52 protein-coding genes and 1 riboswitch (2 of these 53 cut by a window edge) are annotated in these 57,227 nt (G+C 73.3%); of the genes, 42 read left to right on the top strand and 10 right to left on the bottom strand.

Going from position 1 to position 57,227, the window contains the following annotated elements; translation table 11 throughout:
- The 5 genes from aroB to nusB form a co-directional block, all read left to right on the top strand.
- A protein-coding gene (aroB, locus tag Sdi02f_RS20550) for a 3-dehydroquinate synthase (protein WP_030399066.1) crosses the window boundary here: on the top strand, positions 1–443 show its final stretch. Its footprint begins 649 nt before the window's first position; only the last 443 of its 1,092 coding nucleotides appear in the window; the start codon falls outside the window, past its left edge; its stop codon occupies positions 441–443.
- A gap of 167 nt (positions 444–610) precedes the next feature.
- Positions 611–1,537 (top strand): Pro-rich N-terminal domain-containing protein, encoded by a 927-nt coding sequence (locus Sdi02f_RS20545; RefSeq protein WP_053638409.1) that lies wholly within the window; start codon positions 611–613, stop codon positions 1,535–1,537.
- 171 nt (positions 1,538–1,708) lie between these two features.
- Positions 1,709–2,815, top strand: coding sequence for an aminopeptidase P family protein (locus Sdi02f_RS20540; RefSeq protein WP_031082889.1), 1,107 nt, complete (start codon positions 1,709–1,711; stop codon positions 2,813–2,815).
- A gap of 65 nt (positions 2,816–2,880) precedes the next feature.
- Complete coding sequence (gene efp / locus Sdi02f_RS20535) at positions 2,881–3,447, top strand: elongation factor P (protein ID WP_030399063.1); 567 nt, start codon at positions 2,881–2,883, stop codon at positions 3,445–3,447.
- A 2-nt stretch (positions 3,448–3,449) separates the two neighbouring features.
- Positions 3,450–3,878, top strand: a complete 429-nt coding sequence (gene nusB, locus Sdi02f_RS20530) for a transcription antitermination factor NusB (RefSeq protein ID WP_030399062.1) — start codon at positions 3,450–3,452, stop codon at positions 3,876–3,878.
- Between the two features lie 229 nt (positions 3,879–4,107).
- On the opposite strand, the gene bldD is transcribed toward nusB, so the two are convergent.
- Entirely contained in the window at positions 4,108–4,611 is a 504-nt protein-coding gene (gene bldD / locus Sdi02f_RS20525; RefSeq protein WP_007447547.1) for a transcriptional regulator BldD, read from the bottom strand.
- Between the two features lie 297 nt (positions 4,612–4,908).
- Between bldD and pyrR the strand changes: the two genes are divergently transcribed.
- The 14 genes from pyrR to Sdi02f_RS20455 all read left to right on the top strand — a co-directional run bounded on the left by pyrR (position 4,909) and on the right by Sdi02f_RS20455 (position 21,562).
- The gene (gene pyrR, locus Sdi02f_RS20520) at positions 4,909–5,514 is read left to right on the top strand and encodes a bifunctional pyr operon transcriptional regulator/uracil phosphoribosyltransferase PyrR (protein WP_031082888.1); all 606 of its coding nucleotides are present in this window, start codon (positions 4,909–4,911) and stop codon (positions 5,512–5,514) included.
- Positions 5,515–5,627: 113 nt separating this feature from the next.
- On the top strand, positions 5,628–6,608 hold the full coding sequence (locus Sdi02f_RS20515; protein ID WP_030399060.1) for an aspartate carbamoyltransferase catalytic subunit: 981 nt from the start codon (positions 5,628–5,630) through the stop codon (positions 6,606–6,608).
- A gap of 4 nt (positions 6,609–6,612) precedes the next feature.
- Complete coding sequence (locus tag Sdi02f_RS20510) at positions 6,613–7,899, top strand: dihydroorotase (protein WP_030399059.1); 1,287 nt, start codon at positions 6,613–6,615, stop codon at positions 7,897–7,899.
- Positions 7,896–8,471: a PH-like domain-containing protein gene (locus tag Sdi02f_RS20505; RefSeq protein WP_108933808.1), complete on the top strand. Its 576-nt coding sequence runs from the start codon at positions 7,896–7,898 to the stop codon at positions 8,469–8,471. The genes Sdi02f_RS20510 and Sdi02f_RS20505 overlap by 4 nt, the downstream gene beginning before the upstream one ends.
- The gene (gene carA / locus Sdi02f_RS20500) at positions 8,468–9,610 is read left to right on the top strand and encodes a glutamine-hydrolyzing carbamoyl-phosphate synthase small subunit (protein ID WP_031082887.1); all 1,143 of its coding nucleotides are present in this window, start codon (positions 8,468–8,470) and stop codon (positions 9,608–9,610) included. Before Sdi02f_RS20505 ends, carA begins: the two co-directional genes overlap by 4 nt.
- Positions 9,603–12,911 (top strand): carbamoyl-phosphate synthase large subunit, encoded by a 3,309-nt coding sequence (gene carB / locus Sdi02f_RS20495; protein WP_108933807.1) that lies wholly within the window; start codon positions 9,603–9,605, stop codon positions 12,909–12,911. Before carA ends, carB begins: the two co-directional genes overlap by 8 nt.
- A 78-nt stretch (positions 12,912–12,989) precedes the next feature.
- Positions 12,990–14,096: a quinone-dependent dihydroorotate dehydrogenase gene (locus Sdi02f_RS20490; RefSeq protein WP_108933806.1), complete on the top strand. Its 1,107-nt coding sequence runs from the start codon at positions 12,990–12,992 to the stop codon at positions 14,094–14,096.
- Positions 14,093–14,938 carry an orotidine-5'-phosphate decarboxylase gene (gene pyrF, locus Sdi02f_RS20485; protein ID WP_030399054.1) on the top strand — a complete coding sequence of 282 codons (846 nt, stop codon included), beginning with the start codon at positions 14,093–14,095 and terminating at the stop codon, positions 14,936–14,938. The genes Sdi02f_RS20490 and pyrF overlap by 4 nt, the downstream gene beginning before the upstream one ends.
- A gap of 223 nt (positions 14,939–15,161) precedes the next feature.
- Entirely contained in the window at positions 15,162–15,485 is a 324-nt protein-coding gene (locus tag Sdi02f_RS20480) for an integration host factor (protein WP_016572363.1), read from the top strand.
- Between the two features lie 37 nt (positions 15,486–15,522).
- Complete coding sequence (gmk, locus tag Sdi02f_RS20475; RefSeq protein ID WP_030399053.1) at positions 15,523–16,116, top strand: guanylate kinase; 594 nt, start codon at positions 15,523–15,525, stop codon at positions 16,114–16,116.
- A gap of 62 nt (positions 16,117–16,178) precedes the next feature.
- On the top strand, positions 16,179–16,451 hold the full coding sequence (gene rpoZ, locus Sdi02f_RS20470; RefSeq protein ID WP_003977348.1) for a DNA-directed RNA polymerase subunit omega: 273 nt from the start codon (positions 16,179–16,181) through the stop codon (positions 16,449–16,451).
- A 152-nt stretch (positions 16,452–16,603) separates the two neighbouring features.
- The gene (gene coaBC / locus Sdi02f_RS20465; protein ID WP_108933805.1) at positions 16,604–17,806 is read left to right on the top strand and encodes a bifunctional phosphopantothenoylcysteine decarboxylase/phosphopantothenate--cysteine ligase CoaBC; all 1,203 of its coding nucleotides are present in this window, start codon (positions 16,604–16,606) and stop codon (positions 17,804–17,806) included.
- A 239-nt stretch (positions 17,807–18,045) separates the two neighbouring features.
- The gene (gene metK, locus Sdi02f_RS20460; protein ID WP_030399051.1) at positions 18,046–19,254 is read left to right on the top strand and encodes a methionine adenosyltransferase; all 1,209 of its coding nucleotides are present in this window, start codon (positions 18,046–18,048) and stop codon (positions 19,252–19,254) included.
- A 157-nt stretch (positions 19,255–19,411) separates the two neighbouring features.
- On the top strand, positions 19,412–21,562 hold the full coding sequence (locus tag Sdi02f_RS20455) for a primosomal protein N' (RefSeq protein WP_108933804.1): 2,151 nt from the start codon (positions 19,412–19,414) through the stop codon (positions 21,560–21,562).
- Between the two features lie 140 nt (positions 21,563–21,702).
- Here Sdi02f_RS20455 and Sdi02f_RS20450 read toward each other — a convergent pair whose 3' ends face one another.
- Positions 21,703–22,257 carry a hypothetical protein gene (locus Sdi02f_RS20450; protein ID WP_030399049.1) on the bottom strand — a complete coding sequence of 185 codons (555 nt, stop codon included), beginning with the start codon at positions 22,255–22,257 and terminating at the stop codon, positions 21,703–21,705.
- A gap of 302 nt (positions 22,258–22,559) precedes the next feature.
- On the opposite strand from Sdi02f_RS20450, the gene fmt reads away from it, so the two are divergent.
- Positions 22,560–23,492 (top strand): methionyl-tRNA formyltransferase, encoded by a 933-nt coding sequence (gene fmt, locus Sdi02f_RS20445; RefSeq protein ID WP_031082880.1) that lies wholly within the window; start codon positions 22,560–22,562, stop codon positions 23,490–23,492.
- An 87-nt stretch (positions 23,493–23,579) separates the two neighbouring features.
- On the top strand, positions 23,580–25,007 hold the full coding sequence (locus Sdi02f_RS20440; RefSeq protein ID WP_030399047.1) for an RsmB/NOP family class I SAM-dependent RNA methyltransferase: 1,428 nt from the start codon (positions 23,580–23,582) through the stop codon (positions 25,005–25,007).
- 22 nt (positions 25,008–25,029) lie between these two features.
- Here Sdi02f_RS20440 and Sdi02f_RS20435 read toward each other — a convergent pair whose 3' ends face one another.
- On the bottom strand, positions 25,030–25,326 hold the full coding sequence (locus tag Sdi02f_RS20435) for a trypco2 family protein (RefSeq protein ID WP_030399046.1): 297 nt from the start codon (positions 25,324–25,326) through the stop codon (positions 25,030–25,032).
- Positions 25,327–25,401: 75 nt separating this feature from the next.
- On the opposite strand from Sdi02f_RS20435, the gene Sdi02f_RS20430 reads away from it, so the two are divergent.
- The 14 genes from Sdi02f_RS20430 to Sdi02f_RS20365 all read left to right on the top strand — a co-directional run bounded on the left by Sdi02f_RS20430 (position 25,402) and on the right by Sdi02f_RS20365 (position 42,433).
- Positions 25,402–27,204, top strand: a complete 1,803-nt coding sequence (locus Sdi02f_RS20430) for a S1 family peptidase (protein WP_108933803.1) — start codon at positions 25,402–25,404, stop codon at positions 27,202–27,204.
- A 49-nt stretch (positions 27,205–27,253) separates the two neighbouring features.
- Positions 27,254–29,710: a tetratricopeptide repeat protein gene (locus Sdi02f_RS20425; RefSeq protein WP_030399044.1), complete on the top strand. Its 2,457-nt coding sequence runs from the start codon at positions 27,254–27,256 to the stop codon at positions 29,708–29,710.
- A gap of 79 nt (positions 29,711–29,789) precedes the next feature.
- Positions 29,790–31,256, top strand: a complete 1,467-nt coding sequence (locus Sdi02f_RS20420; protein ID WP_031082874.1) for a vWA domain-containing protein — start codon at positions 29,790–29,792, stop codon at positions 31,254–31,256.
- Complete coding sequence (locus Sdi02f_RS20415) at positions 31,253–32,191, top strand: GlnX family signal transduction membrane protein (RefSeq protein ID WP_030399042.1); 939 nt, start codon at positions 31,253–31,255, stop codon at positions 32,189–32,191. The genes Sdi02f_RS20420 and Sdi02f_RS20415 overlap by 4 nt, the downstream gene beginning before the upstream one ends.
- A complete protein-coding gene (locus Sdi02f_RS20410) occupies positions 32,188–33,393 on the top strand; it encodes an ABC transporter substrate-binding protein (protein ID WP_030399041.1) in 1,206 nt (401 codons plus the stop codon). Before Sdi02f_RS20415 ends, Sdi02f_RS20410 begins: the two co-directional genes overlap by 4 nt.
- 57 nt (positions 33,394–33,450) lie before the next feature.
- Positions 33,451–34,137: a ribulose-phosphate 3-epimerase gene (rpe, locus tag Sdi02f_RS20405; protein WP_030399040.1), complete on the top strand. Its 687-nt coding sequence runs from the start codon at positions 33,451–33,453 to the stop codon at positions 34,135–34,137.
- Positions 34,138–34,214: 77 nt separating this feature from the next.
- Positions 34,215–35,258 (top strand): sugar-binding transcriptional regulator, encoded by a 1,044-nt coding sequence (locus Sdi02f_RS20400; RefSeq protein WP_030399039.1) that lies wholly within the window; start codon positions 34,215–34,217, stop codon positions 35,256–35,258.
- A 31-nt stretch (positions 35,259–35,289) separates the two neighbouring features.
- Positions 35,290–35,643, top strand: a complete 354-nt coding sequence (locus Sdi02f_RS20395; protein ID WP_030399038.1) for a barstar family protein — start codon at positions 35,290–35,292, stop codon at positions 35,641–35,643.
- Positions 35,644–35,751: 108 nt separating this feature from the next.
- On the top strand, positions 35,752–37,194 hold the full coding sequence (locus tag Sdi02f_RS20390) for a GuaB1 family IMP dehydrogenase-related protein (RefSeq protein WP_030399037.1): 1,443 nt from the start codon (positions 35,752–35,754) through the stop codon (positions 37,192–37,194).
- 71 nt (positions 37,195–37,265) lie between these two features.
- Positions 37,266–37,661 (top strand): hypothetical protein, encoded by a 396-nt coding sequence (locus Sdi02f_RS20385; protein ID WP_031082868.1) that lies wholly within the window; start codon positions 37,266–37,268, stop codon positions 37,659–37,661.
- Between the two features lie 178 nt (positions 37,662–37,839).
- Positions 37,840–38,292 (top strand): Lrp/AsnC family transcriptional regulator, encoded by a 453-nt coding sequence (locus tag Sdi02f_RS20380; RefSeq protein ID WP_030399035.1) that lies wholly within the window; start codon positions 37,840–37,842, stop codon positions 38,290–38,292.
- 140 nt (positions 38,293–38,432) lie between these two features.
- Positions 38,433–39,683: an MFS transporter gene (locus tag Sdi02f_RS20375; RefSeq protein ID WP_108933802.1), complete on the top strand. Its 1,251-nt coding sequence runs from the start codon at positions 38,433–38,435 to the stop codon at positions 39,681–39,683.
- Between the two features lie 167 nt (positions 39,684–39,850).
- Positions 39,851–40,639 (top strand): carbon-nitrogen hydrolase family protein, encoded by a 789-nt coding sequence (locus Sdi02f_RS20370; RefSeq protein ID WP_030399033.1) that lies wholly within the window; start codon positions 39,851–39,853, stop codon positions 40,637–40,639.
- Between the two features lie 81 nt (positions 40,640–40,720).
- Positions 40,721–42,433 (top strand): flavin monoamine oxidase family protein, encoded by a 1,713-nt coding sequence (locus Sdi02f_RS20365; protein ID WP_108933801.1) that lies wholly within the window; start codon positions 40,721–40,723, stop codon positions 42,431–42,433.
- Between the two features lie 21 nt (positions 42,434–42,454).
- On the opposite strand, the gene Sdi02f_RS20360 is transcribed toward Sdi02f_RS20365, so the two are convergent.
- A complete protein-coding gene (locus tag Sdi02f_RS20360; RefSeq protein ID WP_030399031.1) occupies positions 42,455–43,387 on the bottom strand; it encodes an LLM class F420-dependent oxidoreductase in 933 nt (310 codons plus the stop codon).
- A 128-nt stretch (positions 43,388–43,515) separates the two neighbouring features.
- Complete coding sequence (locus Sdi02f_RS20355) at positions 43,516–44,211, bottom strand: DUF5995 family protein (protein ID WP_108933800.1); 696 nt, start codon at positions 44,209–44,211, stop codon at positions 43,516–43,518.
- Between the two features lie 173 nt (positions 44,212–44,384).
- Here Sdi02f_RS20355 and Sdi02f_RS20350 point away from each other — a divergent pair, with 173 nt between their 5' ends.
- The gene (locus Sdi02f_RS20350; protein WP_108933799.1) at positions 44,385–45,524 is read left to right on the top strand and encodes a glycoside hydrolase family 6 protein; all 1,140 of its coding nucleotides are present in this window, start codon (positions 44,385–44,387) and stop codon (positions 45,522–45,524) included.
- Here Sdi02f_RS20350 and Sdi02f_RS20345 read toward each other — a convergent pair.
- Positions 45,506–46,927, bottom strand: a complete 1,422-nt coding sequence (locus Sdi02f_RS20345; protein ID WP_030399028.1) for a uracil-xanthine permease family protein — start codon at positions 46,925–46,927, stop codon at positions 45,506–45,508. The two genes, Sdi02f_RS20350 and Sdi02f_RS20345, sit on opposite strands and share 19 nt — an antisense overlap.
- Positions 46,928–47,096: 169 nt before the next feature.
- On the opposite strand from Sdi02f_RS20345, the gene Sdi02f_RS20340 reads away from it, so the two are divergent.
- Complete coding sequence (locus Sdi02f_RS20340; protein WP_108933798.1) at positions 47,097–47,555, top strand: acyl-CoA thioesterase; 459 nt, start codon at positions 47,097–47,099, stop codon at positions 47,553–47,555.
- On the opposite strand, the gene Sdi02f_RS20335 is transcribed toward Sdi02f_RS20340, so the two are convergent.
- On the bottom strand, positions 47,515–48,726 hold the full coding sequence (locus Sdi02f_RS20335) for an MFS transporter (protein WP_030399026.1): 1,212 nt from the start codon (positions 48,724–48,726) through the stop codon (positions 47,515–47,517). The two genes, Sdi02f_RS20340 and Sdi02f_RS20335, sit on opposite strands and share 41 nt — an antisense overlap.
- 132 nt (positions 48,727–48,858) lie before the next feature.
- Here Sdi02f_RS20335 and Sdi02f_RS20330 point away from each other — a divergent pair, with 132 nt between their 5' ends.
- Entirely contained in the window at positions 48,859–50,058 is a 1,200-nt protein-coding gene (locus tag Sdi02f_RS20330) for an ROK family transcriptional regulator (RefSeq protein ID WP_108933797.1), read from the top strand.
- A 21-nt stretch (positions 50,059–50,079) separates the two neighbouring features.
- Here Sdi02f_RS20330 and Sdi02f_RS20325 read toward each other — a convergent pair whose 3' ends face one another.
- The 3 genes from Sdi02f_RS20325 to Sdi02f_RS20315 form a co-directional block, all read right to left on the bottom strand.
- Entirely contained in the window at positions 50,080–50,520 is a 441-nt protein-coding gene (locus Sdi02f_RS20325) for a hypothetical protein (RefSeq protein WP_234319778.1), read from the bottom strand.
- Complete coding sequence (locus tag Sdi02f_RS20320; protein ID WP_031082859.1) at positions 50,517–51,281, bottom strand: SDR family oxidoreductase; 765 nt, start codon at positions 51,279–51,281, stop codon at positions 50,517–50,519. Before Sdi02f_RS20320 ends, Sdi02f_RS20325 begins: the two co-directional genes overlap by 4 nt.
- Positions 51,282–51,449: 168 nt before the next feature.
- Positions 51,450–53,819 (bottom strand): chitinase C-terminal domain-containing protein, encoded by a 2,370-nt coding sequence (locus Sdi02f_RS20315; RefSeq protein ID WP_108933796.1) that lies wholly within the window; start codon positions 53,817–53,819, stop codon positions 51,450–51,452.
- A 215-nt stretch (positions 53,820–54,034) separates the two neighbouring features.
- Positions 54,035–54,165: riboswitch (FMN riboswitch) on the top strand.
- A 155-nt stretch (positions 54,166–54,320) separates the two neighbouring features.
- Between Sdi02f_RS20315 and Sdi02f_RS20310 the strand changes: the two genes are divergently transcribed.
- The 4 genes in view from Sdi02f_RS20310 to ribH are tightly spaced (at most 29 nt apart) and all read left to right on the top strand, a layout consistent with a single transcriptional unit that may run on beyond the window.
- Positions 54,321–54,923, top strand: a complete 603-nt coding sequence (locus tag Sdi02f_RS20310; protein ID WP_031082857.1) for a riboflavin synthase — start codon at positions 54,321–54,323, stop codon at positions 54,921–54,923.
- Entirely contained in the window at positions 54,920–55,564 is a 645-nt protein-coding gene (locus Sdi02f_RS20305; RefSeq protein ID WP_031082856.1) for a nicotinamide mononucleotide transporter family protein, read from the top strand. Before Sdi02f_RS20310 ends, Sdi02f_RS20305 begins: the two co-directional genes overlap by 4 nt.
- Complete coding sequence (locus Sdi02f_RS20300; RefSeq protein ID WP_108933795.1) at positions 55,561–56,850, top strand: bifunctional 3,4-dihydroxy-2-butanone-4-phosphate synthase/GTP cyclohydrolase II; 1,290 nt, start codon at positions 55,561–55,563, stop codon at positions 56,848–56,850. Before Sdi02f_RS20305 ends, Sdi02f_RS20300 begins: the two co-directional genes overlap by 4 nt.
- Before the next feature lie 29 nt (positions 56,851–56,879).
- On the top strand, positions 56,880–57,227 hold the 5' portion of the coding sequence (ribH, locus tag Sdi02f_RS20295; RefSeq protein WP_030399018.1) for a 6,7-dimethyl-8-ribityllumazine synthase. It continues 138 nt past the right edge of the window; 348 of the gene's 486 nt are visible here — the first part of the coding sequence; the start codon lies at positions 56,880–56,882; its stop codon lies off the right edge, out of view.

Genomic DNA, 57,227 nt, shown 5'->3' with positions numbered 1-57,227 from the left:
CGCACACCGCCGAGCTGATCGTGCGGTCCATCAAGGTCAAGGCCGAGGTCGTCTCCTCCGACCTCAAGGAGGCGGGCCTCAGGGAGATCCTCAACTACGGCCACACCCTCGGCCACGCCATCGAGAAGAACGAGCGCTACAAGTGGCGCCACGGCGCCGCCGTCTCCGTCGGCATGCACTTCGCCGCCGAACTGGGCCGCCTGGCCGGACGGCTGGACGACGCGACCGCCGACCGCCACCGCAGCATCCTCGAGGCCGTCGGACTGCCGCTGCACTACCGGTACGACCAGTGGCCCAAGCTGGTCGAGAACATGAAGGTCGACAAGAAGTCCCGCGGCGACCTGCTGCGCTTCATCGTCCTGGACGGCCTCGCCAAGCCCACCGTGCTGGAAGGCCCCGACCCGGCCGTCCTTCTCGCCGCCTACGGCGAGGTGGGCGAGTAGTACCCGGGTGGGCTCTTCCGTCCGATTCGCCCTGCCGGACGGGCACGTCGGACCGCCCCCGGCCGTTCACCAAACAACGGCCGGGGGCGGTACCGTTCCGTAGCAGAACGGCGGGCCCCCTTCCCGCCGCCAGCGCCCATCGCCTGTACGAGACGGAGTGGCACCGGATGCAGTACCCAGTGGGTTCTCCGCTGCCGCCGCCCCACCAGCCGGGGCACGGACCCGCCCTCGGCTGGTCCCCGGCCGCACCCCACCCTGGCTCCCCCCAGGGACCCGCCCCCGTACCGCCCCCGGCGCCGGGCCACCCCACGGCACCGCGCCGGGCCCCGGCCCCGCAGCAGCCGGCACCGGGGTCCGCCCCGCACCAGCCGGTCTCCGGGCCGGCCTCCCCTCCGCCGGTCCCGGGCCCGGGACCGCACCCGCCGGCCGCCGCCGCGCCCGTGCCGGACACCACCGGTCACGTGCCGTTGCCGCCGGGCGCCCCGGTGGCCGTGCCCAGCGTGCCGCCCGCCGCGGCCGCCGCGCCCGACCCCACCACGACCACCCTCGCCGTACTGCTCATAGGCCCGGCGGGGGCCGGCAAGACCAGCGTGGCCAAGTACTGGGCGGACCACCGCCGGGTCCCCACCGCGCACATCAGCCTCGACGACGTCCGCGAATGGGTCCGCTCCGGCTTCGCCGACCCCCAGACCGGGTGGAACGAGCACTCGGAGGCCCAGTACCGCCTGGCCCGCCGCACCTGCGGCTTCTCCGCGCGCAACTTCCTCGCCAACGGCATCTCCTGCATCCTCGACGACGCCGTCTTCCCGGACCGCCCGGTCGTCGGCCTCGGCGGCTGGAAGCGGCACGTCGGCCCCGGTCTGCTCCCGGTCGTCCTCCTGCCCGGCCTGGACATCGTCCTGGAGCGCAACGCCGAACGCAGTGGCAACCGCCGCCTCACCGACGAGGAGGTCGCTCGCATCCACGGCCGCATGGCCGGCTGGTACGGCTCCGGCCTCCCCATCATCGACAACTCCCAACTCGACATACCGGAAACCGCCCAGCTCCTGGACGAAGTCCTCTCCCGCTCCATAGCCAGCCCCCCGAACTGGTAGGCGCGGGGACCCGCAAGAGGCGCGGGGAACTGCGCGACCGGCCCCCACCGGCCGGTCGGACGCCGCACGACAACAAGCCCCCGCCCCGCTTGGCGCACCCGGCATCCCCCGGCCCCGCCCACTCGGCCCACCCGAGCGGCGCACCCACCGGGGGAGCCATACGCTCGGCTCATGTCAGAGGTCTACGCGGCCCGCCGGACGCGCCTACGGGAACGCTGCAACGCGGGCGGCAGCGCGGCGGCGCTCGTCTCCCGGCCCGCCAACGTGCGCTATCTCGCGGGCGCGGCGCCGCACGGCGCCGTGCTGCTGCTCGGCAGGACCGAGGACCTGCTGGTCTGCTCGGGCCCCCCGGACGACCGGCCGACCGAGGGCCGGCCCGACGAGTCCCTTGCGGTCCGCACCCTGCCCGGCCCCGGCGGCGACCCGGCCGTCACGGCCACCGGCCTCGCCGCGGACCAGGGCGCCGAGTCCCTCGCCACGGAGGACCACCACCTCACCGTGGTCCGGCACCGGGCGATGACCTCGATCGCCCCCGGCCTGCGCCTGACGGACCTCGGACAGGCCGTCGAACAGCTCCGGGTCGTCAAGGACGAGGAGGAGATCTCCTGCCTGCGCATCGGCGCCGAGATCGCCGACCAGGCACTGGGCGAGCTCCTGGAGTCCATCCTGGTCGGCCGCACCGAGCGGCATCTCGCCCTGGAGCTGGAACGCCGCCTCGTCGACCACGGTGCCGACGGCCCCGCCTTCCCCACCTCCGTCGGCACCGGACCGAACTCGGGACGCCGCGGCCACCGGCCCACCGACCGTCGGGTCGAGGAGGGCGACTTCCTCTCCGTGTGCCTGGGCGCGACGTACCGCGGATACCGCTGCGAGATCGGCCGCACGTTCGTCATCGGCACCTCGCCGGCCGACTGGCAGATCGAGTTGTACGACCTCGTCTTCTCCGCCCAGCGCTCCGGACGTGAGGCCCTCGCACCCGGTGCCGCCTGCCGCGATGTGGACCGCGCGGCCCGCCAGGCACTGGACTCGGCGGGGTACGCGGAGAACCTTCCGGCACTCACCGGTCACGGTGTCGGGCTCGAAATCGACGAGGACCCGCAGTTGGCCCCCGCGGCCATGGGTAAACTGGACGCTTGTGTGCCGGTCACCGTCGAACCGGGGGTTCACCTCCCGGGCCGGGGCGGGGTCCGGATCGATGACACGCTCGTCGTGCGCCCCGAGGCGGACGGCGGACCCGAGCTACTCACCATCACGACCAAGGAGCTGCTCGCGCTCTAGCCTCGCCGCTGGGCGCGCGTACCCGAGGTCGTCCACGTCAGTCCAGTCCAGGAGATTCCCCAACCGTGGCTTCCACGAACGACCTCAAGAACGGCCTGGTGCTCAAGCTCGAAGGCGGCCAGCTCTGGTCCGTCGTCGAGTTCCAGCACGTCAAGCCCGGCAAGGGCCCGGCCTTCGTGCGCACCAAGCTCAAGAACGTGCTCTCCGGCAAGACCGTCGACAAGACCTTCAACGCCGGGGTCAAGGTCGAGACGGCCACTGTCGACAAGCGTGACATGCAGTTCTCGTACATGGACGGCGAGTACTTCGTCTTCATGGACATGCAGACGTACGACCAGCTGATGATCGACCGCAAGGTCGTCGGCGAGGCCGCCCACTTCCTCGTCGAGGGCTTCGAGGCCACCGTCGCGCAGCACGAGGGCGAGGTGCTCTTCGTCGAGCTGCCCGCCGCCGTCGAGCTGACCGTCCAGGAGACCGAGCCCGGCGTCCAGGGCGACCGCTCCACCGGCGGCACCAAGCCCGCCACGCTGGAGACCGGCCACCAGATCCAGGTCCCGCTCTTCATCACCACCGGTGAGAAGATCAAGGTCGACACCCGTACGAGCGACTACCTCGGCCGGGTGAACAGCTAACCGTGGCTGCTCGCAACACGGCCCGCAAGCGCGCCTTCCAGATCCTCTTCGAGGGCGATCAGCGCGGCGCCGACGTCCTGACGGTGCTCGCCGACTGGGTCCGGCACTCCCGGTCCGACACCCGGCAGCCGCCGGTGAGTGAGTACACGATGGAGCTGGTCGAGGGGTACGCCGAGCGTGCCGGGCGCATCGACGAGCTGATCGCCCAGTACTCGGTCGACTGGACACTCGACCGGATGCCGGTCGTCGACCGCAACATCCTGCGCCTGGGCGCGTACGAGCTGATCTGGGTCGACGAGACCCCGGACGCCGTCGTCCTGGACGAGATGGTGCAGTTGGCGAAGGAGTTCTCCACGGACGACTCCCCGGCGTTCGTCAACGGCCTGCTCGGCCGGCTGAAGGACCTGAAGCCTTCGCTGCGCCGCGAGTAGCTCCGCAGGTTCTGCTGCGGGGACGTGGCGCCGTCGGGTGCGGCGGCACGGGCGGCCGCGGGTCGTCCGTGGCGGCTCGCGCCCACGCGGCCGCCGCCGCGAGATCGGCACAGGCCCGCGCCCCTCGCGGCGCTGCTCTCACGAAGCGTGAAAAGCCGCCGGGGTGGCTGGAACCGACCATTCGGTTCCAGCCACCCCGGCGGCACGTTTCTGCTGAGGCGGCAGCGGCTCAGAGTTCCTCGTGGGACGCCACCGCGCGGCGGGCGTCCGCGTCCAGGACGCCCCAGCTGATCAGCTGCTCGGTGAGGACCGAGGGCGACTGGTCGTAGATGACGGCGAGCGTGCGCAGGTCGTCCTGGCGGATCGAGAGCACCTTGCCGTTGTAGTCACCGCGCTGCGACTGGATCGTCGCCGCGTAGCGCTGGAGCGGGCCCGCCTTCTCGGCCGGCACGGTGGCCAGCCGCTCCAGGTCCAGGACCAGCTTCGGCGGCGGCTCAGCGGCACCGCCCGGGGTGGTGCCCGGCAGCAGCTCCTGTACGGGGACGCCGTAGAAGTCCGCCAGCTCGGCGAGGCGCTGCACGGTCACGGCACGGTCGCCGCGCTCGTACGAGCCGACCACGACGGCCTTCCAGCGGCCCTGGGACTTCTCCTCGACACCGTGGAGGGAAAGGCCCTGCTGGGTGCGGATGGCCCGGAGCTTGGCCCCGAGCTGTTTGGCGTATTCGCTGGACATATGGCTCCCCGGACAAGGTGTCGACGCGGCAGGCGCTGTTGTCGGCCGCGCGGCTGGTAACTCACTGTGAGGTTACGCAGCGTTACTCTCCTGCGTCAAGCCGAATGGTCCGCACCGACGCTTCCGTGGTATTCGCCCGCCGCTGCTCCGGACGGGTGACCGCGGTGCGGCACAGGGGTGACGGGGGCGTGTCAGGGGGGCCGCCGGACCGGTTCCGCGGGCCTGGTACCGTAGGTGGCGCAAATCCGACGTCCTTTAAGGTCCGTCCCGTGAGGCGGAGAAGGGGGTCCGTTTCGTATGGACAAGCAGCAGGAAAAGCAGGGCGGCCCGCAGCCGGCCGCGCAGTCCGAGGCCCGGCCCGTTCTGGAAGGGCCCGACATCGCGCGGGTGCTCACCCGCATCGCCCACGAGATCGTCGAACGCGCCAAGGGCGCCGACGACGTGGTGCTCCTCGGCATCCCGACCCGCGGCGTCTTCCTCGCCCGGCGGCTCGCCGACAAGCTCGAGCAGATCACCGAGCGCAAGATCCCGGTCGGCTCGCTCGACATCACCATGTACCGCGACGACCTGCGCATGCACCCGCCGCGTGCCCTCGCCCGCACCGAGATCCCCGGTGACGGCATCGACGGCCGCCTCGTCGTCCTCGTCGACGACGTGCTCTTCTCCGGCCGCACCATCCGCGCCGCCCTCGACGCGCTCAACGACATCGGCCGCCCGCGCGCGGTGCAGCTCGCCGTCCTCGTCGACCGCGGCCACCGCGAACTGCCCATCCGCGCCGACTACGTCGGCAAGAACCTCCCGACGTCGCTGCGGGAGACGGTCAAGGTCCAGCTCGCCGAGGAGGACGGTCGCGACACCGTACTGCTCGGTGCCAAGCCGGACGCCCCGGGCGCCCACCCGTAGCACCCGCGTACGAGCCCACCCGTGCCGTACGGGTGCTCGGCGTGCCCTCGCGCGCGCCCGGCCGCCCGAATTATCCCGCTCTTTCGCATGAATCGCCCTACGGAGCCTGACAGATGCAGCGTCATCTCATCTCGGCCGCCGACCTCACCCGCGACGACGCCGTCCTGATCCTCGACACCGCCGAGGAGATGGCCCGGGTCGCGGACCGGCCGATCAAGAAACTGCCCACCCTGCGCGGCCGTACCGTCGTCAACCTCTTCTTCGAGGACTCCACCCGGACCCGGATCTCCTTCGAGGCCGCCGAGAAGCGGCTGTCCGCGGACGTCATCAACTTCACCGCCAAGGGCTCCAGCGTCTCCAAGGGCGAGTCCCTCAAGGACACCGCCCAGACCCTGGAGGCCATGGGCGTCGACGCCGTCGTCATCCGGCACGGCGCCTCCGGCGCCCCCTACCGCCTGGCCACCTCCGGCTGGATCGACGCCCACGTCATCAACGCCGGTGACGGCACCCACCAGCACCCCACCCAGGCCCTCCTGGACGCCTTCACCATGCGCCGCCGCCTGGTCGGCCCCGACGCCGGCCTCGGCAAGGACCTCGACGGCCGCCGCGTCACCCTGGTCGGCGACATCCTGCACAGCCGCGTCGCCCGCTCCAACGTCGACCTGCTGCACACCCTCGGCGCGGAGGTCACCCTCGTCGCCCCGCCGACCCTGCTGCCGGTCGGCGTCGAGACCTGGCCCTGCGAGGTCTCCTACGACCTCGACTCCACCCTGACCAAGTCCGACGCGGTGATGCTGCTGCGCGTGCAGCGCGAGCGCATGAACGCCGCGTTCTTCCCCACCGAGCGCGAGTACTCCCGCCGCTACGGCCTCGACGGCGACCGGATGGCGAAGATGCCCGACCACGCCATCGTGATGCACCCCGGCCCGATGGTCCGCGGCATGGAGATCACCGCCGAGGTCGCCGACTCCGGCCGCTGCACCGTCGTCGAGCAGGTCACCAACGGCGTCTCCGTGCGGATGGCCGTCCTCTACCTGCTGCTCGGCGGCGCCGAACCCGCCGTCGCCCACGCCCGACCCACCGAGGAGAAGTAAGACGATGAGCAAGACCCTGATCCGCGGTGCGAAGGTGCTCGGCGGCGAGCCGCAGGACGTGCTGATCGACGGCACGACGATCGCCGAGGTGGGCTCCGGCCTGTCCGCCGAGGGCGCGGAGGTCGTCGAGGCCGACGGCAAGGTGCTGCTGCCCGGACTGGTCGACCTCCACACCCACCTGCGCGAGCCCGGCCGCGAGGACTCCGAGACGGTCCTGACCGGCACCCGCGCGGCGGCGAGCGGCGGCTACACCAACGTCTTCGCCATGGCCAACACCTTCCCGGTCGCCGACACCGCCGGCGTCGTCGAGCAGGTCTGGCGGCTCGGCCAGGAGTCCGGCTACTGCGACGTACAGCCCATCGGCGCCGTCACCGTCGGCCTGGAGGGCGCCAAGCTCGCCGAACTGGGCGCCATGCACGAGTCAGCGGCCGGCGTCACCGTCTTCTCCGACGACGGCAAGTGCGTCCACGACGCCGTGATCATGCGCCGCGCCCTGGAGTACGTGAAGGCCTTCAACGGCGTCGTCGCCCAGCACGCCCAGGAGCCCCGGCTGACCGAGGGCGCCCAGATGAACGAGGGCGTCGTCTCCGCCGAGCTGGGCCTCGGCGGCTGGCCCGCCGTCGCCGAGGAATCGATCATCGCCCGGGACGTGCTGCTCGCCGAGCACGTCGGCTCCCGCGTCCACATCTGCCACCTGTCGACCGCCGGGTCCGTCGAGATCGTCCGCTGGGCCAAGTCCCGCGGCATCGACGTCACCGCCGAGGTCACCCCGCACCACCTGCTCCTCACCGACGAGCTGGTCCGGTCGTACAACCCCGTGTACAAGGTCAACCCGCCGCTGCGCACCGAGCGTGACGTCCTGGCCCTGCGCGAGGCCCTCGCCGACGGCACGATCGACATCGTCGCCACCGACCACGCCCCGCACCCGCACGAGGACAAGGACTGCGAGTGGGCCGCGGCGGCCATGGGGATGGTGGGCCTGGAGACCGCGCTGTCGGTGGTGCAGGAGACCATGGTGGACACGGGCCTGCTGGACTGGGCCGGCGTCGCCGACCGGATGTCCGTCAAGCCCGCGCAGATCGGACAGGCCACCGGACACGGCCGTCCCGTCTCGGCTGGTGAGCCCGCCAACCTCACCCTGGTCGATGCGGCATACCGTGGCCAGGTGGACCCCGCGGGCTTCGCCTCGCGCAGCCGCAACACCCCCTACGAGGGTCGTGAGCTGCCGGGCCGTGTGACGCACACGTGGCTGCGGGGCAAGGCCACGCTCGTCGACGGGAAGCTCACGTGACATCTGTAGCACCGGTAATCCTGCTGGCCGCCGAGAAGGAATCGGCGGAAGTGACCGACTGGGCCGCACGCGTCGGCTGGGTCGTCGGCCTCGGCCTGTTCGTCGCGCTCGTCTACTGGCTGATGCGCGAGGGCTGGAAGTGGCGCGGCACGCTCCAGAGCGACCTGCCGGCCCTCCCCACCGCGCCGGACGAGCCCGGCACGGCGAGACTGACGCTGAGCGGCCGCTACCACGGCTCCACCACCGCCGGGCAGTGGCTCGACCGCATCGTGGCGCACGGCCTGGGCACCCGCAGCCGGGTCGAGCTCACCCTGACGGACGCGGGACTGGACGTGGCACGCTCCGGCGCCGCCGACTTCTTCGTCCCCGCCGCCGCGCTGCGCGAGGCCCGGCTCGACAAGGGCATCGCCGGCAAGGTCCTCACCGAGGGCGGCCTGCTGGTCGTCACCTGGGCCCACGGCGACAAGCTGATCGACTCCGGCTTCCGCTCCGACCACGCGGCCGAGCACAACGAGTGGGTCGACACCCTGAACGACATGATCAACAAGACGGAAACGGAAGGCGCACGATGACGACCTCCACCCGGGGAGCCCACCGGACTCCCGCCGTACTCGTCCTGGAGGACGGCCGGACCTTCCGCGGCCGCGCCTACGGGGCCGTGGGGGCCACGTTCGGCGAAGCCGTGTTCTCCACCGGCATGACCGGCTACCAGGAGACCCTCACCGACCCGTCGTACCACCGCCAGGTGGTCGTCATGACCGCCCCGCACGTCGGGAACACCGGGATCAACGACGAGGACATGGAGTCCAAGAAGATCTGGGTCTCCGGCTACGTCGTGCGCGACCCCGCGCGCGTGCCCTCCAACTGGCGCTCGACCCGCTCCCTCGACGAGGAACTGGCCGCCCAGGGCGTCGTCGGCATCTCCGGCATCGACACCCGCGCCCTCACCCGGCACCTGCGCGAGCGCGGCGCCATGCGCGTCGGCATCTTCTCCGGCAACGCGCTGCCCGACGAGGGCACCATGCTCGCCGAGGTCCGCCAGGCCCCCGAGATGAGCGGCGCCGACCTCTCCGCCGAGGTCGCCACCACCGAGGCGTACGTCGTCCCGGCGATCGGCGAGAAGAAGTTCACCGTCGCCGCCGTCGACCTCGGCATCAAGGGCATGACGCCGCACCGCATGGCCGAGCGCGGCATCGAGGTGCACGTCCTGCCCGCCACGGCCGGCGTCGAGGACGTCTACGCGGTCAACCCGGACGGCGTGTTCTTCTCCAACGGTCCCGGCGACCCCGCCACCGCCGACCACCCGGTTGCCCTGATGCGGGCGGTCCTGGAGCGCGGCACCCCGCTGTTCGGCATCTGCTTCGGCAACCAGATCCTGGGCCGCGCCCTCGGCTTCGGCACCTTCAAGCTGAAGTACGGCCACCGCGGCATCAACCAGCCGGTGCAGGACCGCACGACCGGCAAGGTCGAGGTCACCGCCCACAACCACGGATTCGCCGTCGACGCGCCGCTCGACCGGGTCTCCGACACCCCCTTCGGCCGCGCCGAGGTCTCCCACGTCTGCCTCAACGACAACGTGGTGGAGGGGCTCCAGCTCCTCGACCGGCCGGCCTTCAGCGTCCAGTACCACCCCGAAGCTGCAGCGGGCCCGCACGACGCCGCCTACCTGTTCGACCGCTTCGTGAACCTCATGGAGGGCCAGCGTGCCTAAGCGCACCGATATCCAGTCCGTCCTGGTCATCGGCTCCGGCCCGATCGTCATCGGCCAGGCCGCCGAGTTCGACTACTCCGGCACCCAGGCGTGCCGCGTGCTCAAGGCCGAGGGCCTGAGCGTCGTCCTGGTCAACTCCAACCCGGCGACGATCATGACCGACCCGGAGATCGCCGACGCCACCTACGTCGAGCCGATCACCCCCGAGTTCGTCGAGAAGATCATCGCCAAGGAGCGCCCGGACGCGCTGCTGCCGACCCTCGGCGGCCAGACGGCCCTGAACACCGCGATCTCCCTGCACGGCAACGGCGTCCTGGAGAAGTACGGCGTCGAGCTGATCGGTGCCAACGTCGAGGCCATCAACAAGGGCGAGGACCGCGACCTGTTCAAGGAGGTCGTCGAGGAGGTCCGCAAGAAGACCGGCCACGGCGAGTCCGCCCGCTCCTACATCTGCCACTCCATGGACGACGTCATGAAGGGCGTCGAGGAACTCGGCGGCTACCCCGTCGTCGTCCGCCCCTCCTTCACCATGGGCGGCGCCGGCTCCGGCTTCGCCCACGACGAGGAGGAGCTGCGCCGCATCGCCGGACAGGGCCTCACCCTCTCGCCGACCACCGAGGTGCTCCTGGAGGAGTCCATCCTCGGCTGGAAGGAGTACGAGCTGGAGCTGATGCGCGACAAGAACGACAACGTCGTGGTCGTCTGCTCCATCGAGAACTTCGATCCCATGGGCGTGCACACCGGTGACTCGATCACCGTCGCGCCCGCGATGACGCTCACGGACCGCGAGTACCAGGTGCTGCGCGACGTCGGCATCGCCATCATCCGCGAGGTCGGCGTCGACACCGGCGGCTGCAACATCCAGTTCGCGGTGAATCCCGAGGACGGCCGGGTCATCGTCATCGAGATGAACCCGCGCGTGTCGCGCTCCTCCGCGCTGGCCTCCAAGGCGACCGGCTTCCCCATCGCCAAGATCGCGGCCAAGCTCGCCGTCGGCTACACCCTCGACGAGATCCCGAACGACATCACGCAGGAGACCCCGGCCTCCTTCGAGCCGACCCTCGACTACGTGGTCGTCAAGGCCCCGCGGTTCGCCTTCGAGAAGTTCCCGAGCGCCGACTCCACCCTCACCACGACCATGAAGTCGGTCGGCGAGGCCATGGCCATCGGCCGCAACTTCACCGAGGCCTTCCAGAAGGCGCTGCGGTCGCTGGAGCGCAAGGGCAGCCAGTTCACCTTCGTCGGCGAGCCCGGCGACAAGGACGCACTGCTGCGCGAGGCCGTGCGGCCCACCGACGGCCGGATCAACGCCGTCATGCAGGCCATCCGCGCGGGCGCCACCCCGCAGGAGGTCTTCGACGCCACCAAGATCGACCCCTGGTTCGTCGACCAGCTCTTCCTCATCAAGGAGATCGCCGACGAGATCGCCGGGGCCCGCGAGCTGACAAGTGACCTGCTCACCGAGGCCAAGCGGCACGGCTTCTCCGACCAGCAGATCGCCGAGATCAGCGGCCTGGGCGAGGACGTGGTCCGCCAGGTGCGGCACGCGCTCGGCGTCCGCCCGGTCTACAAGACCGTCGACACCTGCGCCGCCGAGTTCGCCGCGAGGACGCCGTACTTCTACTCCTCCTACGACGAGGAGAACGAGGTCGCGCCCCGCGAGAAGCCCGCGGTGATCATCCTGGGCTCCGGCCCGAACCGCATCGGCCAGGGCATCGAGTTCGACTACTCCTGCGTCCACGCCTCCTTCGCGCTGTCCGACGCCGGGTACGAGACCGTGATGGTCAACTGCAACCCGGAGACCGTCTCCACCGACTACGACACCTCCGACCGGCTCTACTTCGAGCCGCTCACCCTGGAGGACGTCCTGGAGATCGTCCACGCCGAGCAGCAGGCCGGACCGGTCGCGGGTGTCGTCGTCCAGCTCGGCGGACAGACCCCGCTCGGCCTGTCGCAGGCCCTGAAGGACAACGGCGTGCCGATCGTTGGCACCTCCCCGGAGGCCATCCACGCCGCCGAGGACCGCGGCGCCTTCGGGCGGGTCCTCGCCGAGGCCGGGCTGCCGGCCCCCAAGCACGGCACCGCCACCACCTTCGGCGAGGCCAAGGCCATCGCCGACGAGATCGGCTACCCGGTCCTGGTGCGGCCCTCCTACGTGCTCGGCGGGCGCGGCATGGAGATCGTCTACGACGAGACCCGGCTGGAGGCGTACATCGCCGAGTCGACCGAGATCAGCCCGTCCCGGCCGGTCCTGGTCGACCGCTTCCTGGACGACGCGATCGAGATCGACGTGGACGCCCTGTACGACGGCGAGGAGCTGTACCTCGGCGGCGTCATGGAGCACATCGAGGAGGCCGGCATCCACTCCGGCGACTCGGCGTGCGCCCTGCCCCCGATCACGCTCGGCGGCTTCGACATCAAGCGGCTGCGCACCTCCACCGAGGGCATCGCCAAGGGCGTCGGCGTGCGCGGCCTGATCAACATCCAGTTCGCGCTGGCCGGCGACATCCTCTACGTCCTGGAGGCCAACCCGCGCGCCTCGCGCACCGTCCCCTTCACCTCGAAGGCGACGGCGGTGCCGCTGGCCAAGGCCGCCGCCCGCATCTCGCTGGGCGCCACCATCGCCGAGCTGCGCGCCGAGGGACTGCTCCCGGCCAACGGCGACGGCGGCACCCTGCCGCTGGACGCGCCGATCTCCGTCAAGGAGGCCGTGATGCCGTGGTCCCGCTTCCGGGACATCCACGGCCGCGGCGTCGACACCGTCCTCGGCCCGGAGATGCGCTCCACCGGCGAGGTCATGGGCATCGACTCCGTCTTCGGCACGGCCTACGCCAAGTCGCAGGCCGGCGCGTACGGGCCGCTGCCCACCAAGGGCCGCGCCTTCATCTCGGTCGCCAACCGCGACAAGCGCTCGATGATCTTCCCGGCCCGCGAGCTGGTCGCCCACGGCTTCGAGCTGCTGGCCACCTCCGGCACCGCCGAGGTCCTCAAGCGCAACGGCATCAACGCCACCGTGGTGCGCAAGCAGTCCGAGGGCACCGGTCCGAACGGCGAGAAGACCATCGTCCAGCTCATCCACGACGGCGAGGTCGACCTCATCGTCAACACGCCGTACGGCACCGGCGGCCGCCTCGACGGCTACGACATCCGCACGGCGGCCGTGGCCCGCTCGGTGCCCTGCCTGACCACGGTCCAGGCGCTGGCGGCGGCGGTCCAGGGCATCGACGCCCTCACCCACGGCGACGTCGGAGTGCGCTCGCTCCAGGAACACGCCGAATTCCTGACCGCGGCCCGCGACTAGCGGCCCCGAGGGGGACACCGGAAACGGTGTCCCCCTCTTCATGAGCCCCAGAGCACCGCAGAGGCTTCCCGAGGACACATGTACAAGATCTTCTTCAAGCTCGTCTTCTCCCGCATGGACCCCGAACGGGCCCACCATCTCGCCTTCCGCTGGATCCGTCTCGCCGTCCGCGTCCCCGTGCTGCGCACCTTCGTCGCCGCCGCGCTCGCGCCCCGGTACAAGGAGCTGCGCACCGAGGCCCTGGGCCTGCGCATGCACGGCCCCTTCGGACTCGCCGCCGGCTTCGACAAGAACGCGGTCGCCGTCGACGGGATGGCGATGCTGGGCTTCGACCACGTCGAGATCGGCACCGTCACCGGCGAGCCCCAGCCCGGCAACCCCAAGAAGCGGCTGTTCCGCCTGGTGGGCGACCGGGCGCTGATCAACCGCATGGGCTTCAACAACGAGGGCTCGCTGGCCGTCGCGGCCCGCCTGGCCTCCCGTTCGCCCGTCTTCCGGACCGTCGTCGGCGTCAACATCGGCAAGACCAAGGTCGTCCCCGAGGAGGAGGCCGTCGGCGACTACGTGAAGTCCGCCGAACGGCTCGCCCCGCACGCCGACTACCTCGTCGTCAACGTCTCCTCGCCCAACACGCCCGGTCTGCGCAACCTCCAGGCCACCGAGGCGCTGCGCCCGCTGCTGAGCGCGGTGCGCGAGGCCGCCGACCGCGCGGTGACCGCCCGGCGTGTCCCGCTGCTGGTCAAGATCGCGCCCGACCTCGCCGACGAGGACGTGGACGCGGTCGCCGACCTGGCCGTGGAGCTGGGCCTGGACGGCATCATCACCACCAACACCACCATCGCCCGCGAGGGCCTCGGCCTGACCTCCTCGCCCGCCCTGGTCGGCGAGACCGGCGGGCTGTCCGGCGCCCCCCTCAAGGCACGCTCCCTGGAGGTGCTGCGCCGCCTGTACGCGCGCGTGGGCGACCGGATCACCCTGGTCGGCGTGGGCGGCGTCGAGACGGCCGAGGACGCCTGGGAGCGCATCCTGGCGGGCGCCACGCTGGTCCAGGGCTACAGCGCGTTCATCTACGAGGGGCCCTTCTGGGGCCGCGCGATCCACAAGGGGCTCGCCGCGCGCCTGCGGCAGAGCCCGTACGCCACCCTTGCCGACGCGGTCGGCGCCGACGTGAGGAAGCACGCATGACCGAACGCGAACCCTTCGGCGCCCGGCTGCGCCGCGCGATGGACGAGCGCGGTCCGCTGTGCGTCGGCATCGACCCGCACGCCTCCCTGCTCGCCGACTGGGGCCTGAACGACGACGTGGCCGGCCTGGAGCGCTTCAGCCGCACCGTCGTGGAGGCGGTGGCCGACCGGGTGGCCGTGCTCAAGCCGCAGAGCGCCTTCTTCGAGCGGTTCGGCTCACGCGGCGTCGCCGTCCTGGAGAAGTCGGTCCAGGAGGCGCGGGAGGCCGGCGCGCTGGTCCTGATGGACGCCAAGCGCGGCGACATCGGCTCGACCATGGCCGCCTACGCCGAGTCGTTCCTGCACCAGGACGCCCCGCTGTTCTCGGACGCGCTGACCGTCTCCCCGTACCTCGGCTACGGCTCCCTGAAGCCCGCCGTCGAGCTGGCACGGGAGAGCGGCGCGGGCCTGTTCGTGCTGGCCCTGACCTCCAACCCGGAGGGCGGGGAGGTCCAGCACGCGGTGCGGGGGGACGGCCGGAGCGTCGGGGCGACGATGCTGGCCCACCTGGCCGCCGAGAACGCGGGGGAGGAGCCGCTGGGTTCGTTCGGCGCGGTGGTCGGTGCCACGCTCGGCGACCTGTCCTCCTACGACCTGGGCATCAACGGCCCGCTGCTGGCCCCGGGCATCGGTGCCCAGGGAGCCACGCCGGCCGACCTGCCGCGCGTGTTCGGAGCCGCGGTGCGCAACGTGGTGCCGAACGTCAGCCGGGGTGTTCTTCGTCACGGCCCGGACACGGGCGCGTTGCGGACGGCCGCCGACCGCTTCGCCGCGGAGATCCGGGCCGCGGTCACGGCATCCTGACTCTGGATACACCCTCAAATCAGAGGGATTATGTCCTAAATGTCCGACCTGACAGAGGCTGACCAGGACTTTTCCGCTGTTCTCGCTGACTCTGGCGGAGTTGACCGCTAGTCTCCGTCGAGAGTCAACGGGCGAGCGTGTTGCTCGTGGCTCACCAGGTGAGGGGCGACTAGGTTCCTCACCGGTCCGTATCCGACAGTTCGACATCCGAGGTGACGTAGGCGTGGCTCTTCCGCCCCTTACCCCTGAACAGCGCGCAGCCGCGCTCGAAAAGGCCGCCGCGGCTCGCCGGGAGCGGGCCGAGGTCAAGAATCGACTCAAGCACTCCGGTGCCTCCCTCCACGAGGTCATCCAGCAGGGACAGAAGAACGACGTCATCGGCAAGATGAAGGTCTCCGCCCTCCTCGAGTCCCTGCCGGGCGTGGGCAAAGTCCGCGCCAAGCAGATCATGGAGCGACTGGGCATCTCCGAGAGCCGCCGCGTGCGCGGTCTCGGTTCCAACCAGATCGCGTCCCTGGAGCGGGAGTTCGGCAGCACCGGCAGCTGAGTCCCGACCACTCCGCGATTGCTGGAATAATCGCTGCATGGCTGCAACACCCCGGGGGACGTCCCCCGTACCCCCGGACGCACGTCCGCGGCTGACCGTGCTCTCCGGCCCTTCGGGGGTCGGCAAGAGCACGGTCGTCGCCCATATGCGCAAGGAACACCCCGAGGTATGGCTGTCGGTCTCGGCGACGACCCGCAAGCCCCGTCCCGGCGAGCAGCACGGCGTCCACTACTTCTTCGTCGGCGACGAGGAGATGGACAAGCTGATCGCCAACGGCGAGCTGCTGGAATGGGCCGAGTTCGCCGGCAATCGCTACGGCACGCCGCGCACGGCCGTGCTGGAGCGCCTGGAGGCCGGTGAGCCGGTCCTCCTCGAGATCGACCTCCAGGGCGCACGGCAGGTCCGCGAGTCCATGCCCGAGGCGCGACTGGTCTTCCTGGCCCCGCCCTCCTGGGAGGAACTGGTGCGCAGGCTCACCGGCCGGGGCACCGAACCGCCCGAGGTGATCGAGCGCCGCCTCGCCGCGGCCAGGGTCGAGCTGGCGGCCGAGCCGGAGTTCGACCAGACCCTGGTGAACACGTCCGTCGAGGACGTGGCGCGCGAGCTGCTAGCCTTGACGAACGTCGTGTGATCGCCACTGCTCATCCCGCGGTCGTCCCGACTGAATCTTTCCCATCCATCGGAAGGTAGAGCGTGTCCTCTTCCATCTCCGCGCCCGAGGGCATCATCAACCCGCCGATCGACGAGCTCCTCGAGGCCACGGACTCGAAGTACAGCCTCGTGATCTACGCGGCCAAGCGGGCCCGCCAGATCAACGCGTACTACTCGCAGCTCGGCGAGGGCCTCCTCGAGTACGTCGGTCCGCTCGTCGACACCCACGTCCACGAGAAGCCGCTCTCGATCGCCCTGCGCGAGATCAACGCGGGGCTGCTGACGTCCGAGGCCATCGAGGGCCCGGCGCAGTAGGACCAGCAGTATCGGCGGTCATATCTTCAGCCTTACGCTGACTTTTCCACAGGCCCGGCAGCCCGACTGCCGGGCCTGTGGTGTGTGATGGGTCGTGCGCGCGGTCCGAGCGGCGCGCGGTCCGAACGCGTTATCCGAGCCGGGGAGAGACGGTGGACAAGCCCAAGGTCGTTCTGGGGGTCAGTGGCGGCATCGCCGCGTACAAGGCCTGTGAGCTGCTGCGCAGACTCACCGAGTCCGGGCACGACGTCCGGGTCGTCCCCACCGCCTCCGCGCTCCACTTCGTGGGCGCCGCCACCTGGTCCGCCCTGTCCGGCAACCCCGTGTCGACCGAGGTCTGGGACGACGTCCACGAGGTCCCGCACGTGCGCATCGGCCAGCACGCCGACCTGGTCGTCGTCGCCCCGGCCACCGCCGACATGCTGGCCAAGGCGGCCCACGGCCTGGCCAACGACCTGCTCACCAACACCCTGCTCACGGCCCGCTGCCCGGTCGTCTTCGCCCCCGCCATGCACACCGAGATGTGGGAGCACCCGGCCACCCAGGAGAACGTGGCGACGCTGCGCCGCCGCGGCGCCGTCGTGATCGAACCCGCCGTCGGCCGCCTCACCGGCGTCGACACCGGCAAGGGCCGGCTGCCCGACCCGGGCGAGATCTTCGAGGTCTGCCGCCGGGTGCTGGCCCGCGGTGTGCGCGAGCCCGACCTCGCCGGGCGGCACGTGGTCGTCAGCGCCGGCGGCACCCGGGAGCCCCTCGACCCGGTCCGCTTCCTGGGCAACCGCTCCTCCGGCAAGCAGGGCTACGCCCTCGCCCGCACCGCGGCCGCCCGCGGCGCCCGCGTCACCCTCGTGGCGGCGAACGCGTCGATGCCGGACCCGGCAGGCGTGGACGTGGTGCCGGTCGGCACGGCGGTGGAGCTGCGCGAGGCGGTGCTGCGGGCCGCGGCGGACGCCGACGCCGTGGTCATGGCCGCGGCGGTGGCCGATTTCCGGCCATCGGCGTACGCCACCGGGAAGATCAAGAAGAAGGACGGCGAGGAACCCGCGCCGATCGCCCTGGTGCGCAATCCGGACATCCTCGCGGAGATCTCCGGCACCCGGGCCCGCTCCGGACAGGTGGTCGTCGGCTTCGCCGCCGAGACCGACGACGTCCTGGCCAACGGCCGGGCCAAGCTGAAACGCAAGGGCTGTGACCTGCTCGTGGTGAACGAGGTGGGAGAGCGCAAGACGTTCGGTTCCGAGGAGAACGAGGCGGTGGTCCTGGGCGCCGACGGCAGCGAGACACCGGTCGCCCACGGCCCGAAGGAAGCCCTGGCCGACACGGTCTGGGACCTCGTCGCCCGCAGACTGGGCTGACTGACCCATTCGCTCCAAGCGGCCCGGAAGACGGCTCATTCCAGCGTGGCGCCCCTGGCCAAGGACGCCGCCTTCCGGGCAGAATGCGAGTGCCGCAGGTCACAGCCCTCCCGAGAGCTGAGACGGGTGGGCCCGCGGCAGAGTGCGACCGATAAACTGTTCTCGGACGTCGCCGGGTGCAGCTCCCCGTGCCGTCCACAAATGATCAGCCAGCAGCCGCTGCAACCCCAGGGAGCGTTGTGTCCCGTCGCCTGTTCACCTCGGAGTCCGTGACCGAAGGTCACCCCGACAAGATCGCTGACCAGATCAGCGACACGATTCTCGACGCGCTTCTGCGTGAGGACCCGACCTCCCGGGTCGCCGTCGAAACCCTGATCACCACCGGTCTGGTGCACGTGGCCGGAGAGGTCACCACCAAGGCCTACGCGGACATCGCCAACCTGGTCCGCGGCAAGATCCTGGAGATCGGCTACGACTCCTCCAAGAAGGGCTTCGACGGCGCCTCCTGCGGCGTCTCGGTCTCCATCGGCGCCCAGTCCCCGGACATCGCGCAGGGTGTCGACACGGCGTATGAGAACCGCGTCGAGGGTGACGAGGACGAGCTGGACCGGCAGGGCGCCGGCGACCAGGGCCTGATGTTCGGCTACGCCTCCGACGAGACGCCGACGCTGATGCCGCTGCCGGTCTTCCTGGCGCACCGCCTGTCCAAGCGCCTGTCCGAGGTCCGCAAGAACGGCACCATCCCCTACCTGCGCCCGGACGGCAAGACCCAGGTCACCATCGAGTACGACGGCGACAAGGCGGTCCGGCTGGACACCGTCGTCGTCTCCTCGCAGCACGCGAGCGACATCGACCTGGAGTCGCTGCTCGCCCCGGACATCAAGGAGTTCGTCGTCGAGCCGGAGCTGAAGGCTCTCCTGGACGACGGCATCAAGATCGACACGGAGAACTACCGTCTCCTGGTCAACCCGACGGGCCGGTTCGAGATCGGCGGCCCGATGGGCGACGCCGGCCTGACCGGTCGCAAGATCATCATCGACACCTACGGCGGCATGGCCCGCCACGGCGGCGGCGCCTTCTCCGGCAAGGACCCGTCGAAGGTGGACCGCTCCGCCGCGTACGCGATGCGCTGGGTCGCCAAGAACGTCGTCGCCGCGGGCCTGGCGGCCCGCTGCGAGGTCCAGGTCGCCTACGCGATCGGCAAGGCCGAGCCGGTCGGCCTGTTCGTCGAGACCTTCGGCACCGCCAAGGTCGAGCCCGAGAAGATCGAGAAGGCGATCGACGAGGTCTTCGACCTGCGCCCGGCCGCCATCATCCGCGACCTCGACCTGCTCCGCCCGATCTACGCCCAGACCGCGGCGTACGGCCACTTCGGCCGTGAGCTGCCCGACTTCACCTGGGAGCGCACCGACCGCGTGGACGCGCTGCGCGAGGCCGCCGGCCTGTAGGCGGGACTCCCGGGCGGCATCGCGCCCGACGGCACGTGAGGAGGCCCGGTGTCCCCGAGGGGGCGCCGGGCCTCCGCCGTGCGCCGTGGTCCCCGGGGTTCTCGCGCCGGTGCCGTCGCCCGGCCGCGCTGTCAGTGGTCTTTGCGAGAATGCAGGCGTGAGCAGCGACAACGGACCGGAGCGGGGCGGCGCGCAGGACGCGCCGCCCGAGCAGCTCGCGCTCATCCGGGAGACGGTCCGCAAGGCGAAGACCCCGCGGGCCAAGCCCCGCACCTGGCGCGGGGCCGCGCTCGCCAGGGAGCTGCCGGTCGCCCGGGTCCTCGTCGACAAGGGCGTGCTCCACCTCGACCGGTACTTCGACTACGCCGTGCCCGAGGAACTGGACGCCGAGGCCCAGCCGGGCGTGCGGGTGCGGGTGCGCTTCGGGGCCGGCCGGCACCGGGTGCGGGACGGACGGCGCGAGGGCGGCGGGCTCATCGACGGGTTCCTCGTCGAGCGGCTCGCCGAGTCCGACTACACGGGGCCGCTGGCCGCGCTGGCCCAGGTCGTCTCGCCCGAGCGGATCCTCGACGAGGAACTGCTCGGCCTCGTCCGCGCCGTCGCCGACCGGTACGCGGGCAGCGTGGCCGACGTCCTCCAGCTGGCCGTACCGCCACGCAACGCGCGCGCCGAGAAGCGGGCCTCGCCCCAGCCGCTGCCCGCACCGCCGGTGCCCGAGCCGGGGTCGTGGGCGCGGTACGAGCAGGGCGCCGCGTTCGTGGCGGCCCTCGCGTCCGGCGCCGCGCCGCGCGCCGTGTGGAACGCGTTGCCCGGTCCGCAGTGGACCGACGCACTCGCGCGGGCCGTGGCGGCGACGCTGGCCTCCGGCCGGGGCGCCCTCGTCGTCCTGCCGGACGGGCGGGCCGTCGCCCGTGCCGACGCCGCGCTCACCGCCCTCCTCGGCGAGGGACGGCACGCGGTGCTCACCGCCGACGCCGGGCCCGAGAAGCGGTACGCGCAGTGGCTCGCGGTGCGCCGCGGCGCCGTACGGGCCGTGATCGGGACCCGGGCCGCCATGTTCGCGCCGGTGCGGGACCTCGGTCTGGTCGCCCTGTGGGACGACGGCGACGACAGCCACAGCGAGCCGCACGCCCCCCAGCCGCACGCCCGCGAGGTGCTGCTGCTGCGCGCCGCCCAGGACCGGTGCGCCTTCCTGCTGGGCGGCTGGAGCTGCACCGTGGAGGGGGCCCAGCTCGTCGAGACCGGCTGGGCGCGGCCCCTGGTCGCCGGGCGGGAGCACGTGCGCGCCGCCGCGCCGCTGGTGCGGACCGTGGGGGACCAGGACCTGGCCCGCGACGAGGCCGCCCGCGCCGCGCGGCTGCCCACCCTCGCCTGGCAGGCCATCCGGGACGGCCTGCGGCACGGACCGGTGCTCGTGCAGGTGCCCCGGCGCGGCTACGTACCGCGGATGGCCTGCGCGGCGTGCCGGACGCCCGCGCGGTGCCGGCACTGCTCGGGACCGCTGCAGGGGCAGGAGTCCGCCTCCGCCCTGCGGTGCGGCTGGTGCGGGCGCGAGGAGGGCGCCTGGCACTGTCCCGAGTGCGGGGCGTTCCGGCTGCGCGCGCAGGTCGTGGGCGCCCGCCGCACCGCCGAGGAGCTGGGGCGGGCCTTCCCGGCCGTGCCCGTGCGCACCTCCGGGCGCGAGCACGTGCTGGACACCGTGTCCGAGACCCCCGCCCTGGTCGTGAGCACGCCGGGGGCCGAACCCGTCGCCGAGGGCGGTTACGCGGCGGCGCTGCTGCTCGACGGCTGGGCGATGCTCGGCAGGCCGGACCTGCGGGCCGGCGAGGACGCGCTGCGGCGCTGGCTGGCCGCCGCCGCGCTGGTCCGCCCGCAGAGTGCCGGGGGCACCGTCGTCGCGGTCGCCGAGCCGACGCTGCGGCCGGTGCAGGCGCTGGTGCGCTGGGACCCGGTCGGACACGCGCTGCGCGAGCTGGCCGAACGGGCCGAGCTGGGCTTCCCGCCGGTGTCGCGGCTGGCGGCCGTGGCGGGACCGCCGGAGGCGGTGGCCGACTTCCTCGGCGCGGTCGAGCTGCCCCGGGAGGCCGAAGTGCTCGGCCCGGTGCCCCTGCCGGTCACGGCGGCCGGACGGCCGCGGCGGGTGGGCGCCCCGCCGCCCGGGGAGCTCTGGGAGCGGGCACTGGTCCGGGTGCCGCCCGGGCGCGGGGCGGCACTGGCCGGTGCGCTGAAGGCCGCCCAGGCGGCGCGCACGGCCCGGGGGAGTGACACGGCGGTGTGGGTGCGCATCGATCCGCCCGACATCGGGTGAGGCGCGGGCGCACCGCGGCCCTCCGTCTCCCGGGGTCGGGGAGGGCGGAGGGCCGGTGCGGGGTCGCGGTTCGGCCGGTGCGTGCGGCCGGGTGCGGGTCGGTCTTCGCTGGTCGGTCCTTGCGGGTCGGCCGTTGCGGCTCAGCCGTTGCGCGGGCCGGGGAAGGCGGTCGGACGGACCTCGTCGCGCAGGGACGGGCTGCCCGAGGTCGGCTGGGTCGGCATGGAGCGGGCCGCCGGAACCGTGGGCACCGGGGGGAGCCCGGAGCCCACGTTGACCGGACGGGTGCCCGTCGGCTCCGGTGCGTGCTCGGTGGTCTCGGCGGTGGACGGCGCCGTCCGGGCCGCGGCGCGCCGTGAGCCGTAGCGCCGGTGCACCGCCTGCTTGGTGACGCCGAGCGCGGAGCCCACCGCGTCCCACGAGAAGCCGAGCGAGCGGTCGAAGTCCACGGCGGCCGTGACCAGGGTCTCGACACTGTCCCGCAGCTCCTGGGCGAGACGGACCGTCGGGGCGGGGGCACGTCCGTAGACGACGAAGCCCGTGGAGGGGCCGGAGCGGCGCGGGCGGTAGACGTTGCCCAGCTGGGCGGTGAGGGTGCGCAGTGCGTCCACCTGCCGGCGGACCCGCTCGATGTCCCGCACCAGCAAGTGCAGGCTGGCCCGAGCCTGGGCGTCGTGGGTTGCGTGGTCGGCCATGAACAAGCCTCTCGAACCGGCGTTGAAGGAATCGGGCCGCGCGGGCGGCCCGGTATGTCAACTCTTCCTTGACCAACGTGCGGGTGCGGAGTTGGTCACGGGGCGGGGGCGTGGGGGTCGGCCCGTGCGCCCCCTCGGACTTCGGCCCCGGGGGGTCTGCCACCCGCGCACCACCCGGTCGCCGTCGGTCGCGCCGGCCTCTGCCGCAGGGGGCCGCGCCGTCGGCGGCGGCCCGTGGTCCGCGGGCTCGTAGACTGGTGCGTCGCCCGCAACCGCCCCCGCCCGAGAGGCCCGTCCCACCCATGAAGCTCGTCTTCGCCGGTACCCCCGAGGTCGCCGTTCCCGCCCTGGACGCCCTGATCGCCTCCGGGCGCCACGAGGTCGCCGCCGTCGTCACGCGGCCCGACGCTCCGGCCGGGCGGGGGCGCAGGCTGGTCGCCTCGCCCGTGGCCGAGCGGGCCGAGGAGGCGGGCATCGAGGTGCTCAAGCCCGCGAAGCCGCGCGACCCCGAGTTCCTGGACCGGCTGCGCGCGATCGCCCCGGACTGCTGTCCCGTCGTCGCCTACGGAGCCCTGCTGCCCCGCGTCGCCCTGGACGTGCCCGCCCGCGGCTGGGTCAACCTGCACTTCTCGCTGCTGCCCGCCTGGCGCGGCGCGGCCCCCGTGCAGCACGCGCTGATGGCGGGCGACGAGATCACCGGCGCGTCCACCTTCCTGATCGAGGAGGGCCTGGACTCCGGCCCCGTCTACGGGACGGTCACCGAGACCGTCCGCCCCACCGACACCAGCGGCGACCTGCTGACCCGGCTGGCCTTCGCCGGCGCGGGCCTGCTGGCGGCGACCATGGACGGCATCGAGGACGGCAGCCTGAAGGCCGTGCCGCAGCCGGACGAGGGCGTCACGCTCGCCCCGAAGATCACCGTCGAGGACGCCCGGATCGACTGGAGCGCCCCCGCCCTGCGCGTGGACCGGGTGGTGCGCGGCTGCACCCCGGCGCCCGGGGCCTGGACGACCTTCCGGGGCGAGCGGCTCAAGCTCGTGCAGGCCCTGCCGCGGCCCGACCGGACCGACCTCGCCCCGGGACGGCTCGCCGCCGGGAAGAACAACGTGTACGTCGGCACCGGCTCGCACGCCGTCGAGCTGCTGTGGGTGCAGGCGCAGGGCAAGAAGCCGATGCGGGCCGCCGACTGGGCGCGCGGCGCGCGGATCACCGAGGGCGAGCTGCTCGGCGGCTGATCCGGGCCCTGCGCCTCCGCTTCACCGTTCACCGGCCCGGCGTACGCTGGTGAGCGCACTTCACCCCACACCCGGAGCACCTTTTTCGTGAGCGATCAGCCCCGTCGTCCCCGCAAGCCCGGCAAGCCCTACCGCAGGCCCCAGAAGGACCCCGTCCGCGTGCTCGCCTTCGAGGCGCTGCGGGCCGTGGACGAGCGGGACGCGTACGCCAACCTCGTCCTGCCGCCGCTGCTGCGCAAGGCCCGCGAGAAGGAGGGCCCCGAGAAGTTCGACGCCCGGGACGCGGCCCTGGCGACCGAGCTGGTGTACGGCACGCTGCGCCGGCAGGGGACGTACGACGCGATCATCGCGGACTGCGTGGACCGGCCGCTGCGCGAGGTCGATCCGCCGGTGCTCGACGTGCTCAGCCTGGGCGTGCACCAGTTGCTCGGGACGCGGATCCCGAGCCACGCCGCCGTGTCCGCCTCCGTGGAGCTGGCCCGGGTCGTGCTCGGCGACGGGCGGGCCAAGTTCGTCAACGCCGTGCTGCGCAAGGTGGCCCGGGACGACCTCGACGGCTGGCTGGAGCGGGTCGCCCCGCCCTACGACGAGGACCCCGAGGACCACCTGGCCGTCGTGCACTCGCACCCGCGCTGGGTCGTCTCCGCGCTGTGGGACTCCCTCGGCGGCGGCCGGGCCGGCATCGAGGACCTGCTGGCCGCCGACAACGAACGCCCCGAGGTCACCCTCGTCGCCCGCCCCGGACGGGCCACGACCGACGAACTGCTCGGCGAGGAGGCGGCCGTACCGGGGCGCTGGTCGCCGTACGCCGTGCGGCTGAGCGAGGGCGGCGAACCCGGGGCCGTCGAGGCCGTGCGGGAGGGCCGCGCCGGTGTGCAGGACGAGGGCAGCCAGTTGGTCGCCCTGGCCCTCGCCCACGCGCCCCTGGACGGGCCCGACCGGCGCTGGCTGGACGGGTGCGCGGGACCCGGCGGCAAGGCCGCGCTCCTCGGTGCGCTCGCCGCCGAACGGGGTGCCTTCCTGCTCGCCTCCGAGAAGCAGCCGCACCGGGCCGGCCTCGTGGCCCGGGCGCTGGAGGGCAACCCGGGGCCGTACCAGGTGATCGCCGCCGACGGGACCCGCCCCGCGTGGCGGCCCGGGAGCTTCGACCGGGTGCTGGTCGACGTACCGTGCACCGGGCTCGGCGCCCTGCGCCGCCGGCCCGAGGCACGCTGGCGGCGCCGCCCCGAGGACCTGGAGGGCTTCGCCCCGCTCCAGCGCGGGCTGCTGCGCGGTGCCCTGGAGGCCGTACGGGTCGGCGGCGTCGTCGCCTACGCGACCTGCTCGCCGCACCTCGCCGAGACCCGCGCCGTCGTCGCGGACGTCCTCAAGCAGCACCCCGGCGCCGAGCTGTTCGACGCCCGGCCGCTGCTGCCCGGCGTCCCCGCCCTGGGCGAGGGGCCCGACGTCCAGCTCTGGCCGCACCTGCACGGCACGGACGCCATGTACCTGGCGCTCGTGCGCCGGACCTCGTGACCTGACCCGCCCCCCGGCCCGGCTAGCGCCGGCTCACCTTCACCCGCTCACCGCCCGCCAGTTCCGGTTTCAGGTCCACCTGGACCTGATGGGTGGTCTGGTGGTCGACGGAGCCGCCCAGTTCGGCCGTCACCACCCCGATCCGGACGCCGCCCCGGCCGGAGCCGGCGCGGTGGACCTGCACGGTGAAGGTCAGACTCACGTTCTCCACGGCGAAACCGAGGTCCCGGCCCTCCGCCTCGGCGCGGGCCTCCTCCAGTTCGCCGCGGATCCGGCCGATCACCTCGGCCAGCCCGACGAAACCCGGTTCGTTCGTCAACTCGCCTCCGTACGGAGCTCGTTCACTCTTGTCGCAGCAGTATGCGCCAGGTGCACCCGCCCGTATAGTTCGCATATGGCTGCTGGCGGGGGAGATCCGGCCGCCTCGCCCTTGAAGACACCGAGCTGGGCGGTGCGGATCCGGGGAGCGGACGGGGAGATCGCGGGGGCCGGCATCCTGCTGACCCCCGATCAGGTGCTCACCTGCGCGCACGTGGTGGACCGCGCCGAGGACCGGCTCACCGCGGAGTTCGTCGGCGCCGCCGACCACAGCGTGCCCGCGGTGCCCGCCCGGGTCGACGGCAGCGCCTACGTGCCGGAGACGCGGGACGCGGACGGCGACCCCGTCGGGGACGTGGCGCTGCTGCGGCTGGACCGGCCCCGGCCGGTCGGGGAAACGGTGCGGCTGCACCGGCTGTCCGCACCCGGCCGCGAGGTGCGCATGTACGGCTTCCCCTACGCCCACAACGGCGGCATCTGGTTCCGCTCCACCGTCGTCGGCGGCTGCGGGCGCGACGGGCAGGTGCAGCTCAGCCCGGTCAGCCCCGGCGAACTGGCCAGCCCGGGGTGCAGCGGCGCGGGCGTCGCCGACAGCCGGACCGGCGAGGTCATCGGCATGGTGCTCAGCGGGCAGCAGGACCAGCACGGCAACCGGTTCTCCTTCATGAGCCCCGCCGAGACCATCGCCCGTCACCTGCCCCGGCTCAAGCCGCACATCGTGGGTCCCACGGCCGTCGACGAGCGGCTGCTCCCCGCCGCCGACGGCGCCTCGCAGGACCTGCTCGACGAGCCCTTCGCCCAGCGCCTCGCGGCCTGGCTGCGCGACGACGGCAGCCAGGTGAAGATCAGCGTGGTCGGACCCGGCGACGCCGCCCGCGCGGCCACGCTGCGGCGCGCCATCACCCTCGCCGACCGGGAACTGCGCACCGCGGTCTCGGTCGACCGCGCCTCCCTCGACCCGCCCGGCACCGTCCCGTCCGCCGGGGGACACGACCTCGCCGTGGACGCGAGCGGGGTGAGCGCCGCCGAGATCGCCGAGCGGATCGCCGAACGCATGGGCCTGTGGCAGCACCCCGAGGATCCCCCGCTCGACCGCATCCGGGCCTCCAGGGCCACGCTCAACCTGGTCGTCGTCGGCGTCGACGAGGCCGCCGACCCGCTGTCGCTGCTGGACCTCCTGGACGTGCTGCGGGCCGGCGGCAGCCGTCTGCTGCTGGTCTTCCGCGAGGACGGCGACTGCCACCGCCGTGCCCGCGACCGCCTGCTCGTCCGGCCCGGTCGGGAGCGTCGCGCCCGGCTCGTCGAGCGGCTGCGGGAGATCACCGGGCCGCTCGCCCAAGACCTGCACGAACGACTCGCGGCCGTGGTCCCGCACGGCGTGCGCCCCCTCGACTCGGACCTCGTGGCCGCCCACGCCGCCCTGGCCGGCCTGCTGCGCGCGGACGACGCCGACGACGACGCCGACGACGCGGACGCGGGCGGCGTGGACCGGGACGGCGTGGACCGGGACGGCGTGGACCGGGGCGACGAAGACCGTGAGGGCGACGGCCGTCCGGACTCCGGCCGGGTCCCCGGGCCAGGCCTCGACCTCGCCCGGTACGAGCGGCTGGCCGACCGGGCGGCCGGCCGGCTGGCGAAGGCCGTCGCCCAACTGGACCGGCTCCGCGACCGGCGCGACGAACTCGCCGGACGGCTGCGCGGCTACCACGTCCTGCACCAGCACGCCCTGCGGGGCGAGGAGGACCCGGAGGTGGACGGCCTCTACCTCCGGGCCCACGCCCTGCTCAGGGCCCGACCCTGCGACGTGCGGGCGGCGGAGGCGGCGGTGGACGCCTACACCCGGCGCGTCGACGACCACGGCGAAGGGGACGCGCGATGACGGCGAGAAGACCCCGGCCCGCACCCCGGCCGCGCGAGGGGTTCCCGGCATGAGCGGCAGAGCCTGCGTCCGGGCCGACTGCCGGGGCGGTCACATCATGGTCACCGGGTTCTGCGACACCTGCTTCCGCCGCGCCCCCGCCCCGGAGCCCGCCCCGCCCGGGCCCGCCGCCGACCCGGCCGCCCCCGTTCCACCGGAGGAGTCCCCGCAGGCCCCGGTCGCCGCACCCCCGGGCGAGCTGGACCGCGACGGCCTCCTGGTCCTGCCGCACCTGCCCTCCCCGGACCCCTCCGAGGCCGCCGACACCGTCGCCCGGCCCCCGACCGGCGGGCGGCGCTGCGGCGTGGACAACTGCGCCGGCACCATCGGGGTCTCCTACGACGGCGGTCCCGCGCCCGACCACGGGTTCTGCCCGGAGTGCGGCACGGAGTACTCGTTCCGGCCGAAGCTGCGCCCCGGCGACCGGGTCGGCGGGCACTACGAGGTGCTCGGCTATCTCGCCGTCGGCGGCCACGGCTGGGTCTACCTGGCCGAGGACACCCGGGTGCCCGGCCTGCACGTCGTCCTCAAGGGACTGATCAACACCGGCGACGCCGTGGCCCGCCGGGCGGCCGTGGAGGAGCGGCGCTCGCTCAGCACCCTCCACCACCGCGACATCGTCCGCATCGTCACGCACGTCCGGCACCGGGCGCCGGGCGACGCCGAACCGACCGGCTACATCGTGATGGAGTACGTCGGCGGCCGGTCCCTCGCCTGGATCCGGTTCGCCCCCGAGGAGGAGCTGACGCGGCTGTTCGGCGCCGGGGGCTTCACCTTCGGGCACGTGATCACGTACGGCTGCAAGATCCTCGGCGCCCTGGAGTACCTGCACGACCGGGGCCTGCTCTACTGCGACATGAAGCCCGAGAACGTCATCCACTACGGGCGCGAGATCAAGGTCATCGACCTGGGTGCCATCCGCCGGATCGACGACCGTTCCTCGGCGCTCGTCCACACCCACGGCTACGCCCCGCCGAAGCGCGAACGCGACCGGCGCGGCCTCGACGTCGACAGCGACCTGTACACCGTCGGCCGGACCCTGAAGGTGCTCGCCGAGCGGGCCACCCGGCCCGCCGGACTGGCCGCCCGCTCCTTCGAGGCGCTGATCCGCCGGGCCACCCACCCCGAGCCCGCCGCCCGCTTCCGCTCCGCGGCCGAGATGTCCCGCCAGTTGTGGGAGGTGCTGCGCGAGGACCAGGCGCTCGGCGGACGGGAACCGTACCCCGAGCGCTCCACCCGGTTCGAGCCGACCGCGGCGGTCTTCGGCGCCGGACTCGGCACGGTCCCGGCGCTGCGGTGGTGGACGCGGCGGTCCGGCACCGGGGCACCCGAGCTGCCGGCCGGTGCTCCCGAACCCGGCGCGACGGCCCGGGCGCTGCCGGTGCCCCTGCCCGACGCCGCGGACCCGGCGGCCGTCCTGCTCGGCGGGCTCGCCGCGGACACCCCCGACCGCACCGCCGAACGGGCAGAGCGCGACCCGGCGCTGCGCACCGTGGAGACGGCACTGTGGCTGTGCCGCGCCTACCTGGACGCCGGGAACGCCGCCCGGGCCGAGGAGTGGGTGGCCCGGGCCAAGGGGTGGAGCGGTGACTACGACTGGCGGATCTTCTGGCACCGGGGCCTGGTCCACCTCACGCGCGGCGCGGTGGACCAGGCGGAGGACGAGTTCGCGGCCACCTACGCCGCGCTGCCCGGCGAGGCGGCGCCCAAGCTGGCGCTCGGCTACTGCGCCGAGTACCTGGCCGCGCGGTTCCGGGAGCCCGGCGCACGGGAGCCCGGCCCGCCGGGGCCGGACGCACAAGGGGCGGCCGTGCGGGGGCCGGCCCTACGGGGTCCGGGGGGCCCGGGCGTACGGGCGCCGGACGCACGCGAACCGGACGCAGCGCAGGCGGCAGCGCGGGCGCGGGCCCGTGAGGCGCAGGCCGAGGAGTTCTACGAGGCCGTCCTGCGGCGGGACCCCACCCAGGGCAGCGCCGCCTTCGGGCTGGCCCGGGTCCGGCTGCGCCGTGACGGACGCCGCCGGGCCGTCGACGTGCTCGACGGGGTGCCGACCACCTCCCGGCACTACGACGCCGCGCGCGTCGCGGCGGTGCGGATCCTGGCCGGCCGGCTGCCCGGCGGGCCCGCTCCGCTCGCCGCCGAGCTGCGCGAGGCCGGTGAACGGCTGGCGGGGCTGCACCTCGACGACGGCGGCTCCCGGGACCGGCTGGTGGCCGAACTGCGCGAGCACGCGCTCGTCTGCCGCCCGCCCGGCGGCTGGGGGAGCGGGTTCCCTGCCGGTGAGCTGCTGGGCCCGCAGGACACCGAGGACGCGCTGCGCAGGCTGCTGTCCGGGTCGCTGAGGCGCCTCGCCGACCAGGCGGGCAGCGCCGGCGAGCGCGGCGACCTGCTGGACGCCGCCTACGCGGTGCTCCCGGCACCGGCCGGGCTGCGGGAGCTGGTGCGGGGCTGGCGGCGTACGGCGTGAACGCGGGCGGTGCGGCACGGAACGACGCGGCAAGGAACGTGGGCGGGACGGCGACGACGGGCGAGGGGGCAGGGACACCGTGGAGACGGAAACGCCCGGGACGGGCGAGGCGGCCGGACAGGTGGCCGCCGGTCTGGAGATCAGCCAGTGGAAGTACCTGTCCGGCGAGGCCGATGACCCGCAGATGCACGCCATCCTCAGCGTGCGCGTGGACGGCACCGGGGGCGCGGGCCGCCCGGGCGGGCCGGTGCTCGCCCAGGTACTGGCCGTGGACTGCTCCAGTTCCATGACCTGGCCGGTGGAGAAGCTGCACGCCGCCCAGCAGGCGGCGGTCGCGGCGATCCGCAAGCTGCCCGACGGCACGCCGTTCGCCGTGGTCCGGGGCAACGAGCAGGCGACCGTGGTCTATCCGGACACCCCGCGCATGGCCCGCGCCTCGGCCGGCACCCGGGCGCGGGCCGCGGCGGCCGTGCGCGAGATGGTCGCGGGCGGCGGTACTTGCATCGGCGCCTGGCTGGACCTGAGCCGCCGGCTGCTGGCCGAGCAGGACGCGCCCATCGGCCACGTCCTGCTGCTCACCGACGGCAAGAACCAGCACGACGAGCAGATGCCGCTCGCCCGGGTGCTGGAGGAGTGCGCGGGCCGGTTCGTCTGCGACGCCTGGGGCATCGGCGACGGCTGGGACGGCCGGGAGCTGCTGCGGATCACGCGCCGGCTGCACGGCAGCGCCTCCTCGGTGCGCGAGGAGGCGGCCCTGCCGGGGGAGTACGAGCAGCTCATGAACCGGCTGCTCACCAAGACCGTGCCCGAGCTGGTGATCTCCGTGACCGCGATGCCCGGGTGCTCCGTGCGCTACCTCAAGCAGGTCTTCCCCACCGAGGCCGAGCTGACCGCCGAGGCCGGCACCGGCCGGTTCGTCACCCGCGCCTGGGGCGACGAGACGCGCCGCTACCAGCTCTGCCTCGCCGCCGACCCGTCCGGACGCCCGCGCCGGGAGGACCTCCAGCTCGCCGTGGTCGCCGTCGACGTGCCCGGCGGCGACGAGGTCCGGGTGCCGCCGCCGCAGGCCTGCCTGGTGCACTGGACCGAGGATCCGGCGCTGTCCCGGCACACCGACGTCCAGGTCGAGCACTTCGAGCAGCACCAGAGGCTCGGCGAGGCCGTCGCCGCCGCCACCGACGCCCACCGCCGCGGACAGCGCGACCTGGCCGAGCGGCACCTGGGCCGGGCCGTGCGACTGGCCCACGCGATGGGCGCCGACGAACAACTCGGCCGCCTGGCCCGGCTCGTGCGGATCGAGGACGCGCAGGAGGGCCGGGTCGCCCTGCGCCCCGACGTGACGGCCGTCGACTTCCAGCACCTGATCACCGCGAGCAGCCACAGCACCTACGGCCCCGCACCGGGCACCGCCACCGGGAGCACCGGCACGGCGGGCACCGCGCCGGGCACCGGGGCCACCGTGGGCTGCCCGGCCTGCTCGCACCGGGCTCCGGCGACCGCCCGGTTCTGCCCCTCCTGCGGCCACCGCTTCGAGGCACGGCCGTGAGCACCACCGGCCGTGACCTGGTCCGCAGGCTCAGGCTGCTGCTGGTCCTGGCGACCGCGACCACCCTCGCGCTGTTCTTCGCCTACCGGGGGGTGCACGACGACACCGTGCCCCTGTCCACCGCGAGCACGCCGGGCATCCGCGCCGTCGACACCGCGCGCGGCGCGCTGCGCCAGGCGCACGACGTGGTCCGCGACGGCGGCGCCGAGGGCGACACCAGCGGCGAGTTCCTCACCCAGATCTCCGTCGCCCAGCAGAGTCTCGCCCTCGCCGCCTCGGAGAACGTCACCGGTCTGGCGGGCCGCCACGACGTCCAGACCGTCACCGGGCTGATCGCCGTCTACTCGGGCTGGGTCGAGCGCGGGGGCCGCGAACCGGAGGGCTCACCGCTGCGGGCCGCCTTCCTCCACTACGCAGAAAAGGTCCTCGGCGTGGAGGCCGAGGCCGGAACCGAGGGCGACATCATGAGCCGCCTCGACGCCCTGCGCGGCGAACAACTGGCCGAGGCCCGGCGGCAGGCCGCCTTCCCCTGGGAGCTGTGGCTCGGCTGGTGCACGGTCGCCGTGCTGTACGCGGCGCTGTGCGGGGCACTGCTGGAGAGCGGGCTGTTCCTGCGGCGCCGCTTCAGGCGGCCCGTGCCGGTGCGCCTGTCGGCCGCCACCGCGCTGTGTGCCGCGGGGGTGCCGGTGCTGGCGTGGCAGACCCTCTCGGCGCACCGCGCGATGACCGACGCCGTCGCCGGGGTACGGGTGCCGCCGGCCGGCCCGGACGCCGTTCCCGAGGTGGCCGACGAGGTGCGGGGCGTGCTCGCGGACGCCGGGTTCTGGGCCTCGCTGTCCAACTGGATACCGCTGGGAGGGGCCGCCGTGGTGGCGCTGACGCTGTGGGGACTGTGGCCGCGGATCGCCGAGTACCGGTTCCGGGGGCAGCGATGAGCCGCCCGGGCGGCCGGACCCTCGGCATCCTCTGCCTCTGCCTGGTCCTGCTCGGGGCCGGTGTGTACGCGGGGGTCCGCTGGGCGCGCGGCTGGGAGGGCTCCGTCACGCTGCTCGCCAACTGGAGCGGCACCGAGCGCGAGCAGTTCGAAGAGCACGTCGTCGAACCGTTCGAGAAGAAGTACCGGATCGACGTCGTCTACCAGGGCAGCTCCGCGCTCAGCCAGGTGCTCGCCGCCGACATGGCGGCCGGCAACCCGCCGGACGTGGCGGTGCTGCCCGGCCCCGGCGAACTGCTCGCGTACGCCGTCGACGGCCGCCTCCACCCGCTGGACGACCTCTTCGACGCCGGGGACTACGACCGGTTCTGGGCTCCCGAGGTCACCGTGCCGGGGCAGGACGCCCACACCTACTGGCTGCCGGTGAAGACCGGCCTGAAGAGCATGGTCTGGTACGCCGGTCCGGCGCCGACGGCGAAGACGGCCGGTCCTCCCGCCCGGTGGTGCCTCGGCATGGAGTCCGGCGCGACCTCCGGCTGGCCCGGCACCGACTGGGTGGAGGACATCCTGCTCCAGCAGGCCGGGCCGCGGGTGTACGAGGACTGGGCCAACGGCAGGCTGCCCTGGACCGACGCCGCCGTGCGCAGGGCCTGGACGACCTGGGCCGGTCTGGTGGGCGCGGGCGACGGCGCCCGGGCCGAGCAGGTGCTGACCACCGCGTTCGACGCCGAGTGCGCGGCGGGCCGGCTGGAGCACCAGGGGTCCTTCCGCGCCGGGCACTGGCGGCGGGAGGGCGGCGACTACGTCCACTCCTCCGAGGTCGTGCCGGGGGCCGGGGCGAACGCCGGCGCCTGGGAGGTCTCCGGAGACCTGGCGGCCGTACTGAACCCGACCCCGGAGGCCGAGCAGCTCATCCGCTACCTCGCCGACCCGGACACCGCGCTGCCGGAGTACACGGCGAACCGGGCCGCCCCGGCGGACACCGGGCAGGACGCCGCCGAGCGGCAGATCGGGACCCTCCTGCGCGAACCCGGCCGCACCCGCTGCTGGGACGCCTCCGACGCCATGCCCCGCACCACCCGGGACGCCTTCCACCAGGCGGTCCTGCGCGCCTTCGCCGACCCGTCCGGACTGGACACCCGCCTGAAGGAACTCGAAGCGCTCCGCAGGCCCCAGAACCTGCCGGTGTGCAGTGCCCGCTGAGACGTGCGACCAGGACCCGTCCCCGCCCGCCCCCGCAGAGCATGGCAGGCTTGGCGCATGGCCCCCCAGATCAACCCCAGCATCCTGTCCGCCGACTTCGCCCGCCTCGCGGACGAGGCCAGGGCGGTCGAGGGAGCCGACTGGCTCCACGTCGACGTCATGGACAACCACTTCGTCCCGAACCTCACGCTCGGCGTGCCGGTGGTCGAGTCCCTGGCCCGCGCGACCGGCACCCCGCTGGACTGCCACCTGATGATCGAGGCCCCGGACCGCTGGGCGCCGCAGTACGTGGAGGCGGGCGCCGGTTCCGTCACCTTCCACGCCGAGGCGGCCGCCGCGCCCGTACGGCTGGCCCGGGAGATCCGGGCCAAGGGCGCCCGCGCGTCCATGGCGCTGAAGCCCGCGACGCCGATCGAGCCGTACGAGGACCTGCTCCCCGAACTCGACATGCTGCTGATCATGACGGTTGAACCCGGCTTCGGCGGGCAGGCGTTCCTCGACATCATGCTTCCGAAGATCCGCCGCACCCGTGAGCTGATCAAGAAGCACGGTCTGGAGCTGTGGCTCCAGGTCGACGGCGGTGTGTCGGCCACCACGATCGAGCGGTGCGCGGAGGCCGGAGCCGACGTCTTCGTCGCGGGGTCCGCGGTGTACGGGGCGTCCGACCCGGCCGAGGCGGTGCGTGCCCTGCGCACACAGGCGGACGCGGCGACCGCCAGGGCGTCCTGGTCCTGCGACCACTGAGGAACAGAAAGTGAACGGCTCCCATCAGGGCTGATCAACAGCGCCGAATCTGCAAGGATGAACGGCGTATCCAGAGTGTGAACAGCAGTGAGGAGATCGCCGTGTCGGGTATGTCGGCGGGCCGTTCAGCCATGCGGATGGGACCCGCTGAGCTGGTCCAGGCGGCGGCCATGGCCCGCCGCTTCTACCTCGAGGGCAAGTCCAAGATCCAGATCGCGGAGGAGTTCGGCGTCAGCCGCTTCAAGGTGGCCAGGGTTCTCGAGACCGCCCTCGAGCGGGACCTTGTCCGCATCGAGATCCGGGTGCCGGCCGAGCTGGACGCCGAGCGCTCGGACGCCCTGCGCGCCCGCTACGGGCTCCGGCACGCCGTCGTGGTGGAGTCCCCGGCCGACGCCGAGGAGACACCCGACCCGGAGAACCTGGGGGAGGTGGCCGCCGACCTGCTCGGCGAGCTGGTCAACGAGGGCGACGTCCTGGGCCTGGCCTGGGGCCGGTCCACCATCCACATGGCGGCGGCCCTGGACCGGCTGCCGCCGTGCACCGTGGTGCAGCTCACGGGCGTGTACGACGCCGGGACCGCCGAGCGCGGCTCCGTGGAGGCCGTGCGCCGCGCCGCCCAGGTGTCGGGCGGCGACGCCCACCCCATCTACGCGCCGATGCTCCTGCCGGACGCGGCCACCGCGCAGGCGCTGCGGCACCAGACCGGGATCGCCCGGGCCTTCGAGTACTTCGACAAGGTCACGGTCGCCTGCGTCTCCATCGGCTCCTGGGAGCCGGGCATCTCGACGGTGCACGACATGCTCAGCGACGAGGAGCGGGCGCACTACGCCTCGCTCGGCGTCGCCGCCGAGATGTCCGCGCACCTCTTCGACGCCGAGGGGCGCCGGGTCGGGCGGGACCTGGGGGAGCGGTGCATCACCGTCAAGGCCGACCAGCTCCGCCGCATCCCCGAGGTGGTGGCGATCGCGGGCGGGCAGCGCAAGGCGGCGGCCATCGACGCGGTGCTGCGCTCCGGTCTCGTCACCAGCCTGGTGACGGACACGTCGGCCGCGGACTACCTGATGACGGCGGGCTCGGCACCGAAGCCGACGCTCAACCGGACCGACCCGGACGGAATCTGACGGCCGGTCGGCGCGAAAGGAAGGGCACGGCATGACCGAGGACTCCGCGGGGCGGCTCGTGGTCACGCTGGACCTCGCCGGGGTCACGGACAAGGCGGGTCTGATGGACCGCTGCGTCCGTGACCTGTCGCTGCCCGACTGGTTCGGCCGCAACTGGGACGCGCTCGCCGACTCCCTCGCCGACCCCTCGGTGTGGCCCGAGGGCGCGGCGGACCGGGGGATGGTGCTCGTCGTGACGGGCTGGCGGCACTACGCCGAAGCGCGGCCGGACGAGTGGGCCGTCGCGGAGGAGGTCTTCGCCGAGGCCACCGACCGCGGCCCGGGGCTCTTCGTCACCCTGGGCCCTGGAGGAACCTCCAAGGGCGTCGCTGACCAGCCTGGATGATCTGCCCGGGGATGACCGGCCACGTCTCGTGGGAGAATGAAGTACGTGCTCTTTCCCCCTGGCTGACCTGTCCGGGGGCCACCTCTGATCGACTGGGATGTGCAGCACGTGCGTTTCCTGAATGACATCCACCCCTCGTACGACCTGACGTACGACGACGTGTTCATGGTGCCGAGCCGTTCCGCCGTGGGCTCCCGGCAGGGCGTGGACCTCGCCTCCCCGGACGGCACGGGCACCACGATCCCGCTGGTCGTCGCCAACATGACCGCCATCGCGGGCCGCCGGATGGCCGAGACGGTGGCCCGGCGCGGCGGCCTCGTGGTCATCCCGCAGGACATCCCGATCGAGGTCGTCACCGACGTCGTCTCCTGGGTGAAGAGCCGCCACCACGTCCTGGACACCCCCATCGTGCTCGCCCCGCACCAGACCGTCGCCGACGCGCTGTCCCTGCTGCCCAAGCGCGCGCACAACGCGGGCGTCGTGGTGGACGGGGACCACCGGCCGGTCGGCGTGGTCACCGACGCGGACCTGTCGGGCGTGGACCGCTTCACCCAGCTCGAGGAGGTCATGTCCAAGGACCTGATCCTCATCGACGCCGACATGGACCCCCGCGAGGCCTTCAACACCCTCGACGCCGCCAACCGCCGCTACGCGCCCGCCGTGGACAGCGACGGCCGCCTCGCCGGCATCCTCACCCGCAAGGGCGCCCTGCGCGCCACGCTGTACAGCCCGGCCGTCGACGCGAACGGCAGGCTCCGCATCGCCGCCGCCGTCGGCATCAACGGCGACGTGGCCGGCAAGGCCAAGCAGCTCCTGGACGCGGGCGTGGACACCCTCGTCATCGACACCGCGCACGGCCACCAGGAGTCGATGATCGGCGCGGTCAAGGTCGTGCGCGAACTGGACCCGCAGGTTCCGATCGTCGCCGGCAACATCGTCTCCGCCGAGGGCGTGCGCGACCTGATCGAGGCGGGCGCCGACATCATCAAGGTCGGCGTCGGCCCCGGCGCCATGTGCACCACCCGCATGATGACCGGCGTCGGCCGGCCGCAGTTCTCCGCGGTCCTGGAGTGCGCCGCCGAGGCGAAGAAGTACGGCAAGCACGTGTGGGCCGACGGCGGCGTGCGCCACCCGCGCGACGTGGCGATGGCCCTCGCGGCCGGCGCGTCCAACGTCATGGTGGGCTCCTGGTTCGCCGGGACCTACGAGTCCCCGGGCGACCTCCAGCACGACGCCAACGGCCGCGCCTACAAGGAGTCCTTCGGCATGGCCTCCGCGCGCGCGGTGCGCAACCGCACCTCGGAGGAGTCGGCGTACGACCGGGCACGCAAGGCGCTGTTCGAGGAGGGCATCTCCACCTCCCGGATGTTCCTCGACCCGGCCCGCCCCGGCGTCGAGGACCTGATCGACTCGATCATCGCGGGCGTCCGCTCGTCCTGCACCTACGCCGGCGCCGGCTCCCTGGAGGAGTTCGCCGAGAAGGCCATCGTCGGCATCCAGAGCGCCGCCGGTTACGCCGAGGGCAAGCCGCTGCACGCCAGCTGGAGCTGACCGCGCCCGCATTCGGACAGGTTCCGTCAGGCCTGCTTGACGTCAAGCAGGCCTGACGCGACGCTGGACGCATGACGACACCCGAGCGCATCGAGCCGGAGCACACCCTGCTGACCGCCGTGGCCCGCCTCGACGAGCTGCGCGCCCGTGAGTCCCTCGCCGGGTTCGGCAGCGACGAGGAGGCCCTGGACCGCCCCGGGCTCCTCGAACTGCTGGCGCTGAGCGAGGTGGTCGCCCGCAAGGCCGCCCACGGGCGCCAGCTCACCGTCCGCGCCGCCCGCGAGGCCGGAGCCTCCTGGTCGCAGATCGGGGCCGCCCTCGGCACCAGCAAGCAGGCAGCCTGGGAGGCGCACCTGCGCTGGATCGACGCCCAGGAGGCAGCGAGCGGCCGCCCCGGGGAGATCGGCTTCGACGCGGCGGACGCGGCCGGGGCCCGCGCCGTCGCGGGCGACCCGGACGGCCCCTGACCGGTCACGGCCCCGTCCCCGGGCGGTCTCCGGTCTCCGGGGGTGTCCAGGCGGTCTCCGGTGTCCGGGCGGCCGCCGGGCCCGTGGTCTACTTCCTGTACGGCCGACGCCGCTCCCCACTCGCCGCACCGGACCCCACCGGGCCCGCACGCACCAGAAGTGAAGTGAACGACCCGCAGTGCTGAACGATCTCGACGAACGCATCGTGCGCGCCCTCGCCGAGGACGCCCGCCGCTCCTACGCGGACATCGGGCAGTCGGTCGGCCTGTCCGCGCCCGCCGTCAAACGGCGCGTGGACCGGCTGCGCGCCACCGGCGCCATCACCGGCTTCACCGTACGGGTCGACCCGGCCGCGCTCGGCTGGGAGACCGAGGGGTTCGTGGAGATCTTCTGCCGCCGCCACACCTCGCCCGAGACCATCCAGCGGGGCCTGGAGCGCTACCAGGAGGTCGTGGCCGCGTCCACCGTCACCGGGGACGCGGACGCCGTCGCCCAGGTCTTCGCCGCCGACATGCGCCACTTCGAGCGGGTCCTGGAGCGGATCGCCGGGGAACCGTTCGTGGAGCGCACCAAGTCCGTGCTGGTGCTCTCGCCGCTCCTGCGGCGCCACGCGTCGGGCTCGCCCGCGTAAGGGCGATGCGCAGGGCGCCGTGCGGCCTCTACCATCGGTGCCATGACCTGGCGACATTGATCCACCCGCAGCGCCTCCTCCCGAGGGCCGCCCCGGACGCCGTACCTCCGGTGTCCGATCCGCCCCCTCGGGAAGGCCTCATGACCGTCTCCTCCTCGCCCTCGCACGGGCGGGCCGCCGCGGCGCCCGCCGGTACCCGCAGACTCGTGCGCACGCTGTACGCCTCGGCGTTCTGCGACGAGTTCGTCCTCCTCTACCCGGTGTACGCGCTGCTGTTCAGCGACACCGGTCTGTCCGTCGGCCGGCAGGCCTCGCTGTTCGCCCTGTGGTCGCTGACCGCCGTGCTGCTGGAGGTGCCCTCCGGTGCCTGGGCCGACGCCGTCTCCCGGCGGCTGCTGCTGATCGTCGGCCCGCTGCTGACCGCCGCCGGCTTCGCCCTGTGGGTCCTCGCGCCCTCCTACGGCGCCTTCGCGCTCGGCTTCGTGCTGTGGGGCGCCGGCGGCGCGCTCGGCTCGGGCGCGCGGGAGGCACTGGTCTACGACGAACTCGAACGGGCCGGTGCGGAGGGCCGGTACGCCCACGTCACGGGCCGGGCCCGGGCGATCGGCATCGCCGCGACGATGTCCGCCATGGGCCTGGCCGGCCCCGTCTTCGCCTGGGGCGGCTACGACGCGGTGGGCGCGGCGAGCGTGCTCGCCTGTCTGGCCGCGGCGGCCGTGGCCACCCGCTTCCCCGAGCACCGCACGCCCACCCGCGGCGGGGGCGAGCGCCGGGCCGCCTCCCTGCGCGCCGGACTCGCCGACGCCCGCGCCGACCGGTCCGTGCGCGGCGCGCTGCTCCTCGTACCGGCCGTGACCGCGGTGTGGGGGGCGCTCGACGAGTACACGCCGCTGCTGGCGCGCGACACCGGTGTGGCGGTCGAGACCGTGCCCTGGCTGCTGCTGGTGATCTGGGCGGGAGCCACCGCGGGCAGCCTGCTCGCCGGTCCCGCCGAACGCCTGACCGGCAACGGGTTCGCCGCGGTGCTCGCCGGTTCCGCGTTCGCCCTGGCCGCGGGAGGGCTGGCCGGGACGCCCGCCGCCCTGGTCCTGGTGGCGCTCGCCTTCGGCGGCTTCCAACTGGCGACCGTGCTGGCCGACGCCCGCCTCCAGCGGCGCATCGACGACACCGGGCGGGCCACGCTGACCTCGGTCGCGGGCCTCGGCACCGAGCTGGGCAACCTCACCACCTACGGCGTCTACGCGGCGGCGGCCACGGCCTGGGGCCACGGCAGTGCCTTCGCGCTCTCCGCGGTGCCGTACCTCGTGACGGCCCTGGTGCTGGCCGGCGCCGCCCGGACCACGGCGGCTGCCCGGGCAGCACGGGGCCGACAGCGCCGGCGCCCCTCCTGACGCCCGGCGCCGGTCGCCCACGGGCGCGCGCAACGAATCGCCGAGGTGCGCCGGGCGCACGCAACGATCCGCTCACCGGCGCGCAACAGGTCCGTCTTGTCCGGCCGAGTCCGCCGACCGTACCGTCTATCTGACCCCCAGCCCCCTCCGACCGGTGAGGATCACGCATGCGCACCGCCCTGCTCCAGAGCTCCGGCCGCCCCGGTTCCACCGTCGAGAACCTCAAGGTCCTCGACGAGGCCGCGGGCCGTGCCGCCGCCGCGGGCGCCGCACTGCTCGTCACCTCCGAGCTGTTCCTGACCGGATACGCCATCGGCGACGCCGTCGGCGTCCTCGCCGAATCCGCCGACGGCGACGCGGCCGACGCCGTCGCCGAGATCGCCGGACGGCACGGCCTGGCCGTCGCCTACGGCTACCCCGAACGGGAGGGCGGGCGCGTCTTCAACTCCCTCCAGCTCGTCTCCGCGGACGGAACCCGCCTGGCGAACTACCGCAAGACCCACCTCTTCGGCTGCTTCGAGCGCGACCACTTCACCCCCGGCGGGCAGCCCGTCGTCCAGGCCGGGCTGAACGGCCTCACCGTCGGCCTGATGATCTGCTACGACGTGGAGTTCCCGGAGCTCGTCCGCGCCCACGCCCTGGCCGGCACCGACCTGCTGCTCGTCCCGACCGCGCAGATGCACCCGTTCCAGTTCGTCGCCGAGTCCGTCGTCCCGGTGCGGGCCTTCGAGAACCAGATGTACGTCGCGTACGTCAACCGCGTCGGCCACGAGGGCGAGTTCGAGTTCGTCGGCCTGTCCACGCTGGCGGGGCCCGACGGCATCGCCCGCGCCCGGGCCGGGCGCACCGAGGAACTGGTCCTCGCCGACGCCGACCCGGCCTTCCTGGCCGCCTCGCGCGAGGCCAACCCGTACCTCGAGGACCGCCGCCCCGGCCTCTACGGCGCCCTCGTCTGAGCCCTGGGACCGCGCGTTCCGCACCGCTTCCCGCCGTTCCCCGCCGTTCCCGGTTCCACCCCTGCAAGGAGTCCGTACCCCATGACGTCCACCGTGCCCAACGCGATCGAGCACGCAGACGAGCAGCAGCCGCCGATCACCATGTTCGGGCCGGACTTCCCGTACGCCTACGACGACTTCCTCGCCCACCCCGCCGGGCTCGGCCAGGTGCCCGCCACCGAGCACGGCACCGAGGTCGCCGTCATCGGCGGCGGCCTGTCCGGCATCGTGACCGCCTACGAACTGATGAAGATGGGCCTCAGGCCCGTCGTCTACGAGGCGGACCAAATCGGCGGCCGGCTGCGGACCGTCGGCTTCGACGGCTGCGACCCCTCGCTGACCGCCGAGATGGGCGCGATGCGCTTCCCGCCGTCCTCCACCGCCCTGCAGCACTACATCGACCTGGTGGGCCTTCGAACCCGGGCGTTCCCCAACCCGCTCGCGGAGGCGACCCCGTCGACCGTCGTCGACCTCAAGGGCCGGTCGCACTACGCCGAGACCCTCGACGACCTGCCGCAGGTCTACCGGGACGTGGCCGACGCCTGGGCGAGGTGCCTCGAAGAGGGCGCCGACTTCTCCGACATGAACCGCGCCCTGCGCGAGCGCGACGTCCCGCGCATCCGCGCGATCTGGGCGAAGCTGGTCGAGAAGCTCGACAACCAGACCTTCTACGGCTTCCTGTGCGACTCGCAGGCCTTCAAGTCCTTCCGGCACCGCGAGATCTTCGGCCAGGTCGGCTTCGGCACCGGCGGCTGGGACACCGACTTCCCCAACTCCATCCTGGAGATCCTCCGCGTCGTCTACACCGAGGCCGACGACCACCACCGCGGCATCGTCGGGGGGTCCCAGCAGTTGCCGCTGCGGCTCTGGGAGCGCGAGCCGCAGAAGATCGTCCACTGGCCGCTCGGCACCTCGCTGCGGTCCCTGCACACGGGCGGCGAGCCCCGTCCGGCCGTGACCCGGCTGCACCGCACCGCCGGCAACCGCATCACCGTGACCGACGCCGACGGCGACATCCGCACCTACCGGGCGGCGGTCTTCACCGCACAGTCCTGGATGCTGCTCTCGAAGATCGCCTGCGACGACTCGCTCTTCCCGATCGACCACTGGACCGCGATCGAGCGGACCCACTACATGGAGTCCAGCAAGCTCTTCGTGCCCGTAGACCGGCCCTTCTGGCTCGACAAGGCCGTCGACGACAGCGGAAACCCGACCGGCCGGGACGTCATGTCGATGACGCTCACCGACCGCATGACCCGCGGCACCTACCTGCTCGACGACGGCCCCGACCGGCCCGCCGTCATCTGCCTCTCCTACACCTGGTGCGACGACAGCCTGAAGTGGCTGCCGCTGTCCGCGAACGAGCGGATGGAGGTGATGCTGAAGTCGCTCGGCGAGATCTACCCGAAGGTCGACATCAGGAAGCACATCATCGGCAACCCGGTGACGGTCTCCTGGGAGAACGAGCCCTACTTCATGGGGGCGTTCAAGGCCAACCTGCCCGGCCACTACCGGTACCAGCGACGCCTGTTCACCCACTTCATGCAGGACCGGCTGCCCGCGGACAAGCGGGGCATCTTCCTCGCCGGCGACGACATCTCCTGGACGGCCGGCTGGGCCGAGGGCGCCGTCCAGACCGCGCTGAACGCGGTCTGGGGCGTCATGCACCACCTCGGCGGAGCGACCGACCCGGCCAACCCCGGCCCGGGCGACCTCTACGAGGAGATCGCGCCGGTCGAACTCCCCGAGGACTAGGGGCGGTCCGCCCGGGGGACCTCAGATGCCGGCCGCCCGGGCCTTCTCGTAGACCAGGGCGGCGACGTCCTTGAGTTCCTCGGCGTCGCGCGGGGTGCTCTGCACGTCGATGAGGATCTCGTCCAGGCCGACCTCGGCGTGCGCGGCCAGGTCCTCGACGATCTGGTCGATGCCGCCCTGGAAGGGACGCCGGTCGGGGCCCTCGTGGTTGGCCGCGCTGTAGCGGGTGTTGACCCGCAGCACCGTGCGGATCGGCTCGGTGCGGCCCCGCTCGGCGGCCAGGTCCCGCAGCTCCCGCAGCTGCGCGGCGACGGTCTCGGCGCCGACGCCGGTCGGCAGCCAGCCGTCGGCGTGGTCGACCAGCCGGCGCCGGGCCCGGCCGCTGCCGCCCGCCGCCAGCAGGACCGGGATCGGCCGGGCCGGTTTCGGGCCGACCACCGCGGAGGCGATCTTCGTGACCTCGCCGTCGTACACCACCGGATCCGGACCCCACACCGCGCGGCACACCCCGATCAGCTCGTCCAGGGCGGCACCGCGCTCCGCGAACGGCCGCACGGAGGCCGCCGCGTACTCGTCGTGCGACCAGCCGGTGCCGAAGCCCGCCACCACCCGGCCGCCGCTCGCCGCGTCCAGCGAGGCGAGGGACTTGGCCAGTTGGAAGGGGACGTGCAGCGGGGCGACCAGCACGCTCGTGCCGAGCCGGGCCCGTTCGGTGACCGCGGCGGCGAGGGCCAGGGTCACCAGTGGCTCCGCGACGCTCCGGTAGGTGTCCGGCCAGGGCAGCCCCTCGACGCCGTACAGCCCCTGGGTGGCGGGCTCGGGGAACAGGGCGCGCTCGAACACCCACAGGCTCTCGTAGCCCATCCGTTCCGCCGCGCGCGCCACGTCGGTGACGTCCTTGCCGATGTCGTACTGCCGCATCTGGGGGAGGCCGAGTCCGAGCGGGGTCGTCATACCGGGTGCTCCTTCGCAATCGGGGTGCGATGCCGGCCGCGGTGCCGCGTGGTTCGCAGGATGCCAACCGGTTTCAACGTACAACGAATCCGGGGGAGTTCGGCGGCGCCTCGGCGGGACCGGCCGGGTCAGTCCCGCAGCGGGGTGAGCAGCATGCGTCCCGCGAAGCCCACGGCCGCGTCCAGCCGTTCGGTGAACTCCCCGGCGACGTCCGGCAGGCGGCGCAGCGCCCACAGCGCGCGGGCGGCGGCCCAGGCGGCCTCGCGGGCCCGCTCCAGGCTCCAGGAACCGAGCAGATGGGTCAGCGGGTCGGCGACCCGCAGCAGGTCGGGGCCCGGCATCAGCTCGTCGCGGACCCGCTCCTCCAACGAGACGAGGAGATCACCCACGCGGTCGAACTCGTCCTCCAGGTCGGCGGGTTCGCAGCCGAGCGTACGACAGGTGTCCACCACGGCCAGCGCGAGGTCGTGGCCGATGTGCGCGTTGACGCCCGCCAGCGCGAACTGCAGTGGACGTACCCCGGGATGGCGGCGGAACTGGAACAGCGGGCGCCAGCAGGCGGGCGGACGGCGGTCCTCCGCCGCCGCGTCCACGGCGGCCAGATAGCGCTCGGCGAACCGCACGTCCAGCGCGGTCGCGGCGCGGGGGTCCGTGAACCGGCCGCCGTCGATGTGCCGGTCCACGGCCTCCGTGACGCGGAGGTAGACGCGGTTGAAGACGGCCAGACCGTCGCGGGGCGGCAGCGCCGCGTCGAGGGCGCGCATCCGGGACAGGACGGTGTCCACCGTCAGGACGGCCGTCGGGACTTGCTCGCAGTGCGCCATGGCGGCAGCGTCGCAGCTTTAGGCTGACGGCAGTGCCGGCGGGTCCGACGCTTCCCCGGAACGGGGGAACGCGCCCGCCGCACGGGGGAGGGGGACCGCACGTGTCAGGTCTTCGCGCCCGGCGGCGCGCCGTTCGCAGGGCCGGGCGCAGGCGCGCCGCCGGCCGCGGCGCGATGGTGGCGGCGGCGTCCGTCGTCGTCGCGGTGGGCACCGCCACCGGCATGCTGACCGCGCTCGGCGACGACGGCGGCGGCCGTGGCACGGACCAGGCCCGGTCGCGGTCGACCACGGCGCCCCGGTGGGACCCGCCGCCCGGCAGCCCGTCCGCGGCGCCCCCGGCCCCGCCGTCACCCTCCGCCTCGCCGACGGCGACGAGGACGCACCCGGGCGCGTCGCCGAGGACGGCTTCCGCCGGCCCCTCCGCCGCCGAGCTCCGGCCCACGGCCGCCGCCACCGGGCTCTACCGGCACCCCGACTCCCAGGTCCTCGACTGGGTCCGCACCCACCCGGACGACCCGCGCCGGGACGTCATCGCCGCCCGGATCGCCGGCCGGCCGGCCGCCGTCTGGTTCGCCGATCCCACCCCGGCCACCCTCACCGCCCGGGTCCGCGCGGTCACCTCCGCGGGCGCCGCCCAGGGCCGGGTGCCGGTCCTCGTGCCGTACGCGATACCCGACCGCGACTGCGGCGGCCACTCCGAGGGCGGCGCGCCCGACCTCGACGCCTACGACGCCTGGATCGACCGGTTCGCCGCCGGGCTCGGCTCCGGCGAGGTGATCGTCGTACTGGAGCCCGACTCCATCGCCCAGTCCGAGTGCCTGTCCGCCGGTGACCGGGCCGACCGCTTCGCCTCCCTGGCCCGGGCCGGGCGGGTGATCAAGGACGCCGATCCGCGCGCCCGGGTCTACTACGACGCGGGCCACTCCGGCTGGCACGCGCCCGCCCGCCAGGCCGGCTGGCTCAGGCAGGCGGGCGCCGCCTCGGCCGACTCCTCCGACGGCGTCTTCAGCAACGTCTCCAACTTCCACGCCACCGCCGACGAGATCGCCTACGACCGTGCCGTCCTCGACGCCCTCGGCGGCCCGCCGGGTCTCGGCGCCGTCATCGACACCAGCCGCAACGGCAACGGCGCCCCGGCCGACGGCGCGTGGTGCGACCCGGCCGGCCGCCGGATCGGCCGTGCCCCGACCCTGAGCACGGGCCTGGGACGCGTCGACGCCTACCTGTGGATCAAGCTGCCCGGGGAGTCGGACGGCTGCAAGGGCGAGCCGGGGACGTTCGCCCCCGCGTACGCCTACGACCTGGCGCGCTGATCCCCGCCGGCCCCGCCGTTCGCGCTTCCGGTCTTCTCGTCGTACGACGACGTGCCCTCGTCGAGCAGCGGCTGCTGGGTCTTGAGGTGGGCCGGGGCGAAGGCGCGCAGCGCGTGGTAGCCGGTGATGACGACCAGGGTGCCGAGCGCGATGCCGCTGAGGGAGAAGTTGTCCGTGAACTTCATGCTGACGTTGCCGACGCCGATGATGATGCCCGCGGCGGTCGGCACCAGGTTGAGCGGGTTGCGCAGGTCCACCCGGGCGTTGGTCCAGATCTGGGCGCCGAGCAGGCCGATCATGCCGTAGAGGATGACGGTGATGCCGCCGAGGACGCCGCCCGGGATCGCGGCCACGACCGCGCCGAACTTCGGGCAGAGGCCGAAGAGCAGGGCGAAGCCCGCCGCGGCCCAGTAGGCGGCCGTCGAGTAGACCCGGGTCGCGGCCATCACGCCGATGTTCTCGGAGTACGTGGTGTTGGGCGGGCCGCCGACCGCCGTGGAGAGCACCGAGCCGACACCGTCGGCCGAGATCGCCGTGCCGAGCCTGTCGTCGAGGTTGTCGCCGGTCATCTCGCCGACCGCCTTGACATGCCCGGCGTTCTCCGCGATCAGGGCGATGACGACCGGCAGCGCGACCAGGATCGCCGACCACTCGAAGCTCGGCCCGTGGAACGTCGGCAGCCCGATCCAGTCGGCCTGGCCCACGGCCGAGAAGTCCAGCCGCCAGTGGTCGGTCACCTTGCCGCTGCCGTCCACGGAGTGGATCTTCCCGAAGATCCGGTCGAGCGCCCAGGACAGGACGTACCCGAAGACCAGCCCCAGGAAGATCGCGATCCGGGACCAGAAGCCGCGCAGGCACACCACGGCCAGACCGGTGAACAGCATCACCAGCAGCGCCGTCCACTGGTCCTGGGGCCAGTAGGTCGAGGCGGTGACCGGGGCCAGGTTGAAGCCGATCAGCATGACCACCGCGCCGGTGACGACCGGCGGCATCGCGGCGTGGATGATCCGCGCCCCGAACCGCTGCACGGCGAGCCCCACCAGGAACAGCGCGACGCCGACGACCAGGACCGCTCCGGTCACCGTGGCGCTGGTGCCGCCCTGTGCCCGGATCACCGCGGCGACGCCGACGAAGGAGAGCGAGCAGCCGAGGTAGCTGGGCACCCGGCCGCGGGTGGCGAGCAGGAAGATGACGGTCGCCACGCCCGACATCATGATCGCGAGGTTGGGATCGAGGCCCATCAGGACCGGAGCCACGAAGGACGCCCCGAACATGGCCACCACGTGCTGGGCGCCGAGCCCGGCCGTGCGGGGCCACGAGAGCCGTTCGTCGGGGCGGACCACCGCTCCGGGGGCGGGAACCTTCCCGTCCCCGTGCAGCTTCCAGCGCACGCCGAGGTCCATGGTGAGGTTTCGCTTTCTCTGTACGTGAGGACTGTCCTGACCATTGTCAGGGGTCGTCGGCCGTGCGGTTGACCTGCACCCTTCCCCGGCCGGCGTCCTGAGCGTCCGCTTAGGATGAGGGGGAAGCGCCGTACCCGAGCACAGCCGAGCACCACCAGGAGTCCCGCCCGTGACCGCCGAAGCCCCCGCCGCGCCCGCCCTGTCCCACGGCCGGCTCGTCCCCGTCACCGTCCACTTCGACGACCTGGACGCGCTCGGACTGCTGCACAACGCCCGCTACCCGGTGCTGGTCGAACGGGCCTGGAGCGAGCTGTGGGCCGGGGAGGGCTTCCGGTTCGAGGGCGACTGGGCGGCGGCCGGCGACGCCTGCAACGCGGTCAAGGAGCTGACGATCGGCTACGAGGAGCCGGTCACCCGGCCGGGAGCGTACGCCGTCCACCTGTGGCTGGACCGGCTCGGCACCACCGGGCTGACCTACGGCTTCCGGTTCTGCTCGGCGGACGGCGTCACCACCTACGCCCGCGGCACCAGGGTGCTGGTCCGGCTGGACTCCGGGACGCTGCGCCCGGCGCCGTGGAGCGAGGCGTTCAGGACTGCCGGCCGGGCACTTCTGCGGCCGACGGAGTGATCGTCGGCCGGTTGCGGTCCCCGGCCCGCAGCACCCGCGCGAACACCACCAGGCAGCAGGCCAGCACGGTCACCAGGCCGAACGACACCACCAGGCTGGTGGCCTGGGCCACCCCGCCGATCGCACTCGGCGCGACCAGGCCCGAGGTGTACGTGATGGTGGCGACGCCCGCGATGGCCAGGCTCGGGTTGGAACCGGCGCGGCCGGCCGCGGCGAAGCACAGCGGGACGACCACGGCGATGCCGAGTCCCATCAGTGCGAAGCCGGTCATCGCCACCGCCGGGTGGCCGCCGACCACGACCAGCAGCCCGCCGAGGGTGGCCAGCACCCCGCTCACCCGGACCGTGCGCACCGCGCCGAACCGGTCCACCACCCGGTCTCCGGCGAGCCTGGCCAGCGCCATGGTCAGCGTGAAGCCCGTCGTGCACGCCGCCGCCAGCCCGGCCGAGGTGGCCAGCTCGTCCCGCAGGTAGACCGCCGACCAGTCCAGGCTCGCGCCCTCCGCGAACACCGCGCAGAAACCGACCGCGCCGATCAGCACCGCCGACCTGGGCGGCAGCGCGAACCGCGGCGGCGGGTCCTCGTCCTCGGCGGGCTGCAGGTCCAGCACCCAGGTGCAGGCGACCAGGCCCGTCACCGTCAGCACGGCGGCGGCCAGCAGGTGGTGGGTGCGGGCGTCCGTGCCCAGGTGGGCGGCGAGCGTGCCGGCCGCCGACCCGATCAGCGCGCCCGCGCTCCACATGCCGTGCAGCCCGGACATGATCGACTTGTCGAGACGGTTCTCGATCTCCACGCCGAGCGCGTTCATCGCCACGTCCGACATGCCCGCCGTGGCGCCGTAGACGAACAGGGCGAGGCACAGGGTGAGCAGGTTCGGGGCTAGGGAGGGCAGGACCAGCGCGAGCGTCCACAGCGCCAGCAGGGCGCGCAGGGCGGTGCGGGCGCCGAAACGGTGCGTGACGCGGCCGGCCAGCGGCATGGCGAGGGACGCGCCGAGCGCCGGGAAGGCGAGCGCCAGTCCCAACTGGCCCGCGCTGACGCCGGCGTGGTCCTGGATCCACGGCACGCGGGTCGCGAAGGAGCCGGTGACGGAGCCGTGCACGGCGAACACGGCCGCCACCGCGTACCGGGCGCGCTTCACCTCGCTGCGCCCGTAGATCCCTGTGCTCATGGTCCACCCCTCCGTGTCCTCGGTGCGCGGCAGTGTGTGGCAGCGCGCCGCGTAAACTATCAGGGAGGTTGCCTGATAGATAGTGGGTTACCGGCGCGGGCCTCCGCGCCGGCGATCTGGAAGGATCCCGGCATGCCCGCATCCCCGAGCACCGCCCGGGCCATCAACGACCGGCTCGCCCTCCATCTGCTCCAGCAGGAGGGCCCGTTGACGGCAGGCCAGTTGAAGAAGCTGACCGGCCTGTCCCGGCCCACCGTCGCCGACCTCGTCGAACGCCTCACCGCCTCCGGACTGGTCGAGGTGGCGGGGGAGTCCGGCGAGCAGCGCCGCGGACCCAACGCCAAGCTGTACGGCATCGTCGCCGGCCGCGCCCACCTCGCCGCCCTCGACGTACGCACCGAGGGCGTCGCCGTGCTCGTCTCCGACCTGCTCGGCCGGGTCCTCGCCGAGGCGTCCGTGCCCATCGACGACCACTCCGGCACCGGCCCTGCGGTGGAACAGGCGGTGGGCCTGGTCGAGCGCGCGGTGAAGGAGGCCGGCGCCGACCGGCTGCACACCGTCGGGATCGGTGCCCCCGGTCTGATCGACCCGGCCGGCGGTGAACTGCGGGACTCCTCCGGGCTGCCCGAGTGGCACCGCCGGCTGACGGCCGCACTCCAGGAGAAGTTCCCCGAGGCCCGGGTCGGCGTCGAGAACGAGACCAACCTCGCCGCCCTGGCGGAACAGCGCGACGGTGCCGCCCGCGACCGCGACACCTTCGTGCTGCTCTGGCTGGGCCTGGGCATCGGTGCCGCCGTCGTCCTCGACGGCACCCTGCGCCGGGGCGTGTCCGGAGGCGCGGGCGAGATCGGCTTCATGCCGGTGCCGGGCACCGCGGGCCTGCCGTCGGCCACCGACTGCGACGGCGGGTTCCACTCCGTGGCGGGCGCCGCGGCGGTCACCGCCCTGGCGGCGGAGCACGGGGTGACGGCCCTGACCGGCGGACCCGAGCCGCACGCCGCGACGCTGGTCCGGGAGGCGGTGCGCCGCTCGGCGACCGGGGCCGACCCGGCCGCCGAGCGGTTCCTCGACGCCCTCGCCGACCGCGTCGTCCTCGGTGCCGCCGCCGTCGTCTCCGTCCTCGACCCCGGCTGCCTGGTGCTGGCCGGCGAGGTCGGCCGGGCCGGCGCCGACGCCCTCGCCGACCGGGTCCAGCAGCGCCTCGCCCGGATGTCCCCGCTCGCCACGGAGGTGCGGCCCAGCACCCTGGGCGGCGGCGCGGTCCTGCGCGGCGCCCTGCTGACCGCCCGCGACCGCGCCCAGGACGACCTCTTCACCCCGCCGCAGCGGTAGCCCCCGGCGTCCGCGACGGGCTCACCCGGGGGGCGCGGACCGCCGTACCGCGGGGTCCGGCGCGCGGAAGGCCGTGCCGTCCGCCGCCAGCCACACCAGTACCGCCGGCAGCAGCACCGCCACCCCCAGCAGGGCCATGAAGCCCGCGGCGCTCGCCGCCGGCAGCGGCTCCAGGTGCCGGGCGTGGAACAGGAGGTGGGCGACCGAGGAGACCAGGTAGGCCGCCAGCGCCGTCAGCACCAGGCGGCGCTCCATCGTCGCCACCGCCGCGCACAGCACCACGGCGAGCGCGAGGGACGCGCCGCCGAAGTCGCGGAGCAGATGCTCGTTGTAGGGCGGCAGGTGCGACACCCAGGGCCACTTCCAGAACAGCCGGGGCAGCAGCAGGATCCACAGCCCCAGCACCAGTTGGCCGCCCGCGAGCACTCCCAGCCCCGTCCGCAGCCCCGTCCGTCTGCTCATCCGCGCCGCCCGCCCTCCCCGTGGCCGTACCGCACGGCCAGGTACTCCTCGAAGGTCCCCCTGCCGACCGCGTGGCCGGGCGCGAGGTGCCCGCCCTCGCGGAACGCGCGGTAAGTCTTCCCCGCGAGCGGCACGTTCACCACGGCCCGGCGGCGTCCCGTCGCGTGCAGGCAGGCGCGGGCCGGCGACTCGAAGGTGCGCACCTCGGGTCCGCCCATGTCCGGCACCCGTCCGGCGGGCGCGGCACGGGCCGGCTCCGCGAGCCGGTCCGCGACCTCCGCCACCTCCACCGGCTGGTCCCGGGCGTGAGCCGGCAGCAGGACGGCCGGCAGCCTGGCCAGGGCCCGGAACACCCGCACCACCAGGTCGTGGAACTGGGTCGTCCGCAGCACCGTCCAGCCGAGCCCCGACTCGGCCACCTGCTGCTCGACCGCGAGCTTGGTCCGGTAGTGGCCGAGCGGCACCCGGTCGACGCCGACGATCGAGATGCAGACGAGATGGGACACCCCGGCCCGCCGCGCCGCCGCGATCAGGTTCGCGGCCGACCGCTCGTCCCCGCCGCGCTGCGTGGTCGCGCAGTGCACCACCGTGTGGACACCGGCGAGCGCGCTCTCCTGGCCACTGCCGCCCTCGCGCAGGTCGACGGTGTACGGCCGGCTGTGCCGGCTGAGCACCCGGACCTCGTGCCCGTGGGCCCGCAGCCGTTCGGTGACGGGCCGGCCGAGCGTGCCGGTGCCGCCGGTCACCAGGATCGTGGTCATGTCGTGCGGCCCCCTGTTCGGACGTCGGCGGGCGGATCGCCCCTCACACCGTCGCGCAGCCCGAACGACCGCGCACCCCGCCAGAGCCTGGCGGGGTGCGCGGGGGTTGGGGGGACCCGACGGCGGGCAAGGGCCTTCGTCACCGCCGCCGGGCCCGTTCGGGTGGGGTCAGCAGGCGCCGAGGTCCTGCCAGACACCCCATTCACCGGTGGTCCCGGGCTCCTCGCCCTTCGTCCACCACTTGGACTTCCACGTGTGCCCCTGGTGGGAGACCGTGGTGCCACTGCCGTACGACGCGGCCGTGTCCCAGGCCGGGGCGGCGCACGGCCCGGTGCCGCCCGTCGGGCCGGGGCCCGGCCCCGGGGTCTCGCCGCCCGTGGGCGTGGGGGCCGGCGTCTGCGTCCCGGGGTCCACCACGGTCGTGCCCCGGGCGTGGTCGCCGGCCAGGGCGTACGCCTTGCCGCCGATCGTCACCGTCCAGTTCGAGGGCGTCGACACGGGCAGGTAGTAGTTGAACGCCAGGTCGACGGTCGCGCCCGGCGCCAGCGACTGCCACGCCGGCAGTTTCAGCGACACCCGGTGGAAGTCGCCCTTCAGGCCGCCCACGTTGCCGCCCGTGTGGTCGCTGCGGATGACCTTGGTGCCGAAACCGGACTGGTCGGAGGCGTTCCCGGGGGCCGAGGTCGCGTAGTCGAACTGGAACTCCGTGCCGCCCGGCAGCGCGGTCCTCGTGTTGTTGGTGATCCGCAGCTTCGGCGTGATCGGGTAGTTGGAGTCGCCCAGCTTGAAGTCGGTGAACTCCACGTCCACGTTCACGGCCTCCGTCGGCAGGTCCGCGTTCGACCTCTTCGCGCCGTACGGCGCGGCCGACTTGAAGGTGTCGTACATCAGCGAGGTGAGGGTGTCGCCCGTCTCGTACTGGCCCTTGGCCGCGTTCCAGCCGTAGTCGCCGGCCAGCTCCCAGACCATCGTGCCGCCGATGCCGCGGTCCACCACGTAGTCGGCCTTCGCCCCGACCGACTGCTCGTCCTCGGTGGAGAGGAAGACCTTCTTCTCGGCGTTCCACAGCCAGGGGGCGACCAGCGTCGCGTCGTACTTGCGGGCGTAGGTGCCGGTCAGCTTCGTGTCCGCCGGGAAGCCGTAGTCGGTGACGTAGTCGCCGACGATGCCCTTCTCGAGGTTCTTGGCGTGCCACATCGGGTTGGAGCCCGCCGGGGACTCCTTGCCGTTGGTGTCGAGGTCGTGCCAGAGGTTGTCGATGCCGACGGCGCCGTCACCGCACTTGGCCAGGCCGGAGCCCGCCGGGCAGGAGGAGGCGGACGCCCTGCCCCACAGGCCGTCGGTTCCGCCCTGGACGTTCTTGTGGCCGCGGGTGTAGTACGGCAGGCCGATGTTGATGCGGCCGGCCGGCAGGGAGCCGCGGAAGTAGTGGTAGGCCCAGTCGGTGTTCAGATAGCCGAGGCCCCCGTACTGCGCGCTGCCGTAGACGCCCGCGGCCGCCAGCTCGGCGTCCTTGCCGTCGTCGAAGAGCGAGGCGTTCGGGCCGGCGTACTCGTTCCAGGCGCCGTGCAGGTCGTAGGACATGATGTTGACGTAGTCCAGGTACTTCTGGACCTGGAAGGTCTCCATGCCGCGCAGCAGGTACCCGGAGGACGGGGCGGCCACGGAGAGCAGGTAGTGCCTGCCGTCCGCGGCGCCCGCGCGGTCCAGCTTCTCGCGCAGCGTCTTCATCAGCGCCGCGTAGCCCTTGACCAGTCCGGCCCGGCGGCCGTTGGCGAGGGACCAGTCGAGCGGGTTGCCCGCGTCCTTCATCGTGGTCGGGTACTCGTAGTCGATGTCGACGCCGTTGAAGCCGTACGTGCGGACGAAGTCGACCGCCGAGTCGGCGAAGGTGTCGATGCCGGCCTGGTTGACCGAGCCGTCGGCCTTGGTGGCCATGGAGTAGAAGCCGCCGGAGTCCACGCGGGAGCCGTCGTCCGCGAAGTAGCCGCCCGTCTCGGCCCAGCCGCCCACCGAGATCATCGTCTTGACGTCGGGGTGCTGCTTCTTGAACTTGGTGAGCAGGTTGAAGTGGCCCTTGTAGGGCAGGCCCGGGTCCGTCTCGGCGCCCGCCACCCCGGGCCACGTCATCCCGGTCGCCGGGTTCTTCTCGCCGTCGGGGCCGACGGAGAGCCGGTTGCCGCCGTCGACGTGCGCGAAGGCGTAGTTGATGTGGGTGATCTTGTCCCACGGGATGTCCGAGGCGAGGTAGGCCGGCTTGCCGTCCTTGCCCGTGCGCCAGCCGGTGAAGTAGCCGATCACCCGGCGCGGGTGGTCGGCGCCCATCTTCTCCCGGCCCGCCGAGTCGTAGACCGAGCAGTAGGGGACGCTGACCCCGGGCGTCTCGTAGAGCCCGTCGGGACGGCAGGACTCCTGGCCGGCGGCCTGGGAGGCGGTCGCCGGGAGGCCGGCGAGCAGCAGACCGGCGACGGCGGCGGCCGCCGCGAACAGGGCCGGCCCCGCTCTGTGGCGGGTTCTGGAGCGTGAGGGGGAAGGCACAGTCGGTTCCTCTCCGCGGAAGTTGCGCAGACAGTAGAGAGGACTAGACCAGTGAGTCAATAGGTATGGACCAATCTCAAGGCGGCGGGGCGGGCGCCCAGTTGGAGCCTCTCCGGTCCGGCGTCGCGCACCGAAGGAGCGCCCTGTGAGCCACCCCACACGCTCCGTGCGGATGGACGCCGATCGGTCGTGGCACACTGGCCCTGTACCAGAAGCAGCGCACTCCGGGGTCGGTGAAAGTCCGAACCGGCGGTTACAGTCCGCGACCCGGTCGCTTCCAGCGGCCGGTTGACCAGGTGAAATTCCTGGACCGACGGTTAAAGTCCGGATGGGAGGCAGTGCGCGGCGGGCGAGCACACGTGCGCGCCGCCGATCTTCGGGGCACCTCCGTCACGGACGGGCCCCGTCCGGCGTCGTCGTTCCCGGTGTTCCCGTCCGTCCCTTCTGTCGTTCGTCGACAGCCCCGGAGTCCGTGCCCGAAGAGGCAGGAGGACCCGGGAAGTGTTCACCGGAATCGTCGAAGAGCTGGGCGAGGTCACCGCCGTCGAGACCCTCGACGACGCCTGTCGCTTCCGCCTGCGCGGCCCCGCGGTCACCGAAGGAGCCCGCCACGGCGACTCCATCGCCGTCAACGGCGTCTGCCTCACGGTCGTCGACCACGAGGGCGACGAGTTCACCGCCGACGTCATGGCCGAGACCCTCGACCGCTCCAGCCTCGGCGCCCTCGCCGTCGGCTCCCGCGTCAACCTGGAGCGCCCCACCGCCGTCGGCGCCCGGCTCGGCGGCCACATCGTGCAGGGCCACGTCGACGGCACCGGCGAGATCCTGGAACGCAAGCCCTCCGAGCACTGGGAGCTCGTGAAGATCTCCCTGCCCGCCGGCCTCGCCCGCTACGTCGTGGAGAAGGGCTCCATCACCGTCGACGGCATCAGCCTCACCGTCGTCGACGCGGGACCGGACTTCTTCACCGTCAGCCTCATCCCCACCACCCTCGCCCTGACCACGCTGGGCATCAAACGGCCCGGCGACCCGGTCAACCTCGAGGTCGACGTCGTCGCCAAGTACGTCGAGCGGCTGCTCGGCACGCAGGGGGGCACCCGGTGAACTGGCTCAACTCCGAGGCGTTCACGCTCTTCGACCAGCACATCAAGTGGTCGGACATGAGCGGCAACGTGATCGGCCTGCTCGGCCTCGCCCTTGGCTGGCGGCGCTCGATCTGGACCTGGCCCGTGCAGTTCGTCTCCGGGCTCGTCCTCTTCGCCGCCTTCGCCACCGCCCACCTCTCCGGCAGCGCCGGCAAGCAGATCGTCGTCATGGTCGTCGCCGCATGGGGCTTCTGGCAGTGGAACCGCGGCCGGCGGCAGAGCCAGGACGGCTCCGTCGCCGTACGGTTCGCCACCTGGCGCGAACGCGGCGCCCTGGCCGCCGCGGCCGCCGTCGGCACCCTCGCGGTGGGCGCCCTGTTCACCGCCTTCCCCACCCTGTCCTGGGACCCCTGGCCGGACGCGTACATCTTCGTCGGCACCGTCGTCGCCATGTACGCCCAGGCCCGCGGCATGGTCGAGTTCTGGTTCGCCTGGCTGCTCGTCGACCTCGTCGGCGTCCCGCTGAACTTCGCCAACGGCTTCGCCTTCTCCGGCTTCGTCTACGTCCTGTACGGCGCGCTCGTCCTGTGGGGCCTGCGCGACTGGTGGCTGCGCTCGCGCAACGCGGCCCGCCCCCTCCCGGAAGGAGCGCCCGCATGAGCACGGCACCCGTCCTCTACAGCCCCGACGGCATCGACGACCTCTCCCTCGATCCCGTCGAGCGGGCCGTCGCGGACATCGCAGCCGGCCGGCCCGTCGTGGTCGTCGACGACGAGAACCGCGAGAACGAGGGCGACCTCGTCGTCGCCGCGGAGAGGGCGACCGAGGAGATCGTCGCCTTCATGATGAGCGAGTGCCGCGGCCTGATCTGCGCCCCCATGGAGGGCGACGAACTGGACCGGCTGCGGCTCCCGCAGATGGTCGACGACAACACCGAGTCGATGAAGACCGCCTTCACCGTCTCCGTGGACGCCACCGCCGCCCACGGCGTCAGCACCGGCATCTCCGCCGCCGACCGTGCCACCACCCTGCGACTCCTGGCGAGCGGCACCGCCGAACCCGCCGACCTGGTCCGCCCCGGGCACGTCTTCCCGCTGCGCGCCCGCCCGGGCGGCGTGCTCGTCCGCAACGGCCACACCGAGGCCGCCGTCGACCTCGCCCGCCTCGCGGGGCTGCGGCCGGCCGGCGCCATCGTCGAGATCGCCGGTGAGGACGGGCGCATGCTGCGCCTGCCCGAGCTGATCCCGTTCGCCCGCAAGCACGGCCTGACGATCATCTCCATCGAGGACCTCGTCGCCTACCGGCGCAGCGAGGAGCCCACCGTCCGCCGCGAGGCCGAGGTCCGACTGCCCACCCGGCACGGCGAGTTCACCGCGTACGGCTACCGCTCCACCGTCGACGGCGTCGAGCACATCGCCCTCGTGCACGGCGAGATCGGCGACGGGAAGGACGTCCTGGTCCGCGTCCACTCCGAGTGCCTCACCGGCGACGTCTTCGGCTCCCGGCGCTGCGACTGCGGCCCCCAGCTCGACGCCTCCCTGGACCGCATCCAGGCCGAGGGCAGGGGAGTGGTCGTCTACCTGCGCGGCCACGAGGGACGCGGCATCGGCCTGATGTCCAAGCTGCGCGCCTACGAACTCCAGGAGCGCGGCCGCGACACCCTCGACGCCAACCTGGAGCTCGGCCTGCCCGCCGACGCCCGCGACTACGGCGCCGGGGCGCGGATCCTCACGGACCTCGGCGTGCGCACCGTACGCCTGATGACCAACAACCCGGACAAGAGCGCCGCCCTCGAACGGCACGGCATCACGGTCACCGGCCGCGAGGCCATGCCCGTCCAGGCCGGCGAGCACAACCTCCGCTACCTGCGCACCAAGCGGGACCGGATGGGACACGACCTGCCCTGGCTGGACACGACCCCCGTGTCCACCTGCGACAACCAGTAAGCAAGCGAAGACGAGGAGATGGGAGACACGTGAGCGGCAAGGGTGCACCGGAACTGTCCGTACGCAACGTCGGGGACCTCAGGGTCGCCGTGATCGCGTCGCTGTGGCACGACAAGGTGATGGACGGACTGGTGGACGGCGCCCTGCGCGCCCTCGGTGAACTGGGGATCGACGAGCCGACCCTGCTCAGGGTCCCCGGCAGCTTCGAACTCCCGGTCGTCGCCAAGGTCCTCGCGGGCCGCGGCTACGACGCGATCGTCGCCCTCGGCGTCGTCATCCGCGGCGGCACCCCCCACTTCGAGTACGTGTGCCAGGGCGTCACCCAGGGCCTGGTCCAGGTCTCCGTCGAGACCGGCGTCCCCGTCGGCTTCGGCGTC

Origin of the sequence: Streptomyces ardesiacus (genome assembly GCF_003112575.1) — a bacterium.
In the GTDB taxonomy this organism is placed as follows: domain Bacteria; phylum Actinomycetota; class Actinomycetes; order Streptomycetales; family Streptomycetaceae; genus Streptomyces; species Streptomyces ardesiacus.
This window is presented reverse-complemented; position numbering and strand designations above follow the sequence as displayed.

Bases quoted from the DNA above. Each gene is read 5' to 3' on its own strand.
- Sdi02f_RS20545 (WP_053638409.1), top strand. From the start codon at position 611: ATGCAGTACCCAGTGGGTTCTCCGCTGCCGCCGCCCCACCAGCCGGGG.
- Sdi02f_RS20510 (WP_030399059.1), top strand. From the start codon at position 6,613: ATGAGCAAGACCCTGATCCGCGGTGCGAAGGTGCTCGGCGGCGAGCCG.
- Sdi02f_RS20325 (WP_234319778.1), bottom strand. From the start codon at position 50,520: ATGAGCAGACGGACGGGGCTGCGGACGGGGCTGGGAGTGCTCGCGGGC.
- Sdi02f_RS20490 (WP_108933806.1), top strand. From the start codon at position 12,990: ATGTACAAGATCTTCTTCAAGCTCGTCTTCTCCCGCATGGACCCCGAA.
- Sdi02f_RS20425 (WP_030399044.1), top strand. From the start codon at position 27,254: ATGAGCGGCAGAGCCTGCGTCCGGGCCGACTGCCGGGGCGGTCACATC.
- Sdi02f_RS20375 (WP_108933802.1), top strand. From the start codon at position 38,433: ATGACCGTCTCCTCCTCGCCCTCGCACGGGCGGGCCGCCGCGGCGCCC.
- Sdi02f_RS20350 (WP_108933799.1), top strand. From the start codon at position 44,385: ATGGTGGCGGCGGCGTCCGTCGTCGTCGCGGTGGGCACCGCCACCGGC.
- gmk (WP_030399053.1), top strand. From the start codon at position 15,523: ATGGCTGCAACACCCCGGGGGACGTCCCCCGTACCCCCGGACGCACGT.
- Sdi02f_RS20430 (WP_108933803.1), top strand. From the start codon at position 25,402: ATGGCTGCTGGCGGGGGAGATCCGGCCGCCTCGCCCTTGAAGACACCG.
- Sdi02f_RS20330 (WP_108933797.1), top strand. From the start codon at position 48,859: ATGCCCGCATCCCCGAGCACCGCCCGGGCCATCAACGACCGGCTCGCC.
- carA (WP_031082887.1), top strand. From the start codon at position 8,468: ATGACGACCTCCACCCGGGGAGCCCACCGGACTCCCGCCGTACTCGTC.
- Sdi02f_RS20365 (WP_108933801.1), top strand. From the start codon at position 40,721: ATGACGTCCACCGTGCCCAACGCGATCGAGCACGCAGACGAGCAGCAG.
- Sdi02f_RS20320 (WP_031082859.1), bottom strand. From the start codon at position 51,281: ATGACCACGATCCTGGTGACCGGCGGCACCGGCACGCTCGGCCGGCCC.
- pyrF (WP_030399054.1), top strand. From the start codon at position 14,093: ATGACCGAACGCGAACCCTTCGGCGCCCGGCTGCGCCGCGCGATGGAC.
- Sdi02f_RS20345 (WP_030399028.1), bottom strand. From the start codon at position 46,927: ATGGACCTCGGCGTGCGCTGGAAGCTGCACGGGGACGGGAAGGTTCCC.
- Sdi02f_RS20355 (WP_108933800.1), bottom strand. From the start codon at position 44,211: ATGGCGCACTGCGAGCAAGTCCCGACGGCCGTCCTGACGGTGGACACC.
- Sdi02f_RS20300 (WP_108933795.1), top strand. From the start codon at position 55,561: ATGAGCACGGCACCCGTCCTCTACAGCCCCGACGGCATCGACGACCTC.
- fmt (WP_031082880.1), top strand. From the start codon at position 22,560: ATGAAGCTCGTCTTCGCCGGTACCCCCGAGGTCGCCGTTCCCGCCCTG.
- Sdi02f_RS20360 (WP_030399031.1), bottom strand. From the start codon at position 43,387: ATGACGACCCCGCTCGGACTCGGCCTCCCCCAGATGCGGCAGTACGAC.
- Sdi02f_RS20370 (WP_030399033.1), top strand. From the start codon at position 39,851: ATGCGCACCGCCCTGCTCCAGAGCTCCGGCCGCCCCGGTTCCACCGTC.
- Sdi02f_RS20515 (WP_030399060.1), top strand. From the start codon at position 5,628: ATGCAGCGTCATCTCATCTCGGCCGCCGACCTCACCCGCGACGACGCC.
- bldD (WP_007447547.1), bottom strand. From the start codon at position 4,611: ATGTCCAGCGAATACGCCAAACAGCTCGGGGCCAAGCTCCGGGCCATC.
- pyrR (WP_031082888.1), top strand. From the start codon at position 4,909: ATGGACAAGCAGCAGGAAAAGCAGGGCGGCCCGCAGCCGGCCGCGCAG.
- rpe (WP_030399040.1), top strand. From the start codon at position 33,451: ATGGCCCCCCAGATCAACCCCAGCATCCTGTCCGCCGACTTCGCCCGC.
- Sdi02f_RS20540 (WP_031082889.1), top strand. From the start codon at position 1,709: ATGTCAGAGGTCTACGCGGCCCGCCGGACGCGCCTACGGGAACGCTGC.
- Sdi02f_RS20410 (WP_030399041.1), top strand. From the start codon at position 32,188: ATGAGCCGCCCGGGCGGCCGGACCCTCGGCATCCTCTGCCTCTGCCTG.
- Sdi02f_RS20335 (WP_030399026.1), bottom strand. From the start codon at position 48,726: ATGAGCACAGGGATCTACGGGCGCAGCGAGGTGAAGCGCGCCCGGTAC.
- Sdi02f_RS20395 (WP_030399038.1), top strand. From the start codon at position 35,290: ATGACCGAGGACTCCGCGGGGCGGCTCGTGGTCACGCTGGACCTCGCC.
- Sdi02f_RS20385 (WP_031082868.1), top strand. From the start codon at position 37,266: ATGACGACACCCGAGCGCATCGAGCCGGAGCACACCCTGCTGACCGCC.
- Sdi02f_RS20450 (WP_030399049.1), bottom strand. From the start codon at position 22,257: ATGGCCGACCACGCAACCCACGACGCCCAGGCTCGGGCCAGCCTGCAC.